The following is a 54,343-nucleotide window of genomic DNA, read 5'->3' as shown; positions in this document are numbered from 1 at the left end:
TTGCGACGGCGTGTCCCTCCACCTCAACAAGCTTGTACACCAGACCGGCCGTCGGGGCGCCGGAGCCGGTGACCACCGAGGTGCCGACACCGAAGCCGTCGACCGGGTCGCCGCGCAGGCCGGCGATGGCGAATTCGTCCAGGTCGGAGGAGACGATGATACGGGTGTTGAACGCGCCCGCCTCGTCGAGCTGGTGGCGCACGCGCCGCGACATGATGCCGAGGTCGCCGGAGTCGATGCGCACGGCGCCGAGCTCGGTGCCGGCGACCTCGAGGGCGTTCTCCACGCCCCTAGAGATGTCGAAGGTGTCCACGAGCAGGGTGGTGTCCTTGCCGGCAGCGTCGATCTGCGCCTGGAAGGCGGCGCGCTCGTCGGGCTTGCCGTTCTCGTCGACGTGTAGGAGCGTCCACGCGTGCGCGGCGGTGCCGGAGGCGGGGATGCCGTAGCGCAGGGAGGCCTCCATATTGGAGGTGGCGTCGAAGCCCGCGATGTAGGTGGCGCGCGCGGCGGTGACGGCGGCCTGCTCGTGGGTGCGGCGCGAGCCCATCTCGATGATCGGCTTGCCGTCGGCCGCCGACACCATGCGCGACGCGGCGGAGGCGACGGCGGAATCGGAGTTCAGGATCGACAGAATCACCGTCTCCAGGATCACACACTCCGCAAAGGTGCCGTGCACCGTCAGGATCGGGGAGAAGGGGAAGTAGAGGTCGCCCTCGCGGTATCCGTCGACATCGCCGGAGAAGCGGTAGTTGCGCAGGTACTCTTTCGCTTCGTCGGAAAGAAAGTCCGCCGAGGCGATCTGCTCCTCGGTGAAGCGGAAGTTCGAAATCGCGTCGATGACGCGGGCGGTGCCGGCGACCACTCCGTAGCGGCGCTCCGCGGGCAGGCGACGCGTGAACACCTCGAACGCGCACTTCCGGTGCGCGGTGCCGTCCCGCAGGGCAGCGTCGAGCATCGTCAGCTCGTACATGTCGGTGAGAAACGCGGTGGAGTCGTGGCAAGCGTGCGTACGCGCATCGCTCACGCGGGAGGGAGTGTCGTTCATGCTGCCCAAGGATAGCCCCCGCAGCTCGGGTAAGGTGGTGCGCATGCAGTGTGAGGCGCGAATGGGCTCGCCGATGGCGTCGCCCGAGTTGGACGAGGCGATCGAGGTCGACATTGCCACGGCCGAGAACCTGCCTTGGATGTGCATCGTGTGGGACGACCCGGTCAACCTCATGAGCTACGTCAGCTATGTGTTCCAGACGGTGCTGGGCTACGACCGCAAGCGCGCGAACGAGCTGATGATGCAGGTGCACACCGAGGGCAAAGCCGTCGTTTCCTCCGGCGAGAAGGACAAGGTTGAGGGCGACGTGAAGAAGCTGCACACCGCCGGCCTGTGGGCGACGATGCAGCAGGCGGGCTAGGGGGCACGCGATGCAGGAATGGCGCCGCAAGAAAGGCCTGATGCGCTCGGGCGTGAAGTTTTCCACCCGGTTCGACCCGCTCGAGCGGGAGCTGATCGGGGATCTCACGGCGACGGTGTCGGAGGCGCTGATCGCCCGCGCGCAGTCCGCCCCGCGCGATGATTTCGCCGAGATGCTGGGCGTGTCCACCGGCCACACGGAGGCGCCGGCGGATCCGAAGCTCGCGCGCCTGCTGCCGGATTTCGAGCGGGAGGGCGACGAGGAGTTCGACGGGGACAACGGCCTGCTGCGCTCCCTGCACGAGAACGACATTATTAAGGCCAAGCTGATGAACTTGCAGGTGGTCAACGAGAAGCTGGGGCCGACCGGCGGCGTCGACGTGAGCATCGACGAGGCGGAGGCGCACCAATTCCTCGCCGCGCTCAACGACATGCGCCTGTTCGTCTCCGAGGAGCGCGCGGGCGGCGAGCAGGCTGAGCAGCAGCGCGCGGTGCTCATGGACTGGCTCGCGGCGTGCCAGGACTCCCTGCTCCAGGCACTCATGGATTAGGAGGAGCTTCGTGCTTAACGACGGCTGGGGGCTGCGCGTCGGCCACACCTCACTCGGCGATACCGGGGTGACCGCCCTGGTTGCGGACGACCCGCAAGGCATGGTCGCGGCGGTGGACGTGCGTGGCGGCGGGCCCGGCACGCGCGAGACTGATCTTCTGGAGCCGCACAACACGGTCGAGCGGGTGAACGCGATCCTGTTGTGCGGCGGCTCGGCGTTCGGGCTCGCGGCGGCTGACGGGGCAATGCGCGAGCTGGAGCGCCGCGGGGTGGGCTTCAAGGTGTTCGGGGATCAGCTGCCGGGCGGGCCGATCGTGCCGATTGTGCCGGCGGCCGTGATCTTCGACCTCGCCGTCGGTGACCCGTCGCACCGCCCCGGTCCCGCCGACGGTGCCGCGGCGGTGGCGGATGCGTTTGCGAATGAGGGGGAGGAGCAGGCGTCGTCAAGCGTGGGTGTCGGCTGCGGGGCGACGGCGGGCGTGCTGCGCGGCGGGTTTGGCTCGGCGCACGCGCACGTGGGGGAGTACACGGTGGCCGCGTATGTGGCGGCGAACCCGGTGGGCAGTGTCGTGGACCCGCGCACGGGGCTGCTGTACGGCGACCCTTCGTGGCCCGCGGTGGACGTGGAGGCGTTCCGGAAGCTGAAGCGCCCGGTGCCGCGGCTGAACACGACGATTGGCGTGATCGCCACCGACGCGCCGCTGACCAAGGCGCAGATGAAGCGCCTCGCCATCACCGGGCACGACGGGATCGCTCGCGCGGTGGTGCCGGCGCACTCGCCGCTCGACGGGGATACGTTGTTTGCTGTGTCGGTCGGGGAGGACGCGGGGCGGGGGATTCCGGACGTCGGCACGCTCACTGCCCTCGGCGCGGCGGCCGCGGGCGTGGTGCAGGCCGCGATCGTGGATGCCGTGGTCAACGCGGTGGGCGACCTCGGTGTCACCGCGTGGCGCGACATGGCCCGCTAAGCTTTATCGGCGATGACGAATAACCAGCACCACACCCCGCCCGGCTGGGGCTACGGCGAGACCGGGCAGCCCGGCTACGGCAAGCCTTTCCAGCGACCGTTCTCGCACCCGGAGACGCAGCAGCCAGCGTTCGGCGCGTACCCGCCGACGGGTATGCCGCCGGCGCAGCGGCCGGTGAAGCAGCCGTCGAAACGCGTGCGGCAGCGCAACACGGGCCTGCGCTTCGCGGTGGGCTACGTGATTGTGATCTGGGCTGTGTACCTGGTCAACCTGATTGCGTTCGGCGGGAACCTGCTCTACCTGGGCATTCACCCGCTGGAGCTGTCGGGCCTGCCGTTCATTTTCACCTCGCCGCTGCTGCACGGCAGCCTGGAGCACATCATCTCCAACACGATCCCGGGCGCGATCTTCGCGTTCCTGGTCGGCTACTCCGGCAAGCGCGTGTTCTGGGAGGTCACCGCGTTTGTGGTGATTGTCGGCGGGTTGGGCACGTGGGTGTTCGGCGGGATCGGCACGAACCACATCGGCGCGTCCGGGCTGGTCTACGGCTGGCTGGCGTACCTGCTGGTGCGCGGCTTTTTTAACCGCTCCGGCTCGCAGATCACGCTGGGGCTCACCCTCGGCTTCTTCTACTCCGGTCTGATCTGGGGCGTGCTGCCCGGCACCCCGGGCGTGAGCTGGCAGGCGCACCTCTTCGGCGCGGTCGGCGGGGTGATCGCGGCGATGATCATTACTTCCGACGATCCGCCCGAGCTCGCCGCCAAGCGCGAGGCGAAGCAGGCGAACAAGCAGCTCAGGCGGTAAGCGGCGTGGACAACAACGCGCCGATCGGGCTGTTCGACTCCGGCGTCGGGGGCTTGACCGTCGCCCGCGCGGTGATGGACCAGCTGCCGAATGAGTCGCTGATTTACATCGGCGACACCGCGAACGCGCCGTACGGGCCGCGGCCGATCGCGCAGGTGCGCGAGTTTGCGCAGCGCATCGGCGACGAGCTTGTGGAGCGCGGCTGCAAGATGCTGGTCATCGCATGCAACACGGCGACGTCCGCGTTCTTGCATGACGCGCGCGAGCGCTACGACATTCCCGTCGTCGAGGTGATCCAGCCGGCGGTGCGCCGCGCGATGGCTACCACGCGCAACGGCAAGATCGGCGTGATCGGCACGGTGGGCACGATCGGTTCCGGCGCGTACCAGGACCTGTTTTCCCTGCACCCGGATATTGAGGTGCACGCGGCGGCGTGCCCGGCATTCGTGGAGTTCGTGGAGCGCGGCATCACGTCCGGGCGCCAGATCCTGGGCGTGACGCAGGGCTACCTCGAGCCGCTGCAGGCCGCCGGGGTGGACACGCTGGTGCTGGGCTGCACGCACTACCCGCTGCTCTCCGGCGTGATCCAGCTGGCGATGGGGGACCACGTCACGCTGGTCAACTCCGCGGAGGAGACGTCGAAGGACGTGCTGCGCATCCTCACCGAGACTGACATGCTTGCCGACGACGGCCACACCCCCACCCGCGTGTTCGAGTGCACGGGCGACCCGGAGCTCTTCGACAAGCTTGCGGAACGCATCATCGGCCCGCGGGTCCACGCGGTGGGGTCACATATTTGACGCATAGCGTTCGTGTTGGGGGCCAATCCGTGGCACAGTGTGTTGCATGAAGCTCACCATCCTCGGATGCTCGGGCAGCCTCGGCTCGCCATGCAACCCCGGATCGTCGTACGTGGTGTCCACGGAGGGCAACCCCGACGTGGTCATGGACCTCGGCCCCGGCGCGCTGGCGGCGATGCAGGAACGGTTCAACCCCTCCGAGGCCCACGTGGTATTCAGCCACCTGCATGCGGATCACTGCTCGGACGCCGCGTCACTTCTGGTGTGGCGCCGCTACCACCCGCACGCGCCGGCGCGCAGCCGCAACCGGATGCTGGGCCCGTCGTACACGCCGGAGCACCTGGGCCGGCTCGGCTCGGACGGGCCGGACGACATCAACGACATTTCGGACACGTTCGAGTTCGCTCCGTGGGTATCCGGTGAGCCGGTGGCGTTCGAGGGCGTGACCATCACCCCGTTCCCAGTCGTGCACCCGGCGGCGGAGTCCCACGCGCTGCGCGTGCAGGACAACACGACCGGTCGCGTGCTCACGTACTCGGGAGACACCGGGTTCACGCAGGGGCTTATCGACGCCAGCACCAACGCCGATCTCCTCCTCTGCGAGGCCGCGTGGGGTCCGTACCCGGACGGCCAGCCGGAGGGGATGCACTTGACGGGCGCTGAGGCGGGCGTTGTGGCGCGGGAAGCGGGCGTCGGCACGCTTGTGCTCGTGCACATCCAACCGTGGAGCGACGCGGAGGCGACGCTGGCCGCGGCGAAGACCGAGTTCGACGGGGAGGTAGTGCTGGGCCGCGCAGGCGCAGTGTTTGAGGTGTAGCTACCCTGGGCTGCATGACTGAGATGTTCCAGCGCGTCGATGGGCGCGCGTTCGACGAGATGCGCCCCGTGCGCATCACCCGCGGTTTCACCTCCAACCCGGCGGGCAGCGTGCTCGTGGAGTTCGGGCAGACGCGCGTGATGTGCACCGCCACCGTGGAGGAGGGCGTGCCGCGCTTCAAGAAGGATTCCGGCGAGGGCTGGCTGACGGCGGAGTACGCGATGCTGCCGTCCGCGACGCACGAGCGCATGCCGCGCGAGTCCATGAAGGGCAAGGTCAAGGGCCGCACGCACGAGATTTCGCGCCTGGTGGGCCGCAGTCTGCGCGCCGCGGTGGATCTCACGCAGCTCGGCGAGAACACGATTCAGCTCGACTGCGACGTGCTGCAGGCCGACGGCGGCACCCGCACCGCGTCGATCACCGGCGCGTACGTGGCGCTGGCGGATGCGATCGCGGTACTCAAGGAGCGCGGCGTGGTGCCGGGTGAGCCGCTGCTCGCGCCGGTGGCGGCGGTGTCGGCGGGCATCGTCGACGGGCACGTGTGCCTGGACCTGCCGTACGTCGAGGATTCCCGCGCGGAGGTGGACCTCAACGTGGTGATGCAGGAGGGCGGCAACTTCGTCGAGATCCAGGGCACCGGCGAGCACGGCCTCTTCGGCCGCGACGAGCTCGCCGCCATGCTGGACGTCGCCGAGAAGGGCTGCGCCGAGCTCATCGCCGCGCAGAAGGCGGCGCTGGGCCTGTGAAGCTGCTCGTCGCCTCCGGCAATCCGAAGAAGCTGCGCGAATTAGAGCACGTGCTTGCCGACGTCGGGATTGCCGGCGTCGAGCTCCTCTCCCTCGCCGATGTCGCCTCCTACCCCGAGCCGGCGGAGACCGGCCTCACGTTCGCCGAAAACGCGCTGATCAAGGCGCGCGCGGGTGCGGAGGCCACTGGGCTGGCATGCGTGGCCGACGATTCCGGCCTGACCGTCGAGGCGCTGAACGGGATGCCGGGTGTGCTCTCGGCGCGCTGGTCGGGCGCCCACGGCGACGACGAGGCGAACAACCGCCTGCTCCTCGCCCAGATGGCTGACATCGAGCACCGGGCGGCGGCGTTTGTGTCGTACTGCGCGCTGGTGGTGCCGTCGGCAAGCGGGGAGTTCAAGGAAGTGACCGCGGAGGGGCGCTGGGAAGGCCGTCTGCTGCGGACCCCGCGCGGGGAGAACGGCTTCGGCTACGACCCGCTATTTGAACCGCTGGACGCCGGCGGGCGCTCCTCGGCCGAGCTCACAGCGGAGGAGAAGAACGCGCGCTCCCACCGCGGGGCGGCGTTGCGCCAGCTCGCGCCCGCGATCGCGGAGCTTGCGCGCTAGAGCTGGAACGTGGCGGTCACTTCCTTGCGGCGCTGGGCCTCCACCACAAACGACAGGAACGGAATCACGCCGGAGATGGCGGTGACTACCCACGTCATCGCCGGCCAGCGGGCCTTCAGGCCGAGGTTCAGCGACGTCATCAGAAACGCGATGAACGCGAGACCGTGCACGCGGGCCACCCACGCGAGGGCGGAGACGTCCATGTTGAAGCCGTACTCCATCACCATGCGCGCCACCAGGAGCAGCAGCAGGACACCCGTGATCCATGCGGCGACTGAGAACATCCGCAGAGCGCTGCGGACGCGACGCTGCCGCTCCGGGTGGATGCGCGGCGCGCCGGGCTGGCCTGCAGTGGCGGCGGTGGTGGGGTGCTGCGGCTGGGTCATGGTTGCTGGCCTTTCTCGCGCTGGCGGCGCGGGGTCAGGATCTCGTTGTACGTTTCCACGTCGATGTGGGGGCGTTCGGGCAGAAAGCTTTCGTCGATACGCGTGATCTGCCCCGAATCGCCGTAACGCGCGAGGTCGGCCTCGTACATGTCAGCCATGGCCTCGCCGGAGTTGATCGCGTCGATCTTCTCGTTCTCCATTTTGATGCCCATCCGGTAGGCGTAGACGAAGAAGGCGCCGAAGAACGGCCACTGCAGCGCGTACCCCAAGTTCTGGAACGTGCCGGTGCCCGATTGGTAGCGCTCCCACTGCCAATTCGCCAGCAGCAGGCACGTGATCACGGCCGCGATCAGCAACAGGATGTGCCACGCGCGCACTTTGACGCGGTTGCGCTTCGGGGCGTTTGCCTGGTCCACCTGCTCACTCACAGTGGCTAAGTCTACCCCCGGGCCCCAGCAAGCCAAACTAAAGTTGGAGTGCGCCCGGAGAGACTTGAACTCTCACGTCATAAGACACTGGAACCTAAATCCAGCGCGTCTGCCAATTCCGCCACGGGCGCGTGTGCCCCATCACTGTACAGGGGGCGGACGTCGGGAAGCTAAATGCCCCAGTCCCGCATAATGCGGTCGACGTGGCCGGCGGCGCGCACGTTGTACTGCGCCTGCTCAATGGTGCCGTCCGGGCCGACGAGGAACGTGGAGCGGATGACGCCCTCGACGATCTTGCCGTAATTGTTCTTCTCGCCGAACGCGCCCCAGGCGCGCAGGGTGTCCTTGGATTCGTCGGAAAGCAGCTCCACCGCGAGGTCGTGGTCGGCGCGGAACTTCGCGAGCTTGTCCACCGGGTCCGGGGAAATGCCCAGCACGGCGACGGACGCGCCCTCGAACTCGGGGAAACGCTCCGTGAAATCGCACGCCTCGGTGGTGCAGCCCGGCGTGTTCGCGCGCGGGTAAAAGTAAACGATGACGCGCTGCCCGGCGTAATCGGTAAGCGACACGTCCTCGCCGCGGTCGTTCTTCAGGGTGAACTGCGGGGCGGTATCGCCCGCGGAAAGTTTGATCTGCTCAGCCATGGCCCCGTTCTACACTGTTCTCCCCGCGTTTTTCCACTAGTGTGGACACGAGTACCGAACAACAAGGAGTTAGACGTGGCACGAGACATTCACGATATTGAGCGCGACCTTGAGCGCACCCGCACCCAGCTCGCCAGCACCCTGGATGAGCTCGCGGACCGCACCAACCCGTCCAACCTCGCCGACAACGCGAAGGAGCAGGCCATCGACTGGCTGCAGGACGAGACCGTGCAGAAGGTGCTCGGCGGCATCGCGGTCGGTATCGCGGCGCTGGTCGGCATCAAGTTCTACAACGGCCGCAAGCGCAAGAACGAGCTCAAGGAGCTCCAGAGACTGCTGGCTCGCCGCTAAGGGCTTCTCGCTTTACGACGGCACTTCTGTGCCCGCCGCCCAGCTCTTTGCAGGTTGGGCGGTTCTTTTTTGCTGATTTTGAAAGGATTACCAATGGCTACTGGGGCTGATTCGGCAGACGATCTCGCAGGTGTGCAGCGCGCACGCCAGAAACCGCTATGGATCATCGCGGCGGTGGTGGGCGCGGTGGCGCTGGTGCTGGCGCTGCTGGGACCGTCGATCGTCCGGCTCGGGGAAGGGGGCACCGCCGCGAGCCACAACGATACCGACGTCCACTTCTTGGGCATGATGGTGCCGCACCACGAGCAGGCGATCGAGATGTCCGACGTGCTGCTCGCCTCCGACGTGGACGACCCGCAGGTGCGCGACCTTGCGCAGCGCATCAAGGACGGCCAGCAGCGCGAGAACGACCAGATGCGCGCCTGGGCCGACGAATGGGGCATCCACGAGGACATGGAGATGCACTCGCACCACATCGCCAACGGCATGTTCTACCCGGAGCAACTCGCGGAGTTCCGCAAGCTCGAAGGGGAAGAGCTGCGCACCACGTTCCTCGAGTGGATGCATTACCACCACGCCCACGTCATCCTCATGACCCAAGGCGAGATGGACAACGGTGCTTTCGCCCCGCTGCAGGACATGGCGCGCGAGATGATCGACGTGCAGACCGCCGAGATGCGCGAGATGGAGCAGATCCTCGGCTACACGCCCAAGTAGGGGCGCGGGGCCGCGCCGGGCGTGCGAAGATGACGGCTGTGCTGGAAAAACCACCGACTGCCGATCATCCTTCCGAAACCCGGGCTCCCTGGCGGGACCGTGCTGGCGCGTCGTTTACGCAGGCGTCGCCAGTGATGAAAGCGCTCGGGTGGGTTGTCCTGGGCGTATCCCTTCTCCTGGCGGGCCGCTTGGCCTACCTCGCAACGGAGGACGGCACCTACTCGCGGGAGCTGGTCGTTGTTGCGTTGGGCTCCGTGTTGACTGCGCTGTCCGCCGCGGGCGTCGCGTTCTTAGCTCTGTTCAACGATGTCCGCAGGATGCGGGAGCAGGACACAATCCGCCGCTTCTCGGGCGACACCTGGAAACGGCAGAGCGTGCAGGTCGGCCGCATGCAGATCCCCGACGTATCGGTGATCAGGGCGAGTAACGCGGGAATCGAGTGGACCGCCAACGCAGACGTCGTCTTCACCAAGTTCGCCGCCCCGCGGGAGCTTGCGGCCAACATTCAGGAGCACCGCGACGCCGTACTCGGCGAGGTGCTCGCCGACGCCGAGGCGCGCGGTATCCCGGTATTCAACGGTGATGCTGTCGACATCGTCGATGCCCGAGTGACCCTCATCCGCGGCGAGGACGGCCGGAAGCGCCCGCAATTCACCCTCACGCCGGCGCCCGCCACCTACTTCGATTTCCTCGGCACGACCGCCAACCTGGATTCCAAGGTGGACGGGGGTGACACCTTGCGCGACATTGCCCAGGTAAGCCCCCAGGGTGTCGTCGACTGTGCGGCCCTGCCGGCGATGGCCAAAGTGGGCACGGGAACGGTCGTCGTCACGAGCGACGAACGCATCGTCCTGGGAGTCCGGGGCAAGCTCATGATCGCGAGCGGGCATGACGCCGCCGAAGAACGCAGCTTCGTGCACTTCGTCGCGGAAGGCGCGGAACCGCGCGACCTAGGACTCGGCGGCGTCTACGACCCCACGGAGACTGCGCTGCGAGGCCTGGAAGAAGAGCTCAACATCGGCAACGAGATCAGGCACTCGGCCCGGGTGTCGAAGCTCGCCAACGCAGGGTTCTTCTTCGACCAGCTGCGGTGGCAGCCGTGCTTCGCCTTTGTCGCCCGCATCGACCGCAGCTGGAACGAGTTCCTGCACGCCGCCGCAGCGGCGCAGGACACGTGGGAAGTTGAACGGTTCATCTCGCTGCCGTTCGACATCCACCACGAAGGAGTGCGCAGCCTGCTGACGGGCACTCACCCCGATCTTGTCCTCGCCAGCAACCACGCGGCGATGTACCTGTGGACCGCGTTGCTCTACAAACACGGCTTTACGACGGTTCGAGACCAGCTCTCCCGTCGCTAAAGCGCTAGGCGATGTCGGCGCCGGCGGCAGCCATCTCCTCGAGCGCCGCCGCGCCGCGGGCCTCGTCGACGGGGGAGCAGAGGTCGACGAGGACGCGCACGCGGAACCCCTCCCGGCGGCCGTCGAGGACGGTGGCGCGGACGCAGTGGTCCGTTGCGATGCCGCAGACGTCGAGCTCGTCAACGCCGTTCTCACGCAGCCAGTCGGCGAGCAAGACCTCGGCATCGTCGCTGCCCTCGAACCCCGAGTATGCGGCCGTGTAGGCGCCTTTACGGAAGTACCGGTCGATCTTCGAGGTATCCACCGGGGTGCGGATCTCCGCGCCGGGCGAGCCGGCGACGCAGTGTACCGGCCACGAATCGACGAAGTCGGGTTCATCAGAAAAGTGGGTGCCCGGGTCGATGTGCCAATCCTGCGTGGCGAGGATGTGGGAGTAAGCGGCGGTGCGCTCGGGATCATTGAGCAGCGCGGCGATGGCTTCGGCGACCTCGTCGCCGCGGTCCGTGGCGAGCGAGCCGCCGGGGCAAAAATCATTCTGAACGTCAACGAGCAAGAGTGCGCGAGTCATGCGCACACAGTACCCGACGGGAAGCGGGGCTAGCCGATATGCTTTCAGCTAGCCCCGCTTCTTTGGGAAATGGTGCGCCACCAGGGAATCGAACCCCGAACCCACTGGTAGGGAAACTTGGTGTTTGCGTTTCCGTCACTTTTCTGATAGTGCCCCGTAGTCCAAGCGTATAGCGTTGCAAGTGCTGGCTATACCACTTTATGCCGTTTTTTCTCGGCGACTATTTGGCCACTTTTTGGCCACTTTCAGATGGGAACAAGTGATCGTTAAGCACCTCTGCGACAGCCGGCCCGGCCTTAGGCCGCGATATGTAGTGGTGCTGTGTGACCGTGGTGTCAGCGTGGCCAAGTTGCTGTGTTGCCGCGTTGACGCTCACTCGCTCCGACAGCACCGTCGCGACATGCTTCCGCATCGTGTGGAACGTCACCCACGACACATCGGGCCGGCCTTTCGCTTCGCCGGCCTTCTCCCATTCGTGTCGCGCTTCACACATCCACCGCTCGGCAGTCGACTTCGAGATGTGGGTGCCGGTGGAAGTGGGGAAGAGCCAGTCGAACGTGCCGCCGGTGTCTCGGAGTTGGTCTCGCGCCGCATCGGCGGCGATCTTCGGCAGTTGTACGACGCGGGTTGAGGTGCCGCCGTCTTTCGTTGGCCGGACGATAGCTGTCGGCGTCTCGGCGTCCAGGTCGACGTCGCTCGCTCGAATCGAAAGCGCCTCGGAGAGCCTTACGCCGGTTCCAGCGAGGAAGCGTACTAAGCGGGGGAAAGCGGCGCCGCGGCCTTTGCGGCCGCTGGTGGTGTAGTGGTCGACCATCGCCAGAAACGTCGCGAGCTCGTCACCCTCGAAGGCGCGCACCTCGCCGCGTTTTTGCTTCGGAGGGAGTGTTTCGCGGATTGGGTTTGAGGTGATGAGGTCTTGGCGCACAGCGAGGCCGAATGCCGACGAGAGTATCGACCGGGCGCGCTTCGCAGTCGCCGGCATCTCTTCGAGCCGGTGGAGGAATGCTTGCATTGTTGACGGCCGCACTTCGTTGAGCCGAAGCTCTCCGATGTTGGGCGTGATGTGGTTGCGTGCAGTGCTTCGGTAGACGTCGACGGTGCCGGCGGCGCCGTCGTGGTGGTCTAACCAGTGGTCGACTAGCTCAGCAATGGTGCTGTTGGTGCGCAGCTCATCGTTGTCGCGTAGGGCGACTGCGTTAGCGGCTAGCGCCTTCACTTTGCGGGTGGCTTCTGCCTTCGTCTTGCCCCGCACTCGGATGCGCTTCGTCTCACCATTGAGCAGACGCACGCGAGTATGAGCTTGCACCTTGCCGCCGTCGAGCTGGGTGAAGCTAATCTCGCCGTGTGTGCCGGGCGCTGTCGCTGGCCTACCCCTCGGCATCTTTGGGCTCCACTAGGCAATCGAACCAATGCGGAAGGCTGACATCGCCGTTGTATGAAGCTACGGCGCTGGCTTGTAAGCGCACCTGTGCTTTGTAGAATGCGGCGCCCTCTAGCTCGATGACGTCTCCTTCTAGGAGGAGGAACGGTTCAGCGTCTTGCATTGCCGGCAACTCCTCGATCGATGCAACTAGCTTGTGATATCTCTCGATCGCGCTGCGCAGCTCCAAGCTGTTTTCGTACTGCATCGCATGAGGCCCACCTTTGAGCCACAGGGGGACTTCCTCGAACTTAGGGCTTGATGTGAACCATTCTTGGGCGCGTTCACTAACCGTTTCGACCCGTTGAGTTGCAAAGTGCCGCCTATCGGGCAGGCCTGGAAAGATGAGGTCAATTGGGGCGACATGCAAAGCGGTCGCGAGAGTCAACACCTCAGCTACATCGACTTTGGAATTACGGCTGTTGCTCTCGATCTTCGCGATCGTGGCGCGCGTAATCGGATAACCGATCTCGCGTGTTCGGTTCGACAGCTCCACAGCAGTCAGCTCCATTTTTTCCCGCCAGAACTTGACCGCCTGGCCGAATTGCTCTGCTAGCTTGCTGGACCATTCCTTGGCCGCTTGGTCACCGCGAGTCTTCTTTTGGTTCTCGTCGACCGGTTTCGTGCTCATAATCGGAAACTTTACACGGATTTCTTGCGCTTATTCTGAACAATCTGTAGTGTTCGGGATAGCAGCACAGATTGTGCTTGCTGGGAAGGATTGATACATGACTGCCACTATCACGATCACGGAAGCGGCACAATTGCTGGGAATCAGTCGCAGCAGCGCCTATGAGGCTGCGCGTACCGGTAATTTTCCTGCGCCCGTTCTGAAGATCAACGGCCGCTACGTCGTGCCAAAGAAGCCGCTACTCGACGTGCTCGGCCTGGACGAGCTACCCGCCACCGCCTAGCTAGAAGGAACGCTCAATGCTTTTCATCCCCACCATCGAGAAGCGAGGCGATACGGCCGCAGTCTTCCTCGATGAGCCCCGCATATTCGCCGAAGGCATCGACCTGGACGCCGCTCGTGCAATCGCCGACGCCCTTAACGATCGCTTCGAGATTTACTCAATCGCGAACGAACCCGGCTATCTGGTCTTGATCTACGACAACCAAGAGCTCATCAAGTCGGAAAAGGTCGAAACTTGGGTGGCCGCGCTCGATACCGTCGTCGAGCATGCGGCAGACCTTGCGCCCGAAGGTTCCGCCGAAGAATCCGAAGGTGCCGAAGATTCCAAGATTCCCGCGAGCGGCGACCGCTCCACCTTCGGGGCCGAACCACTAGAGCACGCGCCCGTGAAATCATCTACGAGCTGCACCCCAGCAGACTCCCTTCGATATCTCCACCTCGACAGCCTGCTCAACGAAGGGCTCACCAAGCTCGATGAGCTCTTAAAAGATGGAAACCTGGCGCCCCATGAGCGGCGCAACCTCCGCACAGTCCGCAGCACCATCTCGAACGCGAGGGCACTCATTCGCGACGAGTGCGAGCCTGATCGACCAGACGGCGAAGACCCGGCGCTCTACTCGAATGGCGTCCCAGTCAAGACGGAACTTCCGCACACTGCCGGCGGCACCCGGCACTCGACGTCTTCCAAGGTGCCGCGCCAGAGAATCAACCACCCGAGCGCCGTTTCGCGGCCCTTAACCCGCTCTTCCGCCGTCGACCGCAGCTTCGACGGACTCGAGGACGGATACGTCGCATAGCGGGTTAGAGGCCTGCGAGAGGTGAAGCGAAATGCCGAAGAAGGTGAAGGCCCGCAGAAGAGAAAACATCGACACCGCCTGCCCAATGTGGCCACGCAGAACGGTGGCACTACTCGACCCGCACTGCACCCAAGGGGCAGAAGAACCGCTAACCAATACGCCGCCACCACAAGGAGAGAGCTGACCATGAACGCCAGGAATGCCGCCGCCCCCAAGTTTCCGAACGGCGCCAACATAACCCACACCATCAACGCCACACTCACCACCGAGCTCGGCATCGCCCTGGGCGAGTTTTTCGACGCCAGCATCTACGACAACAACGCACTTGCAAGGTACCTCGTCCAAACCGGCGACCTCGTCACCACAATCCGTGAGCGACTTCTCGACGCCGACCTCGACAGCTTCCGACGAAAGTAGCAGGGCGGCACCAAAGAAAACCGCCTAGACAAGGAAGGAAACGATATCCAATGACCCCAGCACACAAAAGCACCCCGGCAGTCGCGCCAACGACAACCGGGGCAACAGAGAAGCTTTCGCACGGCATCTCAACCCGTCACGTTACCCCAAAGCCGATCGCCTTACACCTGCCGAACAAGGGCCGCGACCGCGTCACAAATTGGTGCGGGGAAAAGCTCGCGCCAAACGACACCCGCATTGTCTTCGTAAGTGCCGCAAACTACCGCGACCTATCCGGCGAGAGCCACCCGGCCCAGCTTTGCCCCGATTGCGTGGGAGCCAAGATCGCCCACGCTGAGGCAGAGCGACGCAAAAGAGAAGAGCGACTTCGCCTGCAGCAAGCGGCTGAACAAGCGTCTCGACGCCAAGCGCGCGAAGCAGAGATGCACTACGAGCTAGTAGACGCCTACCGGGCCGGCGACACCGAAACCGTGAAGAAGCTGCTCGACGCGTTTCTGGCCGAAGACGATGCCACGCTCGCCAAGCTCGGCGTCTCGTCATGGGCGGAGTTGAACGACGATGAATGAGCTTCTTGACCAGGCAGACGCCCTCGTTGTCGCCGACGCCGAAGAGTTGCTCGCTCACCTCGATCTTACGAAGGGAGTTTTCGATGAACGGTAACGGAAACCGCGCCGCTGAAGAGCTGGCAGAAGCGCTCCGGCGGCACGACGAGGAAGTGCTCGCCCCAATTCGACGCGCGTACGCCGAAGAGCGCGAGACGCTCGCCCGGGACCACAGATACAAAGACCTAGCTGTCTTCGACGCGCTGGAAACCCTGCGCGACGTCGAAAGCTCTTGCACAGACGAATGCGCAGCTAGCCAAATCAGCGAGGTGATCGATCGACTCGAAGCCGTCTTCTAAACCGAAGGCGCAGGCCGACGAGCAGACAGGCGGGTGCGAGTCCCGCCGCGGCCACAGGGGGGGCAGTCCCCATTCAGAAAGAGAATTCCCGCGCGCTCGCGCAAAGACCACACAGGGCCACAGGAAGGAAAGCCACACAGTGACAGCCAACAAGAACGGCAGAAACGCATTCGAGCGAGTGCGCGACGCCGTGGAAGCCGAAGGGCTCGCGTGGAATGAGACTGAGAGCGGCCGGCGAGCACGATTTCAAACCCCGGGACACAGCCTTCGTCACGCGAACGATTTGGGCGGCTCAGCGCTCTACGACGGCGAGCAGGTCTCGCTTCACTTCTTCGACGAACCGGACGAGAAGCAAGTCAAAGAGCGGATTCTCAACGATTTAGGCCTATCGTGGGCAGACCTATTCGACAACAAAGAGGTTCGCTATCCGTACACGGATGGATTCGTGGTGCGCCGGCTACCCAACAAGGTTTTCAGGCAAGTCTGCAAGCACAACAAATCGCCCAAAAACTGCGCCGAGTGCAAGCACATCGCCGTCCGCGCGCTCTACGGAATCGAGACAATAAGCGGCACAGGGCCGGTCTATATCGTCGAAGGCGAGAAAGACGTCAACAGCGCCCGCGAGTTTTGGGGCGCGTCCGCCGTCTCCCAGGCACAGGGCGCTCAAACTTCACCCGACAAAGCTGATTGGGCGCCCCTCATCGGCCGCGACCTCATCATCGTTGCCGACAATGACGAATCTGGAAATAAGCGCGCCCGCAAGGTTTTCGACCATCTCGTCGCGATCGGACAACCCGAAGCCAAGCTGTCATTCACCCACGCCGCAGCGGGCAAAGACCTTACCGATCACATCGCAGCCGGGCACGGCCCGGACGAGCTAGTCACGTTGACAGAGCGCCCTAACAGCCGCCGCGTCACCCTCATTCCGGCATCGAGCGTCAAAACCGAGCGCCTGGACTGGCTCATCCCCAACTGGATTCCCAAACGCTCCCTAACGCTGCTCGCCGGCCGCGAAGGTCTCGGCAAGTCCACGATCGCGTGCGACATTGCAGCACAGGCAACCCGCGGAGAGCTTGCCGGCGGACCTATGCGCGTGGCATACCTCGCAACTGAAGACAGCCCCTCAATTACGGTCAAGCCGCGACTGCAAGCCGCCGGCGCCAATCTGGACAACGTCTTCTTCTTCGAGGTGTCCACTGAAACCGGCGGTGCCGGATCGCTCACCCTCCCCGGCGATACCGGTCTGCTTACCCGCGCTCTCGTCGACAACAACGTGCACCTCGTCGTGCTCGACGCCGCGAAGAGCGCAATGCACGGCTCCCTCGACGGTTACCGCGACGATGACGTGCGGCAGTTTCTCGAACCTCTCGCTTCAATGGCAGACAAACACGACATTGCCGTCATTGGTCTCACCCACTTCGGAAAACGCGAAAGCGCCGACCCCGGCAAACTCATGCTCGGTTCGATCGCATGGTCACAGATCGCGCGAAGCGTGCTATCCGTGGCACCCAAAGAAGACGGCACACTCGTTGTGACGAATACGAAGGGAAACCTAGCTCGCGAGACCGTCTCGCGCGAAGTCCGCATCGTTTCCGCCACCGTTCCCGTGGATCTGGGGGAGACTGCGGAAGTTGGACGCGCCGAGTGGGGAGGTGTCACGAGCATTTCCGCTGCTGACTTGCTTGCGCCTCAAGACGAAGCGAACGACGAGCGCGGCGAGATCGAAGCAGTGGTTATCGACTACCTCATCGAGAACGGCGGCAGCGCCCCGGCGAGCGACGTTCTCAAAGCAACACGTGCCGCCGGCCTCAACGACAGTGCAGTCAAGAAAGCCCGGAAGCGAATCGGAGTCAAAACCGAGAAGCGGGGCATGAAATCCGGCTGGGAATGGTCGATCGACTTCTCGAAGGTTCCCGAAGGCGCCCGCGCATTATTCCGGGAATCTTCGACACCTTCGGGGGATTCTTCGCCGGATACCCGCGGCGGCAGCGAGCCCGGCAGCCCGGCCCAAGTATCAGATGCCATTGCCGATCTGTCCTCGCTCGAAGCGCTAAGCACCCCAATACTCGAAGCGCTAAGCGCCGAGAAGGGGCTCTCGCTCGCCCGGGTGCAAGCTTCACTTCCCAACAAGCTGCTCAACAAACACGACCCAGGGCAACACCTTCGAGACGCCCTCGACGGACTCATCCGCGCCGGCGCCGTCCGAAAAGATCGACGCGGCAAGTACTACCGGAACGAGATAGCGGCATGAAAGCACGGTTCAATCGCAGCGGGCGAGGGTGGCGCAGCGTCGAAGTCGTAGTCACCGCCCGCCATACCGAAGGGCACCATCGCGCCATCGTCACAGTGACGCAAAGAGACGGCACCCGCCACATCCTCGAACTTAACCGCACCCAGGCTTTCCAGTTCGCCGATGAGATTGTCGATGCCTTAGAGACGGGAGGTGATACGCCGTGACTGAGAGACAGCTCCGCGGGGTAGAGGGCGCGACGGAGAACTTCGCGCTCCGATACTTCGCAGCCCAAATACAACCGCACAAGCAAGACCTGGCCCGCGGCCTATGCGTTGGGCAGGCCCCGATGTTCGATCGCGGCCCCAACCCCGGCGAGACCAAAACCGAACAGCAGCACCGGATTGCCCACGCCGAAAACCTCTGTCGCAAATGCCCCGTGCTCGCGACGTGCTCCGCCAATGTCCCAAAGCGGGCGGATGGAGTGTGGGCCGGCGAACTCTACGAACTCGGGAAACCACGGAAGGAGACCGCATGAATCACGCTCGATTGCCGCCCCGGTCGCCACCCCGCGCGGCGAGCCCCGAAACCCTAATCCCCAAACTTCCAGAAAGGAAACCACAATGTCAGCTAAAGGCTTCGATTTCACCATCCCGGCCGCATCCGGATTTGAAGGGCAAATCCAACTCATCGAAGAGACCTGGGGCGTAACTCTCGACGCCCCACGCCCCGAAGCCCGCATCCGCCAGCGCCTCGAAGCATTCAACGAATGGGCCGATAGCGTACCCCGCCCCGACTTCGCCGCGATCTTCCTTCACGCTCCCGCCGACGAATGGGACACGCTCGTGCAGGCAGAACTGAAAAAGGAAGAGCACTGGCGAGTTGTCGCAGAGGTCTCCGACCTGGGGCAGGAGCTAGGCCGGCAGCAGCGCGCCCTCTTCACGAACGGGGCGGCATTCGACTGGATACTAGATCAACTCGACATCCAGAAGATGACGGCGCTGTTCATGAAGAGCGTGAAGGAGCTCGGCAACGTCCGTGACCTGGACACTGCCCTCGACACCAAACCCAAAGCCGCACTCGAGCTTCGCAAGTCTGGACGCGCGCTCGCGGCACTTTCGGCAATTGCCCCCACATCAGCAGGCCTCGGCGACCCGCGGCAGCGACAGCGATTCTTCGAGCTGCGCACCTGCGCCGCGCTCGCGCGGCCTACGCGAGAGTTTGACCCGCTCATCCGGCACCGGTACTCGTCCGGCTGGGTACACACCGAAGACACCTGGGAGCCAGCCGAGTACGACGCCCAACTTGAGGCGGCGGCCGCAGCTCAGCCGGGCAATGTCAGCGAGTTTCTCGTCAGCCTCGCGCGCGGCGACATAAAGCACTTCGAGCTCGCGCCAGTGACCTCGCTCAACGAACTGCGGCAGCGTCAACACGCGCTTCACGCACTCGGGACCATTGTTGAAGTCGACAAGGGCTTCGGCAGGGCGATCACCGCGGAAGACCGAAAAGAAGCGCGCAGTCAGAAGATCGCAGCGGCCAACAAAGTTAAGGCTCAACGCCCACTAGACCCCGACGCCTAGCGCTCACAGGGCAACCACAGGGAGGAAAGCATGCCCCCTAACCCCAACAGTGTCGCTGCCGAGCACCGGGGTCACAAGCTGCAAGAGCTTTCAGACCGCGTTGCAGAGCTCGAGCACGAACGGGACCGCTGGCGCGAATTCGCTCGAGAATAGGAGAAGCGCGCCAAGAGGGAAAGTCGAAAGCTCGAGCGCCAGCGGGCGGACCAAAGCCGCGAACAAAGCGACCGTGACAACGCCTGGCAGCGCCGGCTCCTCGCAGAGCGGTATGGCCTCAGTGCGAGTGACGCCGAGCTGTTCCTCAACCGGGATAGCCCGGAAGAGAACGAGCGCATCGCGGCCAGGCTCGCCACCCGCAAGCGGCACAGCCCCTCCAAGCTGCCGGAGTAAGCCCTACAAGTACGATGCCCGGAAACTACGGCTACAACAGGTCGCAGATGCCGGGCACACTGGCCAGCACCCCGCCGCCCCCAGCTCTGAACGGCGCCTCAGCTTCCGACGACGAAAGAAAGAAACGAACACACCCAAAAAGGCTCCTGGGGAAACCCCCTGGTCAGAGGCCCAGGGCCGCCCCGATGGCAAAGGCGCTCGGGCTGGCTACGGGTCTGGCGTTTTCGCCCTCTGCAATAACCGTAACCGATTTGAGGTGTGATCGAACTAGGTTACGGGACGAAATGAGGCTGTCCGAAGGGCTAGTGCCTTGACTCTGGAAGCGTGCGCCAGGGGCTTCCCTTCGCGGTGTCCGCGGGCGAGTTGTGGCGCGGTAGTGCCGCCGCCCCCGTTCTGGCGCCACGGTCAAGCGTCGGGCGGGAACGGCGCCGCGAAGAACCGCGGGGAGTTAGAGGGCGACAGATTGGCTGCGGCGGCGGCAGAAGTCGCCTCTCGCGGCACGTCGCTCGTTTAGGTGGACTGCATTGTTGTCGCAGCGGGCGCCGCTGTCGCTAGTGCCGCCACTGGGAAGTCGGGGTGAACGTCCGCAAACGCAGCGCCAGCCGTTCGCGGCCCGGGCGGGGCGTGAGCTATGCAGCGAATGGCGCTCGGGGTGAGCTTTCAGGTGGGGCTTGAATTAGTGCCGGCGATTCGCCGGCACGGATGAAATACGGAAGAGGTCTGATGATTTCAGAAAATGAGATGCGTGCAGCCGTCGCGTCGGCTGCACGGGATGCTCGACGCCTTCTAGGTGCGATCGAGGAAATGAAGACAATGCGCGGCCATTCTGATACCGCGCGAAAGATGAGGCCTACATTCGGGCCGACGGCGCCGGGGAACGATCGAGTCGTGGATACGACGCTATTGGTCGAGATTCGACTTCGTGAATGGTGCCGACACCTGCGAGACGAGATCGAGCCCGAGCATTCGTTAGGCGGGGAACCGTCGGGTTGGTGTCGCTGGATTGAGTCTCATGCGGCGGCGATCGCGAAACACGAAGAGGCTTGGCCGTTTCTTATCGCGATCAACGAAATGCGGCGCCGCATGAGTGAGATTGTGGATGGACCGGCGGAAGAGCAGCGCGCCGAGAACAGGGTTTCCGCCGCCACCGCGGCGCGCCGAATGCAGGTCAAACCGGATGATGTGCGGCAATGGGTGCGTGATGGACTCATTTCTGTCGAGCGAGACAGTAGCGGTTCGCTTTTCGTGCTCATGTCGGAGGTGCGGCAGTTTGTCGAGGAGAATTGCCTCTGATTGGCTTCTTGGGCGGGGGTAAGTTTCGCGGCCACATCGCGCACCTCGCGCGCATCGCCCCGCCGCAGGTGGGCGTGGTGCACAACGCGGGCTCCGCGCACCCTGGCCAAGGGCGAGCTAGTAGAGGCGCTGCCATCCGTTGCCGACGACCTGGTTGCCGCCATGGCCTCCCGCACCACCGCGCGGGTGGTCACGTTCTGTGCGGAGGGCCGCAAGGCGGAATACTTCGCCACGGACGTGGAGCTGGATGAGCTGGCGCGTGCCACCTTCACCATGCGCAGCCCGGCGGGCGAGCCGCTGCAGCGGTGCGCCCCGGCGTGCGCTCGGTGAAGGTGTCCGATCGCGGAAAGGAGTTTGTGCTTGCAGCGGGCGGGCTGAAGCGCGGGTTTCCCGGGGCCGATACTGGCTCCAGCGTCCGCGAGCACCTTTCTGGGTATCGAACTGCCACTAATCAATCACGGCGAGTACAGCGGTCTTCTGACGCGACGGTCGAGTCCAGGCCGAGCGTAACGATGGAGTGCGAGTCGGGTATCCACGCCGTGGGGCTCTGGGTTTCGCTTGCGCGAGCTAGAGTCATGCCGGCGATCGCGCGAACGGGGAAGACGTGTCGCGAGATGAACCGTGGTCGCCGGGCCGGCTCCTCGCAGGTTTGTCCGGGACAGTGGCGGCGACATTCTGGCCAATTTTTGGCCACTTTATGAAAATGGACCAGGCTAGAGAGTGGATTTATGCCCTCTGGCCTGGCCCTATGGTGCGCCACCAGGGAATCGAACCCCGAACCCACTGATTAAGAGTCAGTTGCTCTGCCAATTGAGCTAGTGGCGCTTTTTACTTGTTCGTGCCCTGCTGGGCAACGAAAAAGAACTATAGCAGTCTCCTCCGCACGGGTGAAATCGCCTGCTCAGCGGGAGGAAATGCGATCCGCGGAGGGGTGCGGGGAGGCCTGCAACCGAACGTCGGAAAGCAGTGAAGCCCCGGCGGGAACCGGGGCTTCGACGCTGGGGTGGCTGACGGGACTCGAACCCGCGACACCTAGGATCACAACCTAGTGCTCTACCAGCTGAACTACAGCCACCATCGCTGCGAAAGCAGCGCGATCTACCTTAGTACGGCCCCTAAGCTTTACAAAAACCGCAGCTAGGGGCCGTGGTCGGCTACATGCCGCAGAGCTCGCGGGTGGCGTCGGAAAGCAAGGCGAGGCGCGCGTCGGCGGCCTCCCAATCAACGGTGTCCATGACCACCTCGAGGTAGCACTTGAGCTTGGGCTCGGTGCCGCTGGGGCGGATAATCACGCGGTCGTCGGCGCTGGTGCGGATGAGGATGCCGTTGGTGCCGGGCGTCTCTCCGTAACCGTCGTTGAGGTCGACGTATTCGGTGACGGGCGAGCCTGCGAGTGTTGCGGGGCGCTGGGCGCGCAAGCGCTGCATGGCTTCGGCTATCAGCGACAGGTCCTGCACGCGGAACGTCAGCGGCTGGGTGCGGTAGAGCCCGTACCCCGCGGCCAGGCGGTCGAAATGCTCGAGGACGCTGATGCCCTCGGCCTTGAGCTCGGCGACGATGGTCGCGGCGACGACGGCGGCGGAGATGCCGTCCTTGTCGCGCACGTGCGCCGGGTCGACGCAGTGGCCGATCGCCTCCTCGTAGCCGTACACAAGCTCCGGCGTGCGGCCGATCCACTTGAACCCGGTCAGCGTGGTGGCGTGGCGCAGGCCGTGCGCCTCGGCGATGCGCGAGAGCATGCGGCCGGACACGATCGAGCAGGCAGTGGTGCCTGACGACGCCCGGGACGCAGCCCACTCGCCAATCAACGCACCCGTTTCATCGCCGGAGAGCTTCAGCCAGCCGCCGCCGATATGGGTGCCGGCACTGGCGGTGTCGCGGGCGGGAACGGCGAGCGCGCAGCGGTCCGCGTCCGGGTCGAGCGCGATGATCACGTCGGCGCCCACGTCGTTCGCGGTGGCGACGGCGAGGTCGAGGGCACCGTCTTCCTCCGGGTTGGGGAAGGCGACCGTCGGAAAGTCCGGGTCCGGCGCCCATTGCTCGGACACCTCGACGATGTTGGTGAAGCCGGCGTCGGCAAGCGCCTGCTTCGCAAGCTCGCCGCCGACGCCGTGCATGGGGGTGAGCACGATGGTGATGTCGGTGGCCGGGCGGCCGAGGGCGCTCGCGGCGGCGAGGTACGCGGCGCTGGTGTCCACGCGCTCGATCTGCTCGTCCGTGCCCAGGGGCAGCTCGTCGGCGCCGGGGGCGGCGGCGATGGCGGCGGCGATTTCTTTGTCGGCGGGCGCGATGATCTGCACGCCCGCGGCGTCGCCGGTGGCTGCGCGGCCGCCGAGGTACACCTTGTAGCCGTTGTCCCACTTCGGGTTGTGGGACGCCGTGACCATGATGCCGGCGTCCGCGTCGAGGGCGCGCACGCTAAACGACGTCAGCGGTGTCGGGCGCCCCAGCGGCAGCAAAATCGCATGGCCGCCCGCACCCGCGACGACCTTGGCCGCCGCCTCTGCGAACTGGGCGGAGCCGTGGCGGGCGTCGCAGCCGATGACCACGCGCGGGCGCTCCACCTGCTTGGACAGCCACGCCACCAAGCCGGCGGTGGCGCGCATGACCACGGCCTGGTTCATGCGCGACTCGCCGAAGCCGATTTCGCCGCGCAGACCCGCGGTGCCGAACTCGAGCGGACCGTTGAACGCGGCACTGAGGGCTACCTCGTCCTTCGCCTCGATGGCCGCGGCGAGGGCCTCGCGGGTCGCCGGGTCCGGGTCGTGGGCGAGCCAGTCCTGGGCGATGTCCTGGAGCGCGGCCATTACTGCCACCCCTCCAGGATTGCCTCGGAGGTGGAGAGGCCGAGGCGGGATGCGCCGGCGTCGATCATTTCCTTCGCGGCAGCTGCGTCGCGGATGCCGCCGGAAGCCTTCACCCCGAGGGCATCGCCGACGGTTTCGCGCATCAGGCGCACTGCGTGGGCGGAGGCGCCGCCGGCCGGGTGGAAGCCGGTCGACGTCTTCACGTACTCGGCGCCGGCGTCGACGGAGGCTTTGCAGGCGGCGATGATTTCGTCGTCGGTAAGCACGGCGGACTCGATGATGACCTTGAGCAGCACGTCGCCGCACGCCTTCTTCACGGCGGCGATGTCGTCGCGCACGAGGTCCCAGTTGCCCTCCTTGGCGGCGCCGATGTTGATCACCATGTCAACCTCGTCTGCGCCGTTGGCCACGCAGTACGCGGCTTCGGCCGCCTTCGCCTCGGTGGGCACGGCGCCGGACGGGAAGCCGCACACCACGGCGACCTTGAGGTCCTCCGGGGTCTCGATCGGGAGCATGGACGGGGAGACGCACACCGAGAACGTGCCGAGGCGGGTGGCGTCCGCGATGAGCTTTTCGACGTCTGCGTGCGTGGCCTCAGGCTTCAGCAGGGTGTGGTCGATCAGCTGGGCGACATCGGTGCGGGAGAGGGAAGTCATAATGGGAATCTCCTTAGATAGTGGATGAGATGGTTTGTGCGGGGCGCTGCATGCGGGCGGTCAGTACCGCGTAGAGGGCGGTGCCGGCCGCCGCGATGAGCGCGAGGATGAGCATGACGACGGGGTAGCTGCCGGCGTTGGCGGGCAGGAAGCCGGGCGTCGCCAGGTTGAGGTCGACGAGCTTGGCGCTGTAGGCAATGCCGAGCGGGACCGCGACGTTGATGGTGAGGTTGTAGAAGCCGATGGCGATGCCGGACTTCGCCGGGGGGATATCCCCGATCGCGGTGGCCACGAGCGGGGCGTAGAGCAGCGCGAAGCCGCACGCGAACAGCAGCGAGGACACAACGAACACCCAGGGTCCGAGCTCCATGAAGAACGCGAGCATCAGCAGGGCGACGATCACGGAAGCCAGCGCGGTGAAGATCGCCGGGCGGCTAGGCAGGAACTGGCCGATCTTGCCGGACAAGATGCCCACCAGCACCGCACCGGTGTAGCCCGGGATGAGGAGCAGGGATGCGGTGTCCGCGGACAAGCCGTGCACCTCGCGGGCCATGGCCGGGAAGAGCACGAGGTAGCCGAGCTGCACCGAGTACACCACGAAGACCAGAATGAGCGCGGTGACGTAGGCGCGGTTCTGGAAGAATTCCGGGCTGACCAGCGGGCGGGCGCCGCGCTTGATGTGCGCGACGAATAGCGCGATGCCGACGACCAGCGGGATAAGCCACAGGAAATTGAACGCCTGCATGAACATGATGGCGCTGGTGGCCAGCACGGCGATGAGCAGCAGTCCGACCCAGTCGACGTGGCCGGCCTCGAGGCTTTCCTCTTCCGGCACCGTCTTCAGGATCACCGGCACGGCGACGATGAGGATGAGCGGGATGAGGAACATCGCGGTCCACGAGATGTGGGTGGCGATGTAGCCGGAGGTCAGCGCGCCGAACAGGGTCGCACCCTGGAACGCGGCGGTGGAGAAGCCCAGGTAGGTTTTCTGTTCCTGCTCGCTCAGGTGCTTCGTCACGTAGATGACGTAGAGCGTCTCTGCGGCGGCGAGGCCGGTGGTCTGGACGACACGGCCGATCAGCACCATGGACCACATGTTCTGGCCCACGTAGCCGATCACGGAACCGACCAGTGTCAGGGCGATGCCGACGAGCATGAGCTTGCGGATGCTCACGACGTCGGCAAGCGCGGCGTACACCACGGCGCCGATGCCGATGATCACGCCGGCGAGTGATGCCTGGAGGCTGACCTCGTTCAGGGTGAGGTTGAGCGCCTCACCCATCGAGTCGGTCATGAACTTGAAGCCGTTGTCCACGATCAGGGAGAAGACGAAGGTGAACAGGATGATGGGCACGGCCCGCTTGGGGTTGAGGCCACCGGCGGCAGGGTTAGCGGTTGTCATGGAAGCCCTTCTTTCGGCAAAAACGGCGGCGACTAGACGGCTGCCAACGGCAGCGCCAGTTCCATCATCCTGGTGAATGCGCTTTCGCGCTGCTCAGCGGTGGTCTTCTCGCCGGAGCCGATCACGTCGGAGACGGTGAAAATGCCGAGTGCGTCCACGCCAGCCTCGGCGGCGGTGGCGTAAAGGCCGGCGGATTCCATCTCCACGCCGAGGACGCCCATGCGCGTCCAGCGGTCGTTCGCGTCGTCCTGGAAGTTGTAGAAGATGTCGGAGGACAAGATGTTGCCCACGTGGATGTCCACGTTCTGCTTCTTGGACTCGAGGTAGGTGGCCTCCAGGAGCTTCCACGATGCCGTCGGGGCGTAGGTGCCCGGGAGATTGTACTGGGTGAGGAAGTTCGAGTCGGTCGAGGCGGAGGAAGCGACAATGATGTCGAAGAGCTTCAGGTCCTGCTGGAATCCGCCGCAGGAACCGACGCGGATCAGCTTCTTCGCGCCGAAGATGTGGATGAGCTCCCAAGCGTAGAGGCTAATGGAGGGCACGCCCATGCCGGAGCCCATGACGGACACCGGGTGGCCCTGGTAGGTGCCGGTGAAGCCGAGCATGTTTCGCACGGCGTTGAACTGCACGACGTCATCGAGGTAGGTCTCGGCGATGAATTTGGCGCGCAGCGGGTCGCCGGGCATGAGGACGGTTTCCGCGATCGGGCCGGTGGGGACGATGTGCGGGGTGGATGCTGTGGGGGTGTCGAGATGCAGGGCCATGGCGGCTGCGATCCTTCCTTGTGGGGGAGTAGGTGATCCACCTCCCACTCTAGGAAGAAAAGTAACACACGGCAATAGCGCAATTTACATTTGTGCAAAAGATTTGCTTTTGTCACACCTGCGCGGCCATGCGCTTGGCGTGCAACTCGAGCACGAGCTCGGCCGTTGGCTGGTCCACCACGAGATCGGTAGCAAGGCCCATCCACAGCGCGGTCTCAATCGCTTCCGCCTTGTACAGCCCGCCGGCCACCAGGAGGCGGCGCGGGCGGGTTCGCAGCTCGTCGAGCGAAATGCCGACGGTGAGGTCGTTGACGCGCGGGGCCGCAATCTCGCCGTCGTGCGTGAAAAAGCGCGAGCACGCGTCGCCCACCGCAACCCCGAGCAGTTCCTCCACCATGTCGTCGGAAAGGTAGCCCAGGTTCATCACCAGGCTCTCCTTCTTCGCCGAACCCACGGTGAACACCACGAGGTCGGTCTCGCGGCCGTGCTGCAGCACCTCGGCGATGTAGGAGTCCTGCTCGACGATCTGCTTTGTCTCCACCTTGTCGAAGATCACCGGCAGCGGCAGCATGCGCGCCGGGGCGTTGAACGCGTTGCAGAACTGGTGGATCGCGTCGAAATTGTGGGTGGTGACCCCCGAGCGGGAGGAACCGCCCTTGAGCTGCACCACTTCGCGGGCGCGGGTGGTGGTGGGGCGCAGGTGCTTAGCCACGCTGCGCAGCGTCTTACCCCAGGCGATGCCGATGGACATCCCGTCCTCAACGATCTCCTCGAGGTAGCGCGCGCCTGTGCGGCCGATCTCCTGGAGCACTGCCTGGGCTGCTTCGGTGCCGAAAAAGGAATCGTCGTTACGCGGGGGGTAGACCACGCGCGCACCCTGCAGGTTGAAACGGTCGATGAGTTGCGCGCTCAGGTCGGCGCCAGCCTCGCGCGGGTCGCGGATTTCAATGACCACGAACTCGCGGTCGCGGGCGAGCTGCAAGAGTTTCGCAACCGTCGGCCTGGACAGGCCCATGCGCGCAGCCACCTCGGCCTGGCTGAGGTCCTCGCGGTAGTAGAGCTTGGCGGCATCGAGCGCGTCAGCATCCCGTTGATCCATACGCGACATGCTAAAGCACTCAGGACCCTGTTCGCCTACCGAACGCTACTGCAAATATTTCCTGTAGCTGTCGTGCGCGGCGGCGGCCGCAGCGCGGGCGGTATCGCCGTCCGGGCCCGGCGCGGCGGTGAACACGGAGCGTCGGTAATAATCCAGCTCCTGGATGGATTCGACGATGTCGGCGAGCGCGCGGTGGCTCAGCCCCTTCTCCGGCTGGTTCTGGTACGCCTTGGGGAACCACCGGCGGGAGAGCTCCTTGATGGTGGAGACGTCGATCATCCGGTAGTGCAGCGCCGCGTCGAGGCGGGGCATGTGGGCGCGGATGAAGGCGCGGTCGGTGGCAATTGAGTTGCCGGCCAGCGGCGCGGGGTGCGCCGGGTCGCAGTGCTTGGCAATGAGCTCCAGCACCGCGTCCTCGGCCTCCTCGATGCTGACCGGCGAGGCCTTGATCTCTTCCAGCAGGCCGTTCGAGGTGTGCATCTCAGTGACAAACGCGTCCATCTCGCCGAGCTCGGCGTCGGTGGCGTGGACGACGAGATCGATGCCGTCGTCGAGAAGCGTGAGCTCCGCGTCCGTGACCAGCGCCGCAACCTCGACGATGACGTGGCGGGAGGGGTCGAGCCCCGTCATCTCCAGGTCGACCCAGACGATGCGGTTATCCTTCGCGGCGATCTCAAGCACGCTGTTCCTCTCCCATCTTTTCGTAGAACGATCCGATCAGCGGCGCGAGCGACCCTCGCGGGGCGTACGTGGACACCACATCCATCGCCTTCGACAGCGGCCCCGGCACGACGCGGCGCTTGTTCTTGCGCATCGCGCGCAGGGTGTCCTCGGCGCAGGACTCGTACGTTGTCCACAGGAAATCGGGCACAAGCTTATCGACGAACGTTTGCTCCTCCTCCGGAATTTCCGCCTCCCGCACCGGTCCCGGCGCGAGCAGGGTGCAGTGGACACCGAGGGGTTTCAGCTCGTAGTGCAGCGATTCCGTGAAGGTGTTCACGCCGGCCTTGGTGAACACGTAGGTGGCGTTGTTCGGGATCGGCGAGTTGCCCGCGGCGGAGCCGACGTTGCACAGCGCGCCGGAACCGCGCTCCACCATCTGGTCCAGCACCGCCTTGGTGATGCGGAACACCGCCGTGGCGTTGAGGTTGAACTGGTTGACCTCGTAGTCCCAGTCCGCGGTGATGAACGGCCCGAAGCTGGCGATGCCCGCCGAATTCACGCAGATAGATACAGTGCGATTCTCGATGTGCTCGATGAGCGCTGTGACATCGCGCTCCTTCGACAGGTCCGCGGCGAACACCTCGACGTTGACGCCGTGGGTTGCGGCGAGCTCGTCGGCGATGCGCATGAGCACGTCCTCGCGCCGGGCGACGAGGATCAGGTTGTGCCCGGCGGCGGCGAGCTTGCGGGCGATCGCCTCACCGATGCCCTGGCTCGCGCCCGTCACCAGGGCGTAGGCGCTTATCGACGGTTGGGGAAAAGCCATGGCCTCAAACTTACCCTGCCCCTAGCCGGCGGCGATCTCCTTGAGCGCGGCCACGTGCCCCTCGAAGGCGCGGGCCCCCTCGGCGGTCAGCGTGACCCACACCGTATCTTTGGCGCGGCTCGCGCCGTACTCGCGGAAGCGGGTGACGTAGCCGTGCTCCTCCAGGGCGGTCAGCTGCTTGGACAACGCAGAATCGGATAGGCCCACCGCGTCCTTGAGCGCCGCGAAGCGCATCTCCTGGCGGCCGGTCTGTGTTTCCACCGCCCCCGAGTGGAAGAGTGTCGCGCAGATCTGCAGCCGGCCGAGCGGGTGGATCACCGGGTCGATCGCGCTCATCGCGAGCCACCGTGCGGTTTGGTGTCGTGCCACATAGCAGCACCCATGACAATTGCGGCTACTGCGCCGGCCGCGAGCGCGATCGGCCAATTGCCGCGGGGGAGAATCGTGACAACGCTGAATGTCAGGATCGGTGCGAGGACGGCCAGCCAGTTGGAGCCGCCGGTGTCTTCCTGGACGGGCTGCTTGTAGCTCGCGCGGACTTTCCGGTTCCGGCCGTGCAGGAGAATGCCGGCCGCGATCACCACCGTGAGGACGAGCAGCAGGAACACCCAGTTGGTCTCCATCAGCGTCATCACCACGGCGGCGCCGAACAGCGCGCCGACGGCTGCGGTCGGCCACACCTCCGGGGTGCCGTCATCGTGCGTTTGGCGCTCGATCGCGTCGACGGCATCCAGCGCGGCGCGGGCTTCATCGCGTGAGATCTGGTTGCTTTCCATGGTGGAAAGTATACAAAAACCGCCCTCAGGGCTGTCAAGGGCCTTTGGGGGCGGGTTTCGTGTACGACGAGCGCTTAGCGGTCGATGTCGGTGCGGATCTGGTCCGGGGTATCGCCGTGCTCGCCGGTAGTCACGTCGTGCGGGCCGTCAACGGCATCTTGGTCGGCGGCGTCGAAGTCGCCGAACGAACCGTCGTCGTCAGGCTCGTTGCCAATGCGGCGGGTGGCCGCGTCCAGCAGGCGATCGGTTTCGCTGCCCGGCTCAACACCGTGGTTATCGGGGTTCGTCATGGCCACTTCTCCTCTGCCTCGGTTGCGCCTTCGCCGGTGATCTCGGCGTTGTTGTGGGTCTCGTCCGCGGAAGCCTCTTCCTGGATCTTGTGGGTGGCGTCCGGATCGCCCAGCTGGTCGATGCTGTCTTCGCTCTTCGGCGGGCGGCTGGTGTGCTCAGTCATGGGATTCCTCCTCGTGAGTTGTCGGGGTGTGGCCCCGAGGGTACCCACTTCTTCGATCTGGAGGAGGGAAACTGCGCTGACCTGGGAAAATCGTCGGCAAGAAAAAGCGCCCCCAGCAGGACTCGAACCCGCGACACACCGGGTAGAAGCCGGTTGCTCTAATCCACTGAGCTATGGAGGCAGTGGTGGCAATCCTAGCGCAGAGCCGGTTATGCCCTTAAACCGCGCGAAAGTAGGGTGAGGCGTATGGGAGAGGAAGTGCGCACCAAGGCAGCGGCGCGTCCGTCGTGGCCGTTCTACATCGCGGCGGTGCTGGTGGCGGCGGTGCTCGCCGGTGCGGTTGCGCAGAGCTTCGTCGGCGAGTCGCTCGCCGCGCTCGGCATCCCGGATCCGGGCCCCGCCACCACGTTCGGCCTTCCCGCGATGCGCGGCGCGGCGTGGATGCTCGCGGCGCTCGCGGTGGGCTCGTTCCTCTTTTCGGCGTTCTTGATCCCGCCGTCGGCACGCGGCGAGGATCTCAACGGCGCGGCGCTCACGGTGGACGGCATGGTTGCGTCGCGCACCGGTGCCTGGGCCTCGGCGGGGCTGGCGGTGATCGGCTTGGCGATGATCCCGCTCGTGCTTTCCGACGTCTCCGGCCAACCCTTGAGCACCGTATTCTTCTCCGTCGGTGCCTGGTCCACGGCGTTGAACCAGGTCAACGACGCGCAGGTGTGGCTGGTTGTCGCGGCGTTCGCGGCGGTGGTGGCGCTGTGCGGGTTGCTCGCCACGCACTGGTGGCCCCAGGTGGCGCTGCTCGGCGGCGCGGTGGTGACCGTCATGCCGCTGGGCCTGTCCGGCCACTCCGCCTCCGGCGGCAACCACGATTACGGCACGAACTCCTTCATCTGGCACCTGCTGTGCATGGTCCTGTGGGTCGGCGGGCTGATGGCGCTGGTGGCGCACGGCCGCCGGCTGGGCCCGCACATGGGGCAGGCTGCGCGGCGTTACTCCAACATCGCGCTCTTCGCGTTTGCGGGCATGCTGATTTCCGGCGTGGTCAACGCGGCGGTGCGCGTGCGTTTCGAGGACCTCACGCAGTACCACTACGGGTGGGTGCTCGTCGCCAAAGTGATCGGACTGCTGCTGCTCGGCGGCATCGGGTACTGGCACCGCCAGGTCACCATCCCGAAGCTTGCAACCCAGCCGCGCGCGTTCACCCGCCTCGCCGCCGGCGAAGTCATCCTCATGGCTGCCGTGGCCGGCCTCGCCGCCACGCTCGGGCGCACGCCGCCGCCCCCGCCGCGGGAGGTCAACCTCACCCAGATGCAGGTGCAGATGGGTTACAACCTCACCGAGCCGCTCACCTGGACGAACTGGGTGACGGAGTGGCGCTTCGAGTTGCTCTACAGCGTGATGGCGCTGCTCATGGCGGGCTACTACCTGCATCTCACGCGCCGCGTCGAGGGCTGGAAAACCTCGCGCACGGTGTGGTGGCTGATTGGCTGCGCCACGATCGTCGTCACGCTCAGTTCGGGCATTGGCATGCACATGCCCGCGTCCTACTCGGCGCACATGACGGTGCACATGATTCTGTCCATGGGTGTGCCGGTGGCGCTCGTGCTTGGCGCGCCGCTGACGCTGGTGCGCGAGGCGTACCCGGCGGGCGAGTTCAACCCGCGGATGTGGGCGGAGAGCTTCCAGCACTCCAGCTTCGTGCGGATTGTCACGTATCCGCCGGTCAGCCTCGTGCAGTTCCTGGTGTTCTTCTACGTCATGTACATGTTCATCCCGCTCTACGAGCTGTTGATTTCGGAGCACGCCGGCCACGTCATCATGAACGGCGTCTTCATGGCGTCCGGCTACTTCTACTTCTGGGAGCTCATCGGCCCGGACGAAATCCCGGGACGCTCGTCAGCCAAGGTCCGCCTGGCGTGGCTGTGGATCTCCATGCCGATCCACCTGTTCATGGGTGTCTACCTCATGCAGCTCAACATCGTGATGGCGGAGGATTTCTACACCACCCTCGCCCTGCCGTGGAACCCAGACCTGCTGGCCGATCAGAAGGTCGGCGGCGGCATCGCGTGGGCGTCCGGCTCCTTCCCGCTGGTCATCGTCTTCGGCGTGCTGTTCTGGCAGTGGCTCGCCGAGGACCGTGCCGAGTCCCGCGAAACCGACCGCATCGCGGAGGAGAACGACGACGAGGAGTGGCGACGCTACAACGAGATGCTCTCCTCCTACACCCGCCACTAGCTGCACGTTTTCAATAACCTGTGGATAGAAAAATCGCTATCCACAGGCTGTCGGCCCGCGCCCTTTCAAGCGTTTCGGTTCCGTGCGACTCTGCAGGTGCATCGAGCACACGCATGACGACGTTCGATTGCACCGCACATGCACACACCCAACCGAAAAGGATTTTTGAACCATGGGCGCTACCTACGTGACCATCCAGGGCAACCTGACCGAAGACCCGAGCTTCAACACCTACCCGCCGTCCGAAACCCAGCTAGCACGCTTCCGCCTGGCCGCGTCGCGGCGCTTCAAGACGGAGAGGAAAGCCCCCAACGGCGACCAAGTCTGGGATGACACCGACCACCTGTACATCGACGTGAAGTGCTGGGGGAAGCTGGCGAACAACTGCCGCATGTCGCTTCGCCGCGGCCACCCCGTGACCGTCACCGGCAAGCTGGTGACGGAATCGTGGCAGGAAACCATCTACGACAAGGAGGGCAAGGAGACCACGGCGATGCGCTCCAAGATTGTGATCATCGCTTCCCAGGTGGCCTTCAACCTGTCGAACTTCCAGGTCAACAGTGTGAAGACGGAGACGATGACGCACACGCTGCCCGGCTCGGAGGAGATGCAGGCGCACGACGCCGCCACCTTCGACTTCGAGGCGCAGCGCCGCGAGGAAGAGGAGCGCGAGCCGCTGATGGCGGGTGCGCCGTCGTTCGCGGACGACGCGACGCAGGGGGACGGGGGTGAGGAAGCGAACGCTTCAGTGCCGTTCTAGCCCGCGCTCCCGGCTGCGAATCGCGCCGCAGCCGGTGCAAGGGGCGTGATGTACCCTTTGGGAAAACTGTTCCACCACTTTCCAAAAGGGGATTTCACGTGGCTGAATTCATCTACACGATGAAAAACGTCCGTCGGGCTATCGGTGAGAAGGTCATCCTGGACAACGTCACCATGGCCTTCTACCCCGGCGCCAAGATCGGCGTCGTGGGCCCGAACGGCGCCGGTAAGTCGTCGCTGCTGAAGATCATGGCCGGCATCGACCAGCCGAACAACGGCGAGGCATTCCTTCAGCCGGGCGCGACGGTGGGCATCCTCCTGCAGGAGCCGCCGCTGAACGAGGACAAGACTGTCCGCGAGAACGTGGAAGAGGGCCTGGGCGAGATCTTCGCCAAGAAGCAGCGCTTCGAGGAGATCGCCGAGGAGATGGCCACCAACTACTCCGACGAGCTCATGGAAGAGATGGGCAAGCTGCAGGAGGAGCTCGACGCGGCCGACGCGTGGGAGGTCGACTCCAAGATCGAGCAGGCCATGGAGGCGCTGCGCTGCCCGCCGTCCGACGCGCCGGTAACCAACCTGTCGGGTGGTGAGAGGCGTCGAGTAGCACTGGCGAAGCTCCTGCTCTCTGAGCCGGACCTGCTGCTGCTCGACGAGCCCACCAACCACCTGGATGCGGAGAGCGTGCTGTGGCTGGAGAAGCACCTGCAGTCCTACCCGGGTGCCGTGCTGGCCATTACCCACGACCGCTACTTCCTGGACAATGTCGCGGAGTGGATCTGCGAGGTGGACCGCGGCAAGCTCTACCCGTACGAGGGCAACTACTCCACCTACCTGGAGAAGAAGGCCGAGCGCCTCGAGGTGGCCGGCAAAAAGGATCAGAAGCTGCAGAAGCGCCTGAAGAGCGAGCTGGAGTGGGTTCGTTCCTCGCCGAAGGCCCGCCAGGCCAAGAACAAGGCTCGCCTGGAGCGCTACGAAGAGATGGCGGCCGAGGCGGAGCAGTACCGCAAGCTGGACTTCGAGGAGATCCAGATCCCGACCCCGCCGCGCCTGGGCAACAAGGTCGTTGAGGTCAACGACCTGGACAAGGGCTTCGACGGCCGCGTGCTGATCAAGGATCTGTCGTTTACCCTGCCGCGCAACGGCATCGTCGGCGTCATCGGCCCGAACGGTGTGGGTAAGACCACCCTGTTCAAGACGATCGTGGGCCTGGAGGAGCCGGACGACGGCTCGGTGGATGTCGGTGAGACGGTGAAGCTGTCCTACGTGGACCAGAACCGCGCCAACATCGACCCGGAGAAGACGGTGTGGGAGGTCGTTTCCGACGGCCTGGACTACATCACCGTGGGCCAGAACGAGATGCCGTCGCGCGCGTACCTGTCCGCGTTCGGCTTCAAGGGCCCGGACCAGCAGAAGCCGTCGAAGGTGCTCTCCGGCGGTGAGCGCAACCGCCTGAACCTCGCGCTGACGCTGAAGCAGGGCGGCAACCTGATCCTGCTCGATGAGCCGACCAACGACCTCGACGTGGAAACCCTCGGTTCCCTGGAGAATGCTCTCCAGAAGTTCCCGGGCTGCGCCGTGGTAATCTCGCACGACCGCTGGTTCCTGGACCGCACCTGCACCCACATCCTGGCGTGGGAGGGCAACATCGAAGAAGGCAAGTGGTTCTGGTTCGAAGGCAACTTCGGCGACTACGAGAAGAACAAGGTGGAGCGTCTCGGCGAGGAGGCGGCGAAGCCGTCTCGCGTCACGCACCGCAAGCTGACCCGCTAGGCTTAACGAGCGAGTCAGTACAGCTTTCAAATGAAGGGGTTTTGCCATGGCTGACGCCGGTGCCGCCGAGAACATCCACATCCACCAGGTGCCGCTGCGCTGGGGCGATTTCGACCGCAACGGGCACGTCACCAACGCCGCCTACATCGAGATAGCCCAGGAGGCCCGCATCGCGTTCGCCCGCGAGTTCTTCTACGGCGACGGCAACGATTTCACCGTGTTCGTGCGCCGCATCGAGGCGGATTACGTCCGCCCGCTGCTGCCGAACACGGCGGTGGTCACGGTGGAGACGCACGTGGCGCGCGTGGGCAACACCTCCTTCACCACCCACCAGGACGTGAAGGATGAGCAGGGGCGCATCTGCTGCTCTATCGAGTGCGTGCAGGTGACGGTGGATACCGTCACAACCACCCCGCGCCAGATCACCCAAAAAGAGATCGGCATCCTCACCCGCGTCGCGGCGAGCAACGAGCAGTAGCCATCAGCGACATGGAGTGGCTCGAGGTCACCGAGGGAAGTAGGGGACTGCAGGCGCTGGTGGGCCGCGCGGTGGGGCTGGATCAGCTCGCCGCCGCGCGCTTCCAGCAGGTCGCGGGCGGGGGCGTGGACGTCTTCGTCACCACCCCCTTCGACTGCATCGCCGCGCGCCGGGTGGCAGGGCGCGCCTCCCGCGACGGTGCCGCGGTCTCCGCCGCCGAACTCCTCGCAGCACTGCAAGCGGGCACGCGCGACATCGGCCCGGCCCGCGACGCCTCCTGGCCGGGTGCCCTGCCCCCAGCCCAGGGTTTCACCGCGCGCGACACCGTGCCGGTGGCCGCCGCGCGCTCGCTTGCGGACGAAGGCAGAGCCCTTGCCAGGCAATTCTCCGGTCCCGCAGGTCCCCCGAAATCGTTGCTCGACGGCATCGTGCTCACCGCCGATGCCGATTCCGCGGACCCCGTGAAGATCCCGATGCGGATGATCTTCACGTGCACCGCGCTCGGGCTCATCCCCGGGTTCGAGGCCCCGGAGCACATCCCACGCCACCTGCGGGTGTCCACCGCGGGGCGCTGGGTGCGCCTCGACGCGCCCTTCGGCAGCGTCTACCGCAACGCGGGACTCGGGCTTTTGGTCTAGTTAATAGGCGCGCGGGCCCTGGTTGATCATCATGTATGCCACGCGCTGCATGTGGTTCCACAGCTGCGCGCGGTACAGCGGCGCGAGGTCCTCGTCGTCGAACTGCTCCAGCGAGCGACCCATGAGTTCCAGCCAGCGGTCTGCCTCCGGCTCGCCGATGGGGAAGGGTAAGTGGCGACGGCGCAGCATCGGGTTGCCGCGCTCGGCCTGGTAGGTGCGCGGCCCACCCCAGTACTGCTCCAGGAACCACCGCAGGCGGTCCTCCGCACCCTCCCAGTCATCGTCCGGGTACATCGGGCCGATCAGATCGTCCTGTTTGACCTGGTCGTAGAAACCCCTGACCAGTTTTCGGAAGAATTCGTCGCCTCCGACGGCGTCGAAAAGCGTCTGCTCCTGCGGGCTAGTCACGGTGTGCCTCCTCGGTCGGCTCGACGTTGATGATTTTGCGCGGCTCCAGGCCCGGCAGAATCACGCCGGCGGCCTGCAGCGCCTCGAGGACCTCCTCGTAGAGGTGGCGGCTCACGGCCCACTGCGCGCCGGGCATGGTCTTCACGCTGACGCGGTAGGTGAGGTGGTCCGGGGTGAAGCTGGACACGCCGAGCACCTCCGGCTGGCCGATGACGGAGGCGGCGATCTTCTCGTCGCGCACCGCGGCTGAGCACGCCCGCTCGATGACCTGCGCGGCGTCGGACGGGTCGCTGAGCAGGGAAATCGGTACTTCGAGGCGGGCAACGGAGTACACGTCGGACTGGTTGCCCACCTGCTCGATGTCGCCGTTGCGGATGTACCAGAGCGTGCCGTCGATGTCGCGCACCGTGGTGATGCGCATCGTCATATGCTCGACGGTGCCGGAGATGTCGCCGATCTGCACCGCGTCGCCGACGCCGTACTGGTTCTCAATCAGCATGAACATGCCGGAAAGGAAGTCCTTTACCAGCGACTGCGCGCCGAAGCCGACGGCCACGCCGACGACACCGGCAGACGCGACCAGCGGTGCGACGTTCACGCCGAGCTGGTCCAGGATCGCCATGGCGGCCCACACCCAGATCACAATCGCGACCGCGGAGCGCCCCACGTTAGCCAGCGTCCTGATGCGAGCCTGCCGGCGCTGCTCCTGGGCACGCGCCTGCGGGCTGTCGCCGTCCTCATCGTCCCCGCGGCGCAGCGCGATGGTGCCGCCCGGGTTGGCGATCGACCGCTTGGCGGCACGGTTGATGATGCGGTTGAGCACCATCTGGAGCACGATCGCGATGATCAGGATCAGCAGGATCCACAGGGGACGCTCGACGAAAATGTCGCGGGTCTGCGGGTCCTTGATCCAATCTTCGATGTCGTTGATCGCATCGGCGCCGGCGGCGGCCAGGGGAGTCAGCTGTGGGGTAAACATCGCTGCAGAGTCTACGCTGCGCCCCACTCGGCGGCCGAGCAGCGCCCGGCGCATATAAATCGGCGAGGATGCCCGCGAATGGACAGCTTGGTCTACTGTTGCCTCAACAGACGTGAACGCAGCAGATGACGAAAGGCGACAACGTTGACCAACGGTGCCACGGCCTCCGGGCCCTCCACGAACGCCATCCACGCAGGCTACGAGCCGGACAGCCTCTACGGGCCGATTAATACGCCGATCTACGCGTCCACCACCTTCGCCCAAGATGGTTTGGCGAAGCTGCGTGGCGGCTACGAGTACACCCGAGTAGGCAACCCGACCATCACCGCGCTGGAGAAGACGGTAGCCGGTCTCGAGGGCTCGGAGTACGCGGTGGCGTTCTCCTCCGGCATGGCGGCCGTGGACACGGTGTTGCGCATTCTGCTCAAGCCGGGCGATCACATCGTGATCAGCTCCGACGCCTACGGCGGCACCTACCGCCTGATCCAGCAGATCTTCACCCAGTGGGGTGTGGAAAACACTGTGGTGAACATGACGGATCCGCAGGAAGTCGCGGCCGCGGTGCAGCCGAACACCAAGGTGATCTGGGTGGAAACGCCGACGAACCCGTTGCTGGACATCGTCGACGTGGCCGCGATCGCCGCTATCAAGGGCGGGGCGACCCTGGTGGTGGACAACACGTTCGCGTCCCCCTACCTGCAGCAGCCGTTCACCCTCGGGGCCGACGTGGTGCTGCACTCCACCACGAAGTACATCGGCGGCCATTCCGACGTCATCGGCGGCGTCGTGTGCGGCAACGACCCGGAGTTCGAGGAGCACCTGCGCTTCTTCTTCGGCTGGGTGGGCGCTGTGCCGTCGCCGTTCGACGCCTACTTCACCGCCCGCGGCCTGAAGACGCTGCCGGTGCGCATGGAGCGCCACTGCGACAACGCGGAGGCAGTCGCCGAGTTCCTCTCCGGCCAGGATGCCGTGGCCCGCGTGTGCTACCCGGGCTTGCCGACGCACCCCGGGCACGACATCGCCAAGAAGCAAATGCGCCGCTTCGGCGGCATGGTCTCGGTGCTCATGCAGACGGAGGAGCAGGCAAAGGCGCTGTGCATGAACACCAAGCTGTTCTGCCTGGCGGAATCCCTCGGCGGCGTCGAGAGCCTCATCGAGCACCCCGCCACCATGACGCACCTCGCCGTGGTCGGCTCAGCCCTGGAGGTGCCGCGCGAGCTGGTGCGCATTTCGGTCGGCATCGAGGACGAGGCGGACCTCATCGCCGACCTCGAGCAGGCGCTCGCGCGGCTCTAAGCCCTAGCTCGCCGCGTCGACCTGGCGGTTGCGCACAGCCATGGCGACACGGTCCTGGCCCTCGGCCAGGATGCGGCGCAGGCCGGCCGGCACCGATTCGTCGTTCAGCAGGGCGTTCGCCTTATCGACGCCTGCTTCGGACACATCCCACAGCGGGTACATGCCCTCGAGGGTGCGCTGCGCCATCTCGTTGGTCAGGCGGTCCCACAGGCCCGGCGCGACGCGGAAGTATTCGTCGGACAGGCCTTCCAGCCCGGTGTGGTTGAAGGACAGGCCGTCCATGAGGTAGCGCGCCTCAAGGTTGGTGAGGTCCTCGTTCACCAGCTTGTCCCACGCCCAGCGCTTATCCACGGTCGCCCGGGCGCGGAGGCGCGAGATAGCGCCCTCGTTGGAATCGTCCTGCTCCTCGTCTGCCGCTGCAAGCGGCAGCTCACCGGCGGCGATGAGGCTGGTCAGCGCGAGCCAGCGCACCTCCTGGTTGGACGCCGGCGCGGTTTCCAGCAGCTTCTTGAGGTAGGCCACGGTTTCCTCGTTCGGGGTCACGCGGGCCAGGGCGCGGTCGAAGATCGATGCCGGCTCCGCGCCGCGGTAGGCCTCGTTGAGCAGATCGAAGCCCTCGCCCTGCCACGCCGGGTCCACGAAGTGCTTGACGGCCTGGATTGCCTGGTGCAGCACGCGCTCCTGCACGCTCGGGTGGGTCTCGTACGGCGCGAACCGCGCTACGAGCTGCACGAACTTGCGGGCCGGCAGCAGGCCGTCGCGGGTGGCTTCCCACATGGCGGACCAGCACACGGTGCGCGCGAGCGGGTCCTCGATCTCGCCCAGGTGCTCGAGCACGAATTCCTGGTGCTCGGGAGTCAGGCCCATCTTGCAGTAGGTGAGGTCCTCGTCGTTGACCAGCGCAAGGTCGTGCTCGATGCCGGCCAGCTCCGGGATCTCGGTGCGCTCGCCCTCGATGTCGACGCGCACTGCGTGGGTGCGCTGCACACGACCGTCGATAAGCGAGTACAGCCCCACGCCCACGCGGTGCGTGCGAATGGTGTCCGCCTCTTGGACCACGGTGAAGCTGGTGTCGGTGACCTCCGGGTACAGGCGGGAGACGCCGGTGGTGCGCAGCCACTGGTCGGCCCAGTCGGAGAGGTCGCGGCCGGAGGCCTCTTCGAGCGCACCGAGGAGGTCGTCGAACGTCGCATTGCCGTAGGCGTGGTTGTCGAAGTGCTTGCGCACGCCGGCGAAGAACTCGTCGTAGCCCACGTAGGCCTGCAGCTGCTTGAGCACGCTGGCGCCCTTGGCGTAAGTGATGCCGTCGAAGTTCTGCTCCGCGGTCTCAATGTCCGGCGCGTCCGCGGCGATCGGGTGGGTGGACGGCAGCTGGTCCTGGCTGTAGGCCCACGCCTTCTCAATTGCGGCGAAGGTCACCCACGCATCCGGGTACTCGCCGATGCCCGTCTGCGCAGTGGCGGCGGACCAGGTGGCGAAGGACTCGTTGAGCCACAGATCATCCCACCACTGCATGGTCACCAGGTCACCGAACCACATGTGCGCCATCTCGTGGAGGATCGTGTCGTTGCGGCGCTCGACGCGGTGCGGCGTCGGCTCGGAGGTGAAGATGTACTCGTCGCGGTAGGTCACCGCGCCGACGTGCTCCATGGCACCCATGTTGTACTCGGGGCAGAAGATCTGGTCGTACTTGTCGCCGAAGGGGTAGGAGCGGCCGAAGTTGGCGTGGTAGAAGTCGAAGCCGTCCTTCGTCTGCTGGAACAGGCGCTGCGCATCCATGTGCTCGATGAGGGAGGCGCGGGCGTAGAGGCCCAGCTGGATCTCGCGGCCGTCCTGCTCATCCACGTACGTGTCGGTGACGTGCTCGTACTCGCCGGACACAATCGCAATGAGGTAGGTAGACAGCGGATACGTGATCTCGGTGGACCAGGTGTTGCCCTCGCGGACAGCCGCTTCGTTGAGCACCACGGTGTAGGACTCCGGCGCGGTGACGTGCACGCTGTAGGTGGCCTTCAGATCCGGCTGGTCGAAGCAGCCGAACACCTTCATCGCCATTGCCGGCTCGAACTGGGTGTACAGGTAGTCCTTGCCGTCCTTGGGGTCGGTGAACTTGTGCAGGCCCTCACCAGTGCGGTTGTAGGTGATGGTGGCGTCCACCACCAGTTCGTGGCGGCCCTCGGTGAGCGGGAGGGTGCGGCCGTCGGTCGGCTGGCCGTCGAGGGTGGCCGAGAACTCGTCCGCCACCAGGTCGAAGAAGGTCTCGCCTGCCTTGGAATCGAAGGTGACCACGGTGTGCGACGTGAACTGCTCGCGGCCGTTGACGTCGACGTGAATGTCGTAGTGGACGTTATCGATCAGCTGCTTGCGCGCCTGTGCGTCGGCGCGTGTGAGGTTCGTCTTCATGCGGACCAACATACCTGCGCCGCCGCCCACGCCCGCGCAGTGTGTCTACAGTGGGGCGCATGCAAAACGTGACCTTTTACTTCGACGTTTCCTGCCCCTTCTGCTGGCAGACTTCCCGCTGGATGAAGGAAGTTGAGCAGGTCCGCGACGTGGCCGTGGACTGGGTTCCCATGAGCCTTGCCGTGCTGAACGACGGTCGGGATTTGCCCGCCGACTACATGAAGATGATGGAGGCGAACTGGGGCCCGGCACGGGTATTCGCCAAAGTGAAGGCGGAAGCGCCGGAGAAGATCGATGAGCTCTACACCGTGATGGGCGAGATGGTGCACCCCGGTGGCGAAGGCGGGAAGCAGGGATACGGGGCGTACGACGAGGTCATTGCCGCCGCACTCGAGAAGGTCGGCCTGCCGGCGAACTACGCCGAGGTGGCGAACACCGAGGACGCCGATGATCTGCTGCGCGGTTTTCACGCCCGCGCGATGGAGGCGGTGGGAGACGACGTGGGTACTCCGGTGGTGCAGCTCGGCGACACCGCGTTCTTCGGCCCTGTGATCACCCGCGTGCCACGCGGCGAGGAGGCAGGCGAGCTGTTCGATGCGTCGGTCAAGCTGGCCTCCTTCCCGTACTTCTTCGAGCTCAAACGCTCCCGCACCGAGGGCCCGCAGGTCCAGGAGTCCTAAACTCGCCGCCGGGTAGCATGGGCACCATGCGTATTTACCTAGGTGCAGACCACGCCGGATTCGAGCGGAAGAACCAGATCAAGGCCCACCTTGAGGCCAAGGGCTTCGAGGTCACCGACTGCGGTGCCCACGAGTACGATGCCGCGGATGATTACCCGGCATTCTGCATCGCCACAGCTGAGGCTGTCGTCGCAGATCCGGGCTCCCTGGGCATCGTGCTCGGCGGCTCCGGTAACGGCGAGCAGATCGCCGCGAACAAGGTGAAGGGTGCGCGCTGCGCTCTCGCCTGGTCCGTCGAGACCGCGAAGCTCGCCCGCGAGCACAACAACGCGCAGCTCATCGGCATCGGCGGCCGGATGCACTCCGAGGAGGAGGCGCTGGCTATCGTCGACGCCTTCGTGACCCAGCCGTGGAGCGAGGAGGAGCGCCACCAGCGCCGCATCGATATCCTCGCCGAGTACGAGCGCACCGGTGAAGCCCCTGAGGTGCCGGGCGCGTAACGACGCCTGAGATTTACGATTACGTTCGTAAAGTCCTCGTGTTTCGCGAAGATTTACGACTATGATCGTAAATCGTGCAACTTTTTCCCCGCCCGCAGTACTTGGACGAGCTCACCGCAGTCGACAGCCCTGACCTAGTGCGCCTGATTACGGGCGTGCGGCGCAGCGGCAAGTCGACGTTGCTCCAGCTCTACCGCAAGCACCTCGTGGATCGTGGAGTTGATCCTGCCGCGATCCTCACCATCAATTTCGAGGATTTGGCCTTCGATCCGTTGCGTGATGCGCACGTCTTCCACGAGCACGTGCGGGACGCGGTAACCGGGGGTGTGACCCACCTGCACGTGGATGAGGTGCAGGAGCTCGACCAATGGGCGAGAGTGATCAATTCTCTGAGAGCATCGCAGGACTTGGAGATCTGCGTCACGGGATCCAACGCCTCCATGTTCGCGGGAGAGGGGCTGACCTATTTGGCTGGCCGCTACGTCTCGATCGAGGTGTTTCCGCTTTCCCTCGAGGAATACCGGCATTTCACCGCCACGCCGGAAACAGAGCACGTTGAAACGTCTTACCAGCAGTGGATGGTCACGGGCGGTTTTGCGCGCAGCGTTTTGGCACCGTCTCCCGAGCTGACGAGGCAGCTCAACCGCGATCTCTTCGACTCAATCTTCACGAGGGACATCGCCCTGCGCGGCGATGTCCGCGATACTGCCGTATTCCTTAAGGTGGCTTCTTTTGTTCTGGATAACGCCGGCTCACCGTTGTCTGCGAACAAGATTGCCAACACGCTGAAATCCACCGGCACCCCCGTAAGTACCGACACCGTTGACCGCTATCTTAAGTTGATGGCCGACGCGCACCTCATCTACCCGTGCCATCGCTACGACACCCGCGGCCGAGGTTGGTTGAAGTCGACACCGAAGTATTACTGGGTGGATGCGGGTCTGCGCGACGCGCTCACTGGCCGGCGAAATTCCAACACCGGGCACGATCTTGAGAACCAGGTGTATCTCGAGCTACTTCGCCAGCGCTACGAGGTTTTCACCGGGGTAGGTTCCGGCGGCGAGATCGACTTCTTTGCCCGCCGAGACGACACCGAGCTCTTCATTCAGGTCGCGCTCACGGCGCTCGACGAGCGGGTGCTTGAACGCGAGCTCTCCTCGTTCAGAGGCCTGCCGCCGGGTGCGCGCTGCGTGCTACTCACCGGGGACCGGCTCCCGCTCGCAACAGGTCATGTGGAGCAGATCAACGCTTTCGATTTCCTGGCGCGCCGGGCGGCGCTGTAACTACCAGCCGGCGAAGTAGCGCTCGAGCTGCAGCGGCCCCGTGACCGGAGTGAGCCCGATGTCCTCAGGGCGCGCCGCGGCGGGTTCCAGTGCGAGCGCGGCGGCGCGTCGGGTGCGCAGCATGGTGCCGTCGGGGCACAGCACGTGCTCGGCGGCGAGTAGCACACTCATGTCCTGCGGGGCCCACGCGGCGCCGATCGCGACGTGGACGCGCGCGTCAACCGGCTCGGTGCCCACCCGCGGGTCGGCGCTGAAGAGCTCCGGTACCTCGGCCACCTGCACGTGGGCGCCGACTTTCAACCACTCGGCGACGATGAATTCGAGCACGCCCTCGCCCCCCAGCTCCGGCACGGCAACGGTCATGTCGAAGTCCGGGAAGATCACACTCTCCGGGCGCGCGAGCGGGTGCGAGATGCGCCGCGCCAGCGCCAGCGATTCGGCGTTCTTCACCCGGATGCGCTGCGAGGGATCGTCGAAACGCGAGCCGAAGTCCTCCTCGGGGTGCACCGCGACCGCCGCGGGCTCGTGCACGAGCGTCGCGCCCGAATTCCACGCGCGGAAGCCGAATTCCCAATCCTCCCCGCCGTAGCCGATGAAGGTGCCGTCGAAGCCGCCGACCTCGTCGAAGAACTCCTTGCTGCAGGTCAGCACGGCAGAGATGACATAGCGCCACGACGTGTGGTCGGCGGTGCGGAGGTTGTCGGTTGCGTCCCAGGCGTCGGCAAGCCACTGCGGCTCAGTGCGATCGGCGCCTGTGAGACGCGCGCCCACGACCACGGCGCGGTGGTCGCCGACAACGTGCGGCACCACGGCCGAGAGGTAGCCGGGCTCCGGCACGGTATCGGCATCGAGGAATGCGAGCACGTCGCCGGTCGCGGCGGCGGCACCCAGATTGCGGGCGGCAGCCGCGCGAAAGCCCAGGTCCTCCTGCTGTACCAGGCGCACGCCGGGGATTTGGGGCAGTGCCTCGGAGCCGTCGTCGGCGACGATGATCTCCACCTCGCCCGCGTAGTCCTGCGCGCGTACTGCCTCCACGACCCGCGCCAGCGAATCGGGCGCGTTGTAGTGGGGGATCACCACGCTTACTCGAGGCCAGCTGAATGCCATGCGTCCTCCCAGGCGGTTGCGACATCGGCCCAGCCGTAGCGCGGCGGGTCCAGAACTTCGGGTTGGAATGCATCGACGGCGTCGCGCCACGAGCCGCTCACCCGGGTGATGCGGCCCGGCAGCCACGCGTCGATTTCGCGCGTGTAGTCCGAATCCGTGGCCAGCACGGTGCGCCCGGCACCGAGCCACGTCATCAGCGAACCGGAGGCGGAGAAGTGCCGGTGCGCGCACACCGGGATCTCGATGCGGCCCATCTCGGCGGCGAGCTCGTCATCGCTCAGCCACCCCGTGATCTCCGCGTGCCGGGCGAGCTCTTCCGCCCACGCTTCGTGGCCCTTGGACACCGCGCCGAGGAAGCGCAGCCGGTACCCGCTGCCGTCCAGCGCAGCGATGAGGTACTCGTGGCCTTTGCCGGGGTAGAGGTAGCCGAGCACGCCCACGGTGCCGGGCTCCGGATCGAACTCGGAGTGCACCTGAGGGATCGGCAGACGGATCACGCTGCTCGGCGCGTCGAAAAAGCGCGCCTCGTGCTCGGAGTTCGTCCCCACCACGTCGGCGGCCGCGGCAAGGCGCTGGTAAGCGGCAGCTCGCCTAGCGAAACGCTCCGCACCCTCCTCGGGCTGCGGCACGTCGTGGAAACTCACCGACAGCGGGCGCTCACCCACCCGGGCAAGGAGCGTCTCGACGGCTGCGTCCGGGCCCGCCCCGAAGAGATGGTCGGTGAACGCGACGTGGATCGGCCCATCCGGCAGCGGGGCCTCGGTGAAGGTCTCTTCGCGGACGATGTCAACGGTGCCGAGGGCATCGGCGAGCTGCAGTGCGTAGGCGGTCACGCCGTGGGCGGCGGGGCCGACGATGAGGTGGATCATGGGCGCGCCTCCAAAAGTCCCAGGTTGGCGATGCGCTCGGCGTGGCGGACCAGCCCGTGCTCCACCACGCTGGGGCGCCGGCGGTAGTACTCGAGCTGTGCGCTGGCGATCTCGAAAGCGTCGATACGCCCCGTGCTCCTGTCGCGCCATTCGTCGCGGCCGGTGACGGCGACCCCGAGTGCGGCGGCGGAGGGGGCGTTGATGGGCGCATCGAGCTGGCCCAGCATCTCGTAATCCGGCAACAGCGGGTCGGCGCTGATGCCCAGCTCGCGCAGCACGCGGGTGGCCAGCACCGCCAACGAGGCGTTGTCCGGGTGGTTCACCGTGTGCCACACCGGCGACGTGGCCAGGTAATCCGAGATCACCACCGAGCCGTGGGCGTGCTCGCGGATGCTGATCTGCTCCACGCTCATCGCGGCGGCGCGGCGAAGTGCCTCGGGTGAGGGCTCCGGGTTGGCCGGGTTGTCGAGCCCGCGGGCCGCGGCCGCGAGGATTCGCAGGTCGTGGTAGGGAACCACGGGCGGGTTCTCGGACGTGTTTTCCGGATTGCGGATGATCGCCTGGTAGGGCATGAGGCCGTCGAAGCGCATCACCGGCACCACGACGTGGCGTGCGCCGCGAGGCAGGTGGGCGAGCATTTGCGACGTGCCGACGGGCACCCCGCGGTAATCGTCGCGGATCGGCTGCGTCACCAACACATCGGTGCGCGCGAGCAGCTCGGTGAACCAGCCGAGGTCCTCCGGCTCGATTTCATGCACCGGTTTGATGCGCTCGGACTCGAACTCTCCGGTGGACATGAGGAGCCGCCGGGTGGATTCGGCCTGGCAATTGCCGACGACTGTAAGCACGGGCATGCGCCCACAGTAGCAACGGTGTGGGCGCGAAAACTGCGGATGGCCACTAAAGATGCGAAAGAGATTATATTAATGGAGTGAGTTCCAACCGCCGCGCCGTGCGGGTCCTCTCGATCCCGGCGAATCACCCGTATACGCAGGCAATTCGTCCTGCAGGTGTGGCGTACCTGCCCGACCCGGACATCGACGGCAACTGGTGGCCGCACCCCGCGTTCACCGCCCAGTACTGGCGGGAGCTGGACCCTGCAGACTACCCCGACATCCTGCACGTGCATTTCGGCTTCGAGCACTACACCCCGGACGAGATCCGGGACATGGTGGCGGCGCTCCCGGTCCCGCTGGTGGTCACCGTGCACGACTTGGATAACCCCCACTTGGAGGATCAGCGCGAGCACCACGAGCGCTTGCAGGTGCTTGTCGACGCCGCCGCGGCGACCCTCACGCTGACGGAGTGCGCGGCGGAGGTTTTGCGGGCGGACTACGGGGTGGAGGAACCGATCGTCGTCAAGCACCCGCGCATTGCGGAAGCCCCGGTGCGCGCCGAGCGCGGTGCGCGGGCGGCGGTGTTTGTGAAGTCCCTGCGCGGCAACGTGGTGGCGGACCCGGCGTTCTACCGCGACATCGCCGCCGAGGTGCCGGTGGATGTGCACGCGCACGACGTGCCCGCGACGGCCGAGCTGCGCGCCGGGCTTGCGGAGACGGCGAACCTGCGCCTCATCGTGCACGAGCCGTACGGCGACGAAGCGCTGTTCGCCGCTGTCGCCAGCGCCGGCGCGTGCGTGCTGCCGTACACCCGCGGCACGCATTCCGGCTGGTTGGAAATGTGCCGCGACCACGGCACGCCCGTCGCGGTGCCCGATTGCGGCTGCTACGCCAGCCAGGCGGATACGCCGGAAGCGGTGGCGGAATACCCGGCGGGGGATGGCCGCGCAGCCGGCCGCGCAGCGCAGGAGCTGCTCGCCCGCGGCGGCGTGCCGTACGTCGGGGATCGGGAGGCTCAGCTGCATGAAGTGGTCGCGGCGCACGCAGCGATCTACGAGAACCTTGCGGGTGGTGCGCGATGACGGAAGCGACACCGCTCCGAATCGCGTTCATCGGCCCCGCCCGCTACCCGGTGCGGGAACCCTACGCGGGCGGGCTCGAGGCGTTCTGCCACACGATGGTCAACGCGCTGCGCGGACTGGGCCACGAGGTGGACTTCTTCGCGGCCGCCGGCTCCGACGGCAACTGCAAGAGCTTTGAACTGCCCGGTGTGGACTGGGGCGAGCACCCGGAGGACGCGACCGACACCACCTACCCGGAGGGCGGGAAGGAGCGCGAGGACGCCGCGTTTGTGCAGCTCCGCGAGCTGCTAGTGGCCCGCAAGTACGACGTGGTGCACAACAACAGCCTCAACCCGCTGATCTTCCCCGGCGAGCACAGCCAGGCCCCGCTGCCGATGGTGACCACGCTGCACACCCCATGCGTGGACGAGCTCCAGGCCGCGATCACGGCGGCCGGTCCGCGAGCCGGGCGTTTTGTTGCCGTGAGCCACACGACGGCCAAGGATTGGAAACTCCCGTACTCGGCGGCCGTGATCCCGAACGGCGTGAACGTGTCCACGTGGCAGCCGGGCCCGGGCGGCCCGCGCGCGGTGTGGTTCGGCCGCCTCGTGCCGGAAAAGGGTGCTCACCTGGCAATGGATGCCTGCCGCGCCGCCGGGGTGGAGCTGGTGCTGGCGGGGCGCAACGGCGACCACCGTTACTTCCGCGAGGAGATCGTCCCGCGCCTGGCCCCCGGTGTAGCTACCTGGCACGACGCGATGTCCCACGCTGAGTTGCGCGCGCTGGTGGCCAACTCCTGCGTCGCCGTGGTGAGCCCGCGCTGGGAGGAGCCCTTCGGTCTCGTCGCCTTCGAGGCGATGGCCTGCGGCACGCCGGTTGCCGCCTTCGAGCGCGGCGGGATGGGTGAACTGCTGCGCCGCGCTCCCGCGGCCCTCGCTCCGGCGGACGACGTCGCAGCCCTCGCCCGCGCCATCCACCGCGCCCAACGCATCGACCGCGCCGCCGTGCGCGATTGGGTAGTGGCGAACCACTCCCTGACCCAGACCGCCCGCACCTATGTCGAGCTGTACCGCAAGGTGCAGCACATGTTCACGGAGGCAGCCTGACCATGGCCACCATCGGCATCTACGCCCACCACCACGGTTCCGGCCACATCCAGCGCTGCCGCGAAATCCAGCAGGCGCTCACCCGCCGCGGCCACCGCGCCGTGATCCTCTCCACCGCGCCGTCCGGGGACGTTCTGCTTGCCGACGACGCAGGTCACGGCCACCACGGCCGCGCCATGACCGCGGGCGGCACGCTGCACTACGCCCCCTACGGTAACGCGGGGCTGCGCGACCGCTTCGCGACGATTGCCACCTGGATCGCCGACAACGCCCCCGATGCCTTCTACGTCGACGTGTCCGTGGAAGTCGGGGTGTTCATCCGGTTGATGGGTGTCCCCGTGATCGCCCACGCCATGCCGGGCCTGCGCGACGACGCGCCCCACCAGCTCGGCTACGCCCAGGCGGACGCGTTGATCGCCGCCTGGCCCGATTGGGTGCCGGTGCCGGAGCACCTCGCCGCGCACGCGGACCGGCTCCACGCCGTCGGCGGCATTTCCAGGCTCACTCCTTTGAAGGGCATCGAGCGCGACCCGCACCACGTCGTGGTGATGGCGGGGCAGGGCGGCTCCACCTGGGAACCGGAGGACTGGGAGGCCGTCGAACGGGCCTGCCCCGAGTACACGTTCACGTTCCTCACTGGCGACAACCGCGTGGACGACCCGACCGAGCTGCTGCAGCGCGCCGGGGTGGTGGTCACCGCGGGCGGCCAGAACTCGATCGCGGACATCGCCGTCACCGGCGCCCCCGCCATTCTGCTGCCGCAGCCGCGGCCCTTCATCGAACAGAAACGCAACGCGAAGACGCTCGCCGATGCCGGCCTCGCCGTCGTGCCCGACACGTTCCCGCCGGCCGAGCAGTGGCCTGCGTTACTCGCCGAGGCGGCCGCCCTGGGCGCCGACTGGTCCCGCTGGCAAACCGAGGGTGCTGCCGACCGCGCGGCGGCGGTGATCGAGGAGGTCGCTTTAGATCCGTCGGCAAGCGCAATCGTCCTGGTGACGCTGGCGGACGCGAACCGCGCCGGGCACCTCACCCACCAGGTGAACCTGAAGCCCGAGGGCACCGACCACATCACCGTGGCGCTCGCCGATGCCGACATATTGCGCAAGGCGGTGCCGAAGAGCCACGTCGTGGCGCTGCCCGGCGACGGCCGCAACCTGGCCGCCGCGCGCAACCTCGCTGCGGCGACGGCCATCGAGCGCGGGGCGGAGATCCTCATCTTCCTCGACGCGGACTGCGTGGCCTCCGGCGACCTGGTCACCCACTACGTGCGCGCGCTCGCCGAGTACCCGGACGCGGTGGTTGCCGGCCCCGTGACCTACATGAAGGAGGGCGAGCTGCGCACCGTGCGCCCGGACCCGCACCCGGCGCGCCCCAACCCCGCCCCCGGTGAGCTGGTGCGCGCGGACGACTACAACCTCTTCTGGTCCCTCTCCTTCGCCATGACCGCAGGGACGTGGCGCCGCATCGAGCGGGACTTCGGCGGCTTCGACACCGCCTACTCCGGCTACGGCGGCGAGGACACCGACTTCGCCTGGCAGCTGCGCGAGCACGGCATCGAGCTCTACTGGGTCGGCGGCGCCCACGCCTTCCACCAGTGGCACCCCGTCAGTTCCCCGCCGTGGGAGCACCTCGACGACATCCTGGCCAACGCCGCCACGTTCCACGAGAAATGGGGGCAGTGGCCGATGGAGGGCTGGCTGCGAGCCTTCGAGGAAGCCGGGGCAATCACGCTTGCCGACGGCACCTGGCAGCGCCGCTAACCCAGCACAAAACCCGAAACGGCTTTACGCTTCGGGGTATGTACAGCCACCTCGCCATCGACGAGGGCGCGCAAGACTGCCCCGTGATCCTGCACGTACCGCACGCCTCCCGTCACATCCCCGAGGAGGTGGCCGCCGAATTCGTCGCCACCCCGGAGCAGGTCGAGGTGGAACTGGACCGCGTCACCGACACCGGCACGGACACCCTGGCCGAGGCGGCGCGCGAGTTCGCCGGCGGGCGCGCCTGGAGCGTGGTGAGCGGCATTTCCCGCCTCGTCGCTGATCCGGGCCGCTTCTACAACCAGCGCGACTCGATGGACGCCTCCGGCCGCGGGGCCGTGTACACCCGCATGACTGACGGCGGCCTGCTGCGTCCCCTTGGTTTTGACGATGCCGCACTCAAGGCTCAATACTTCCACCCCTACAACGATGCCGTCGCCGATGTCGTGGGCGGCCGACTCCGCGAGACCGGCGGCGCCGTGATTGTGGATGTACACTCCTACGGCAACCAGCCGGAGGAGTACCGCATCCACGCGGGCAAGCTGCTTCCCGACGTCTGCATTGGCACCCACTCCGTGCACTCGCCGGCAATCCTCACCGACACCGCAGCCGAGATCTTCGCTCGGGCCGGCTTCAAGGTGGAGCGAAACACCCCGTTCACCGGCGTCTACATCCCCGTCGGCTTCGAGATGAACGCCCGCGTGCTGGGCATCATGTTCGAGGTGCGCGACGACCTCCTCGCCCCGGGCTCCGAATCCGCCACCCGTGCCGCGGAGGCGTTGGGTGAGGTCATCGCGGCGGCTGAGCAGATCGCCGGCACCGAGATGGGGCGCCCGCAGTAGCTGCGAGCGGCTTAGAAGTCGAAGCCGAAGTCGAACCCGCCGCCCATATCGCCCCCGAAATCCCCACCGAAATCGCCGCCGCCGAAGTCGCCGCCCATGTCACCCATGTCGCCGGCACCCATATCGCCCATGTCGCCCATGTCGCCAGCCTCGAACTCGGCTGGGGACGGGGTGCCTGCCATGCCGGCGAACATTGCGGAATAGAACATCATCGAGCTCGCAGCCCACATGCCGGTCATCATGGCCGGCGCCCACCACGCGGTGGAGTACCAGCCGGCCGGCACTGGGCGGCCGGCAACCATACCGCCGGGGTAGTAGTGCGGCGTCTGCGAGGAGGCGTGCGGGGACGCAGTGACGGTGGAGCCGTCCTCCTGGCGCACTGTGCGCTCCTCAGTCACGCGGCCCGCCTGGCGCTGGCCCTCAAGCTCCGGCAGTGCGGGGCCTGCGGGCATTCCCATGATCTCGCGGGCCGCGTTCACGTAGTGCAGGCCCTCAAGCGCGGATTCGCGGGCGAGCATCGCCTGCTTCACAGTGCGCGCTTCGGCCAGGCCGGCGGAGGCGGCATTGAAGCGCTCGGAAGCGTCGGCCATCGCCTGCGTGGACGCGGCATCGTTGCCGGAGAGGTTGAGCACCTGGGAGCCCAGGCGGTCGGTCCAGCGCTTCGCATCCGCCAGCGCGTCCTGCAGTTGGACCTGCTCCCGCTGCTCAATCTGTTTGCGGGAACCGCCTTGGCCGTTGTTGGAGGCGAACAGGAAGTAGAGGCCGCCGCAGAGGGCAAGGAGGAGAAGTAGGTTCATGCCCCAAAGCATAGCGAGACCGCGGGGCGCGAGGTTTTGCCCGCCACGGTCGTCCTGCGCTACAGTTCTAACGCAGTTTCACCACTTGGGAATGTCGTATAGTGGCTAATACCTCAGCCTTCCAAGCTGAAGACGCGGGTTCGATTCCCGTCATTCCCTCCAATTTTGGCCGGTCGCGCGTCGCGTGGACCGGCCTTTCCGTTTCCCTGGTCCAGCGTTTACCCGCCCCCAACTTCGGCGGTATTTGCTGCCCGCTACAATTGGCCGACGTGAGTCACACAGGCTTCACGGGGCGTGGCGCAGTTTGGTAGCGCACCTGCTTTGGGAGCAGGGGGTCGCAGGTTCAAATCCTGTCGCCCCGACAGGGGCAGTCCCGCATCACGCGGGGGCTGCTGCAGAAGTTTAGGCAAAGAGAGATACAGGAGTAATCCGTGAAGACTTCCGTCGATAAGCTCAGCGACACTCGGGTCAAGCTGACCGTCTCTGTCCCGTTCGACGAGCTGGGCAAGGAGATCGACCAGGCCTACGCAGCGATCGCGCAGCAGGTCACCATCCCCGGCTTCCGCCGTGGCAAGGCCCCGCGCCAGCTTATCGACGCTCGTTTTGGCCGCGGCCCGATCCTGGAGCAGGTCGTCAACGACATGCTGCCGACCCGCTACGAGGCGGCGCTCGCCGAGCGCAACCTCAACCCGCTGAACCAGCCGGAAATCGAGATCACCAAGCTCGAGGACAACGACGTTGTCGAGTTCACCGCTGAGATCGACGTCCGCCCGGAGATCACCGTCCCGGACTTCTCCGCCATCAACGTGACCGTTCCGGCGCTGAAGGTCGACGAAGACGCCATCGAGGCAGAGCTGACCAGCCTGCGCGAGCGCTTCGGGGAGCTCAAGGACACCAACCGCAAGATGAAGAAGGGCGACTTCGCCGTCATCGACATCCACGCCGAGGTCGACGGCAAGAAGCTCGAGGACGCATCTTCCGAGGGCCTGACCTACGAGATCGGCTCCGACGATCTCATCCCGGGCCTGGACAAGGCCATCAAGGGCCTGAAGACCGGCGAGGAAGCCGAGTTCACCACCACCATCGAGCACGGCGAGCACAAGGGCGAGGAGGCCACCATCAAGGTGACCGTTCAGCAGTCCAAGGAGCGCAAGCTTCCGGAGCTGGACGACGACTTCGCTCAGCTGGCCTCCGAGTTCGACACCGTCGAGGAGCTGCGCGAGAACACCCGCACCATGCTCGAGGAGAACGCAAAGGCCCAGCAGGCTGCGGATATCCGCGACGAGGTCCTGAAGGCCGCGCTGGCGCAGGTCGAGTTCGCGCTGCCGGAGTCCATCGTGGACGAGCAGGTGCACAACCAGCAGCACCAGCTGCTCGGCCAGCTCGCGCACGACGAGGCCGCGCTGGCGCAGCTGCTCGAGGCGCAGGGCACCACCCGCGAGGAGTTCGACAAGCAGACCCGCGAGCAGGCCGAGGAGTCCGTGCGCACCCAGTTGTTCCTCGACGCCATCGCTGAGCAGGAGGAGCCGGAGGTCACCCAGGAGGAGCTGACCGACCACATCCTGTTCACCGCGCAGTCCTACGGCATGGACCCGGCGCAGTTCGTGGGCCAGCTGCAGCAGTCCGGCCAGATTGCTAACCTCTTCTCCGACGTGCGCCGCGGTAAGGCACTGGCTGCCGCCATCGCCCGCACCACCGTCACCGACGAGAACGGCGAGTCCGTCGATCCGAACGAGTACTTCGGCGAGATCGAGGAGGACGAGGAGATCGTGGAGGCCACCGAGGCCGAGACCACCGAGGCAGTCGAGGACGCGGCCGACGAGCAGTAAGCGAACGTCGGAAAGCGTGTGAAGCCCCGGAGACCCGCTTGAAGCGCGGCGCCGGGGCTTCAGTGTCACCTGCGTTAGCCGGCAGCGAACTTCGTGGGCGTGCGGGAACGCGCGGGTAGGGTGGGGGCGTTAATAATGCAGAAACGAAAGAAGGGGTTGTAAACCTATGACATCG

61 protein-coding genes, 6 tRNA genes and 1 pseudogene (2 of these 68 running past the window's edge) are annotated in these 54,343 nt (G+C 65.9%); 39 read left to right on the top strand and 29 right to left on the bottom strand.

Annotated features, from left to right (window positions below):
- A protein-coding gene (locus M5J20_RS01985) for a nicotinate phosphoribosyltransferase (protein ID WP_253575800.1) crosses the window boundary here: on the bottom strand, positions 1 to 1,045 show its 5' portion. The gene continues 317 nt to the left of window position 1, outside the view; the window shows 1,045 of its 1,362 coding nt (coding positions 1–1,045); its start codon is at positions 1,043 to 1,045; its stop codon lies off the left edge, out of view.
- 73 nt (positions 1,046 to 1,118) lie between these two features.
- Here M5J20_RS01985 and clpS point away from each other — a divergent pair, with 73 nt between their 5' ends.
- From clpS to rdgB, 8 genes are all read left to right on the top strand, one after another.
- Positions 1,119 to 1,406 (top strand): ATP-dependent Clp protease adapter ClpS, encoded by a 288-nt coding sequence (gene clpS, locus M5J20_RS01980; RefSeq protein ID WP_253575885.1) that lies wholly within the window; start codon positions 1,119 to 1,121, stop codon positions 1,404 to 1,406.
- 10 nt (positions 1,407 to 1,416) lie between these two features.
- The gene (locus tag M5J20_RS01975) at positions 1,417 to 1,956 is read left to right on the top strand and encodes a DUF2017 domain-containing protein (RefSeq protein ID WP_253575798.1); all 540 of its coding nucleotides are present in this window, start codon (positions 1,417 to 1,419) and stop codon (positions 1,954 to 1,956) included.
- 10 nt (positions 1,957 to 1,966) lie between these two features.
- Positions 1,967 to 2,923 (top strand): P1 family peptidase, encoded by a 957-nt coding sequence (locus tag M5J20_RS01970; RefSeq protein ID WP_253575796.1) that lies wholly within the window; start codon positions 1,967 to 1,969, stop codon positions 2,921 to 2,923.
- 153 nt (positions 2,924 to 3,076) lie between these two features.
- Positions 3,077 to 3,727 (top strand): rhomboid family intramembrane serine protease, encoded by a 651-nt coding sequence (locus tag M5J20_RS01965; RefSeq protein WP_253575883.1) that lies wholly within the window; start codon positions 3,077 to 3,079, stop codon positions 3,725 to 3,727.
- Between the two features lie 5 nt (positions 3,728 to 3,732).
- On the top strand, positions 3,733 to 4,527 hold the full coding sequence (gene murI / locus M5J20_RS01960) for a glutamate racemase (RefSeq protein WP_253575794.1): 795 nt from the start codon (positions 3,733 to 3,735) through the stop codon (positions 4,525 to 4,527).
- Between the two features lie 46 nt (positions 4,528 to 4,573).
- Positions 4,574 to 5,344: an MBL fold metallo-hydrolase gene (locus tag M5J20_RS01955; RefSeq protein WP_253575792.1), complete on the top strand. Its 771-nt coding sequence runs from the start codon at positions 4,574 to 4,576 to the stop codon at positions 5,342 to 5,344.
- 14 nt (positions 5,345 to 5,358) lie between these two features.
- Positions 5,359 to 6,090, top strand: coding sequence for a ribonuclease PH (gene rph, locus M5J20_RS01950; RefSeq protein ID WP_253575790.1), 732 nt, complete (start codon positions 5,359 to 5,361; stop codon positions 6,088 to 6,090).
- Positions 6,087 to 6,698, top strand: coding sequence for an RdgB/HAM1 family non-canonical purine NTP pyrophosphatase (rdgB, locus tag M5J20_RS01945; RefSeq protein ID WP_253575788.1), 612 nt, complete (start codon positions 6,087 to 6,089; stop codon positions 6,696 to 6,698). Before rph ends, rdgB begins: the two co-directional genes overlap by 4 nt.
- Here the strand turns inward: rdgB and M5J20_RS01940 are convergent.
- The 4 genes from M5J20_RS01940 to bcp form a co-directional block, all read right to left on the bottom strand.
- Entirely contained in the window at positions 6,695 to 7,084 is a 390-nt protein-coding gene (locus M5J20_RS01940; protein ID WP_253575787.1) for a DUF3817 domain-containing protein, read from the bottom strand. The two genes, rdgB and M5J20_RS01940, sit on opposite strands and share 4 nt — an antisense overlap.
- Entirely contained in the window at positions 7,081 to 7,512 is a 432-nt protein-coding gene (locus M5J20_RS01935) for a hypothetical protein (RefSeq protein ID WP_253575785.1), read from the bottom strand. The genes M5J20_RS01940 and M5J20_RS01935 overlap by 4 nt, the downstream gene beginning before the upstream one ends.
- A gap of 49 nt (positions 7,513 to 7,561) precedes the next feature.
- Positions 7,562 to 7,643 (bottom strand) — tRNA-Leu (locus M5J20_RS01930).
- A gap of 39 nt (positions 7,644 to 7,682) precedes the next feature.
- Complete coding sequence (gene bcp, locus M5J20_RS01925) at positions 7,683 to 8,156, bottom strand: thioredoxin-dependent thiol peroxidase (protein WP_253575783.1); 474 nt, start codon at positions 8,154 to 8,156, stop codon at positions 7,683 to 7,685.
- Between the two features lie 75 nt (positions 8,157 to 8,231).
- Between bcp and M5J20_RS01920 the strand changes: the two genes are divergently transcribed.
- The 3 genes from M5J20_RS01920 (at position 8,232) to M5J20_RS01910 (ending at position 10,582) form a co-directional block, all read left to right on the top strand.
- The gene (locus M5J20_RS01920) at positions 8,232 to 8,507 is read left to right on the top strand and encodes a DUF3618 domain-containing protein (RefSeq protein WP_253575782.1); all 276 of its coding nucleotides are present in this window, start codon (positions 8,232 to 8,234) and stop codon (positions 8,505 to 8,507) included.
- 93 nt (positions 8,508 to 8,600) lie between these two features.
- Entirely contained in the window at positions 8,601 to 9,224 is a 624-nt protein-coding gene (locus M5J20_RS01915; protein ID WP_253575780.1) for a DUF305 domain-containing protein, read from the top strand.
- Positions 9,225 to 9,358: 134 nt separating this feature from the next.
- On the top strand, positions 9,359 to 10,582 hold the full coding sequence (locus M5J20_RS01910) for a hypothetical protein (RefSeq protein WP_253575777.1): 1,224 nt from the start codon (positions 9,359 to 9,361) through the stop codon (positions 10,580 to 10,582).
- Positions 10,583 to 10,586: 4 nt separating this feature from the next.
- Here M5J20_RS01910 and M5J20_RS01905 read toward each other — a convergent pair whose 3' ends face one another.
- The 3 genes from M5J20_RS01905 to M5J20_RS01895 all read right to left on the bottom strand — a co-directional run bounded on the left by M5J20_RS01905 (position 10,587) and on the right by M5J20_RS01895 (position 13,201).
- Positions 10,587 to 11,150 (bottom strand): isochorismatase family protein, encoded by a 564-nt coding sequence (locus M5J20_RS01905; RefSeq protein WP_253575775.1) that lies wholly within the window; start codon positions 11,148 to 11,150, stop codon positions 10,587 to 10,589.
- A gap of 220 nt (positions 11,151 to 11,370) precedes the next feature.
- Complete coding sequence (locus M5J20_RS01900) at positions 11,371 to 12,438, bottom strand: tyrosine-type recombinase/integrase (protein WP_253575774.1); 1,068 nt, start codon at positions 12,436 to 12,438, stop codon at positions 11,371 to 11,373.
- Positions 12,439 to 12,517: 79 nt separating this feature from the next.
- Entirely contained in the window at positions 12,518 to 13,201 is a 684-nt protein-coding gene (locus tag M5J20_RS01895) for a helix-turn-helix domain-containing protein (RefSeq protein ID WP_253575772.1), read from the bottom strand.
- A 97-nt stretch (positions 13,202 to 13,298) separates the two neighbouring features.
- On the opposite strand from M5J20_RS01895, the gene M5J20_RS01890 reads away from it, so the two are divergent.
- From M5J20_RS01890 to M5J20_RS01845, 11 genes and pseudogenes are all read left to right on the top strand, one after another.
- Positions 13,299 to 13,484 carry a helix-turn-helix transcriptional regulator gene (locus M5J20_RS01890; protein ID WP_234947531.1) on the top strand — a complete coding sequence of 62 codons (186 nt, stop codon included), beginning with the start codon at positions 13,299 to 13,301 and terminating at the stop codon, positions 13,482 to 13,484.
- Positions 13,485 to 13,500: 16 nt separating this feature from the next.
- Positions 13,501 to 14,280 carry a hypothetical protein gene (locus tag M5J20_RS01885; RefSeq protein WP_253575770.1) on the top strand — a complete coding sequence of 260 codons (780 nt, stop codon included), beginning with the start codon at positions 13,501 to 13,503 and terminating at the stop codon, positions 14,278 to 14,280.
- Positions 14,281 to 14,466: 186 nt separating this feature from the next.
- Positions 14,467 to 14,697 (top strand): hypothetical protein, encoded by a 231-nt coding sequence (locus tag M5J20_RS01880; RefSeq protein WP_253575768.1) that lies wholly within the window; start codon positions 14,467 to 14,469, stop codon positions 14,695 to 14,697.
- Between the two features lie 50 nt (positions 14,698 to 14,747).
- Positions 14,748 to 15,263: a hypothetical protein gene (locus M5J20_RS01875; protein ID WP_253575766.1), complete on the top strand. Its 516-nt coding sequence runs from the start codon at positions 14,748 to 14,750 to the stop codon at positions 15,261 to 15,263.
- 83 nt (positions 15,264 to 15,346) lie between these two features.
- Positions 15,347 to 15,598, top strand: coding sequence for a hypothetical protein (locus M5J20_RS01870; protein ID WP_253575764.1), 252 nt, complete (start codon positions 15,347 to 15,349; stop codon positions 15,596 to 15,598).
- A gap of 139 nt (positions 15,599 to 15,737) precedes the next feature.
- Entirely contained in the window at positions 15,738 to 17,849 is a 2,112-nt protein-coding gene (locus M5J20_RS11450) for an AAA family ATPase (protein WP_253575762.1), read from the top strand.
- Positions 17,846 to 18,055, top strand: coding sequence for a hypothetical protein (locus M5J20_RS01860; RefSeq protein ID WP_253575760.1), 210 nt, complete (start codon positions 17,846 to 17,848; stop codon positions 18,053 to 18,055). Before M5J20_RS11450 ends, M5J20_RS01860 begins: the two co-directional genes overlap by 4 nt.
- Before the next feature lie 122 nt (positions 18,056 to 18,177).
- Positions 18,178 to 18,366 carry a WhiB family transcriptional regulator gene (locus tag M5J20_RS11560; RefSeq protein ID WP_350354672.1) on the top strand — a complete coding sequence of 63 codons (189 nt, stop codon included), beginning with the start codon at positions 18,178 to 18,180 and terminating at the stop codon, positions 18,364 to 18,366.
- Between the two features lie 85 nt (positions 18,367 to 18,451).
- Entirely contained in the window at positions 18,452 to 19,408 is a 957-nt protein-coding gene (locus M5J20_RS01855; RefSeq protein WP_234947523.1) for a hypothetical protein, read from the top strand.
- Between the two features lie 1,275 nt (positions 19,409 to 20,683).
- Positions 20,684 to 21,088, top strand: a complete 405-nt coding sequence (locus M5J20_RS01850) for a MerR family transcriptional regulator (RefSeq protein WP_234947521.1) — start codon at positions 20,684 to 20,686, stop codon at positions 21,086 to 21,088.
- Positions 21,089 to 21,117: 29 nt separating this feature from the next.
- A pseudogene (locus M5J20_RS01845) lies at positions 21,118 to 21,364 on the top strand (UDP-N-acetylmuramoyl-tripeptide--D-alanyl-D-alanine ligase); the annotation flags it as partial.
- Positions 21,365 to 21,837: 473 nt separating this feature from the next.
- On the opposite strand, the gene M5J20_RS01840 reads toward M5J20_RS01845, so the two are convergent.
- From M5J20_RS01840 to M5J20_RS01775, 14 genes are all read right to left on the bottom strand, one after another.
- Positions 21,838 to 21,913 (bottom strand) — tRNA-Lys (locus tag M5J20_RS01840).
- A 174-nt stretch (positions 21,914 to 22,087) separates the two neighbouring features.
- A tRNA-His gene (locus tag M5J20_RS01835) sits at positions 22,088 to 22,163 on the bottom strand.
- A gap of 79 nt (positions 22,164 to 22,242) precedes the next feature.
- Positions 22,243 to 23,895 (bottom strand): phospho-sugar mutase, encoded by a 1,653-nt coding sequence (locus M5J20_RS01830; RefSeq protein ID WP_253575758.1) that lies wholly within the window; start codon positions 23,893 to 23,895, stop codon positions 22,243 to 22,245.
- Positions 23,895 to 24,551 (bottom strand): deoxyribose-phosphate aldolase, encoded by a 657-nt coding sequence (deoC, locus tag M5J20_RS01825; protein ID WP_253575756.1) that lies wholly within the window; start codon positions 24,549 to 24,551, stop codon positions 23,895 to 23,897. The genes M5J20_RS01830 and deoC overlap by 1 nt, the downstream gene beginning before the upstream one ends.
- Positions 24,552 to 24,564: 13 nt before the next feature.
- Positions 24,565 to 25,953, bottom strand: a complete 1,389-nt coding sequence (locus M5J20_RS01820; RefSeq protein WP_253575754.1) for an MFS transporter — start codon at positions 25,951 to 25,953, stop codon at positions 24,565 to 24,567.
- 32 nt (positions 25,954 to 25,985) lie between these two features.
- Entirely contained in the window at positions 25,986 to 26,717 is a 732-nt protein-coding gene (gene deoD, locus M5J20_RS01815; protein ID WP_253575752.1) for a purine-nucleoside phosphorylase, read from the bottom strand.
- 112 nt (positions 26,718 to 26,829) lie between these two features.
- Positions 26,830 to 27,816, bottom strand: a complete 987-nt coding sequence (locus M5J20_RS01810) for a sugar-binding transcriptional regulator (protein ID WP_253575751.1) — start codon at positions 27,814 to 27,816, stop codon at positions 26,830 to 26,832.
- 45 nt (positions 27,817 to 27,861) lie between these two features.
- Positions 27,862 to 28,497: an oligoribonuclease gene (gene orn / locus M5J20_RS01805; protein ID WP_367614839.1), complete on the bottom strand. Its 636-nt coding sequence runs from the start codon at positions 28,495 to 28,497 to the stop codon at positions 27,862 to 27,864.
- On the bottom strand, positions 28,490 to 29,305 hold the full coding sequence (cmrA, locus tag M5J20_RS01800) for a mycolate reductase (protein WP_253575749.1): 816 nt from the start codon (positions 29,303 to 29,305) through the stop codon (positions 28,490 to 28,492). The genes orn and cmrA overlap by 8 nt, the downstream gene beginning before the upstream one ends.
- 21 nt (positions 29,306 to 29,326) lie before the next feature.
- A complete protein-coding gene (locus M5J20_RS01795; RefSeq protein ID WP_253575747.1) occupies positions 29,327 to 29,641 on the bottom strand; it encodes a transcriptional regulator in 315 nt (104 codons plus the stop codon).
- Entirely contained in the window at positions 29,638 to 30,081 is a 444-nt protein-coding gene (locus M5J20_RS01790; RefSeq protein ID WP_253575745.1) for a hypothetical protein, read from the bottom strand. Before M5J20_RS01790 ends, M5J20_RS01795 begins: the two co-directional genes overlap by 4 nt.
- Before the next feature lie 74 nt (positions 30,082 to 30,155).
- On the bottom strand, positions 30,156 to 30,371 hold the full coding sequence (locus M5J20_RS01785) for a hypothetical protein (RefSeq protein ID WP_253575744.1): 216 nt from the start codon (positions 30,369 to 30,371) through the stop codon (positions 30,156 to 30,158).
- On the bottom strand, positions 30,368 to 30,535 hold the full coding sequence (locus tag M5J20_RS01780) for a hypothetical protein (RefSeq protein WP_253575742.1): 168 nt from the start codon (positions 30,533 to 30,535) through the stop codon (positions 30,368 to 30,370). The genes M5J20_RS01785 and M5J20_RS01780 overlap by 4 nt, the downstream gene beginning before the upstream one ends.
- A gap of 107 nt (positions 30,536 to 30,642) precedes the next feature.
- Positions 30,643 to 30,716, bottom strand: a tRNA-Arg gene (locus M5J20_RS01775).
- A 65-nt stretch (positions 30,717 to 30,781) separates the two neighbouring features.
- Here M5J20_RS01775 and M5J20_RS01770 point away from each other — a divergent pair.
- The 5 genes from M5J20_RS01770 to M5J20_RS01750 all read left to right on the top strand — a co-directional run bounded on the left by M5J20_RS01770 (position 30,782) and on the right by M5J20_RS01750 (position 36,412).
- Positions 30,782 to 32,767 carry a bifunctional copper resistance protein CopD/cytochrome c oxidase assembly protein gene (locus M5J20_RS01770; RefSeq protein WP_253575740.1) on the top strand — a complete coding sequence of 662 codons (1,986 nt, stop codon included), beginning with the start codon at positions 30,782 to 30,784 and terminating at the stop codon, positions 32,765 to 32,767.
- Positions 32,768 to 32,939: 172 nt separating this feature from the next.
- The gene (locus M5J20_RS01765) at positions 32,940 to 33,527 is read left to right on the top strand and encodes a single-stranded DNA-binding protein (protein ID WP_253575738.1); all 588 of its coding nucleotides are present in this window, start codon (positions 32,940 to 32,942) and stop codon (positions 33,525 to 33,527) included.
- Positions 33,528 to 33,625: 98 nt separating this feature from the next.
- Positions 33,626 to 35,296: an energy-dependent translational throttle protein EttA gene (gene ettA, locus M5J20_RS01760; protein WP_253575737.1), complete on the top strand. Its 1,671-nt coding sequence runs from the start codon at positions 33,626 to 33,628 to the stop codon at positions 35,294 to 35,296.
- Between the two features lie 46 nt (positions 35,297 to 35,342).
- Entirely contained in the window at positions 35,343 to 35,774 is a 432-nt protein-coding gene (locus M5J20_RS01755) for an acyl-CoA thioesterase (RefSeq protein WP_253575735.1), read from the top strand.
- Between the two features lie 11 nt (positions 35,775 to 35,785).
- Entirely contained in the window at positions 35,786 to 36,412 is a 627-nt protein-coding gene (locus tag M5J20_RS01750; RefSeq protein WP_253575733.1) for a DUF8185 domain-containing protein, read from the top strand.
- Here the strand turns inward: M5J20_RS01750 and M5J20_RS01745 are convergent, their stop codons facing one another.
- The gene (locus tag M5J20_RS01745) at positions 36,413 to 36,820 is read right to left on the bottom strand and encodes a globin (protein ID WP_253575731.1); all 408 of its coding nucleotides are present in this window, start codon (positions 36,818 to 36,820) and stop codon (positions 36,413 to 36,415) included.
- The gene (locus M5J20_RS01740) at positions 36,813 to 37,799 is read right to left on the bottom strand and encodes a mechanosensitive ion channel family protein (RefSeq protein ID WP_253575729.1); all 987 of its coding nucleotides are present in this window, start codon (positions 37,797 to 37,799) and stop codon (positions 36,813 to 36,815) included. The genes M5J20_RS01745 and M5J20_RS01740 overlap by 8 nt, the downstream gene beginning before the upstream one ends.
- 144 nt (positions 37,800 to 37,943) lie before the next feature.
- On the opposite strand from M5J20_RS01740, the gene M5J20_RS01735 reads away from it, so the two are divergent.
- The gene (locus M5J20_RS01735; RefSeq protein WP_253575727.1) at positions 37,944 to 39,095 is read left to right on the top strand and encodes a cystathionine gamma-synthase; all 1,152 of its coding nucleotides are present in this window, start codon (positions 37,944 to 37,946) and stop codon (positions 39,093 to 39,095) included.
- 3 nt (positions 39,096 to 39,098) lie between these two features.
- On the opposite strand, the gene pepN is transcribed toward M5J20_RS01735, so the two are convergent.
- Entirely contained in the window at positions 39,099 to 41,498 is a 2,400-nt protein-coding gene (gene pepN, locus M5J20_RS01730) for an aminopeptidase N (protein WP_253575725.1), read from the bottom strand.
- 59 nt (positions 41,499 to 41,557) lie between these two features.
- Between pepN and M5J20_RS01725 the strand changes: the two genes are divergently transcribed.
- The 3 genes from M5J20_RS01725 (at position 41,558) to M5J20_RS01715 (ending at position 43,961) form a co-directional block, all read left to right on the top strand.
- Positions 41,558 to 42,178 carry a mycothiol-dependent nitroreductase Rv2466c family protein gene (locus M5J20_RS01725; RefSeq protein WP_253575723.1) on the top strand — a complete coding sequence of 207 codons (621 nt, stop codon included), beginning with the start codon at positions 41,558 to 41,560 and terminating at the stop codon, positions 42,176 to 42,178.
- Positions 42,179 to 42,204: 26 nt separating this feature from the next.
- Complete coding sequence (locus M5J20_RS01720) at positions 42,205 to 42,678, top strand: ribose-5-phosphate isomerase (protein WP_253575721.1); 474 nt, start codon at positions 42,205 to 42,207, stop codon at positions 42,676 to 42,678.
- A 137-nt stretch (positions 42,679 to 42,815) separates the two neighbouring features.
- Positions 42,816 to 43,961, top strand: a complete 1,146-nt coding sequence (locus M5J20_RS01715) for an ATP-binding protein (protein ID WP_253575719.1) — start codon at positions 42,816 to 42,818, stop codon at positions 43,959 to 43,961.
- Here the strand turns inward: M5J20_RS01715 and M5J20_RS01710 are convergent, their stop codons facing one another.
- Genes M5J20_RS01710 through M5J20_RS01700 form a run of 3 tightly spaced genes read right to left on the bottom strand, consistent with a single transcriptional unit; the run spans position 43,962 to position 46,791 of the window.
- On the bottom strand, positions 43,962 to 45,068 hold the full coding sequence (locus M5J20_RS01710) for a glycosyltransferase family 2 protein (RefSeq protein WP_253575717.1): 1,107 nt from the start codon (positions 45,066 to 45,068) through the stop codon (positions 43,962 to 43,964).
- Entirely contained in the window at positions 45,044 to 45,937 is an 894-nt protein-coding gene (locus M5J20_RS01705) for a glycosyltransferase family protein (protein WP_253575715.1), read from the bottom strand. Before M5J20_RS01705 ends, M5J20_RS01710 begins: the two co-directional genes overlap by 25 nt.
- Positions 45,934 to 46,791, bottom strand: coding sequence for a WcbI family polysaccharide biosynthesis putative acetyltransferase (locus tag M5J20_RS01700; protein WP_253575713.1), 858 nt, complete (start codon positions 46,789 to 46,791; stop codon positions 45,934 to 45,936). The genes M5J20_RS01705 and M5J20_RS01700 overlap by 4 nt, the downstream gene beginning before the upstream one ends.
- Positions 46,792 to 46,868: 77 nt before the next feature.
- Here M5J20_RS01700 and M5J20_RS01695 point away from each other — a divergent pair, with 77 nt between their 5' ends.
- Genes M5J20_RS01695 through M5J20_RS01675 form a run of 4 tightly spaced genes read left to right on the top strand, consistent with a single transcriptional unit; the run spans position 46,869 to position 51,542 of the window.
- Positions 46,869 to 47,855 (top strand): glycosyltransferase, encoded by a 987-nt coding sequence (locus tag M5J20_RS01695; protein ID WP_253575711.1) that lies wholly within the window; start codon positions 46,869 to 46,871, stop codon positions 47,853 to 47,855.
- Positions 47,852 to 48,940, top strand: coding sequence for a glycosyltransferase (locus M5J20_RS01690; RefSeq protein WP_253575709.1), 1,089 nt, complete (start codon positions 47,852 to 47,854; stop codon positions 48,938 to 48,940). Before M5J20_RS01695 ends, M5J20_RS01690 begins: the two co-directional genes overlap by 4 nt.
- Positions 48,941 to 48,942: 2 nt before the next feature.
- A complete protein-coding gene (locus M5J20_RS11440) occupies positions 48,943 to 50,700 on the top strand; it encodes a glycosyltransferase (RefSeq protein ID WP_367614838.1) in 1,758 nt (585 codons plus the stop codon).
- A gap of 38 nt (positions 50,701 to 50,738) precedes the next feature.
- The gene (locus tag M5J20_RS01675; RefSeq protein WP_253575707.1) at positions 50,739 to 51,542 is read left to right on the top strand and encodes an N-formylglutamate amidohydrolase; all 804 of its coding nucleotides are present in this window, start codon (positions 50,739 to 50,741) and stop codon (positions 51,540 to 51,542) included.
- 11 nt (positions 51,543 to 51,553) lie between these two features.
- Here the strand turns inward: M5J20_RS01675 and M5J20_RS01670 are convergent, their stop codons facing one another.
- Positions 51,554 to 52,339 (bottom strand): DUF1542 domain-containing protein, encoded by a 786-nt coding sequence (locus M5J20_RS01670; RefSeq protein WP_253575705.1) that lies wholly within the window; start codon positions 52,337 to 52,339, stop codon positions 51,554 to 51,556.
- Between the two features lie 87 nt (positions 52,340 to 52,426).
- On the opposite strand from M5J20_RS01670, the gene M5J20_RS01665 reads away from it, so the two are divergent.
- From M5J20_RS01665 to M5J20_RS01650, 4 genes are all read left to right on the top strand, one after another.
- Positions 52,427 to 52,501: transfer RNA gene (locus M5J20_RS01665), tRNA-Gly, on the top strand.
- Positions 52,502 to 52,627: 126 nt separating this feature from the next.
- Positions 52,628 to 52,701, top strand: a tRNA-Pro gene (locus tag M5J20_RS01660).
- Positions 52,702 to 52,770: 69 nt separating this feature from the next.
- Complete coding sequence (gene tig, locus M5J20_RS01655) at positions 52,771 to 54,168, top strand: trigger factor (protein WP_253575704.1); 1,398 nt, start codon at positions 52,771 to 52,773, stop codon at positions 54,166 to 54,168.
- A gap of 166 nt (positions 54,169 to 54,334) precedes the next feature.
- Positions 54,335 to 54,343 carry the start of an ATP-dependent Clp protease proteolytic subunit gene (locus tag M5J20_RS01650; RefSeq protein WP_253575703.1) on the top strand. It continues 582 nt past the right edge of the window, so only the first 9 of its 591 coding nucleotides appear in the window; the start codon lies at positions 54,335 to 54,337; its stop codon lies beyond the right edge, outside the window.

The sequence above is a fragment of the Corynebacterium stercoris genome, assembly GCF_024160105.1.
In the GTDB taxonomy this organism is placed as follows: Bacteria; Actinomycetota; Actinomycetes; order Mycobacteriales; family Mycobacteriaceae; genus Corynebacterium; species Corynebacterium stercoris.
This window is presented reverse-complemented; position numbering and strand designations above follow the sequence as displayed.

Coding starts and splice junctions, on each gene's coding strand:
- clpS (WP_253575885.1), top strand. CDS start 1,119: ATGGCGTCGCCCGAGTTGGACGAGGCGATCGAGGTCGACATTGCCACG.
- M5J20_RS01975 (WP_253575798.1), top strand. CDS start 1,417: ATGCAGGAATGGCGCCGCAAGAAAGGCCTGATGCGCTCGGGCGTGAAG.
- M5J20_RS01965 (WP_253575883.1), top strand. CDS start 3,077: ATGCCGCCGGCGCAGCGGCCGGTGAAGCAGCCGTCGAAACGCGTGCGG.
- M5J20_RS01955 (WP_253575792.1), top strand. CDS start 4,574: ATGAAGCTCACCATCCTCGGATGCTCGGGCAGCCTCGGCTCGCCATGC.
- rph (WP_253575790.1), top strand. CDS start 5,359: ATGACTGAGATGTTCCAGCGCGTCGATGGGCGCGCGTTCGACGAGATG.
- M5J20_RS01940 (WP_253575787.1), bottom strand. CDS start 7,084: ATGACCCAGCCGCAGCACCCCACCACCGCCGCCACTGCAGGCCAGCCC.
- bcp (WP_253575783.1), bottom strand. CDS start 8,156: ATGGCTGAGCAGATCAAACTTTCCGCGGGCGATACCGCCCCGCAGTTC.
- M5J20_RS01915 (WP_253575780.1), top strand. CDS start 8,601: ATGGCTACTGGGGCTGATTCGGCAGACGATCTCGCAGGTGTGCAGCGC.
- M5J20_RS01910 (WP_253575777.1), top strand. CDS start 9,359: ATGAAAGCGCTCGGGTGGGTTGTCCTGGGCGTATCCCTTCTCCTGGCG.
- M5J20_RS01905 (WP_253575775.1), bottom strand. CDS start 11,150: ATGACTCGCGCACTCTTGCTCGTTGACGTTCAGAATGATTTTTGCCCC.
- M5J20_RS01895 (WP_253575772.1), bottom strand. CDS start 13,201: ATGAGCACGAAACCGGTCGACGAGAACCAAAAGAAGACTCGCGGTGAC.
- M5J20_RS01890 (WP_234947531.1), top strand. CDS start 13,299: ATGACTGCCACTATCACGATCACGGAAGCGGCACAATTGCTGGGAATC.
- M5J20_RS01885 (WP_253575770.1), top strand. CDS start 13,501: ATGCTTTTCATCCCCACCATCGAGAAGCGAGGCGATACGGCCGCAGTC.
- M5J20_RS01880 (WP_253575768.1), top strand. CDS start 14,467: ATGAACGCCAGGAATGCCGCCGCCCCCAAGTTTCCGAACGGCGCCAAC.
- M5J20_RS01875 (WP_253575766.1), top strand. CDS start 14,748: ATGACCCCAGCACACAAAAGCACCCCGGCAGTCGCGCCAACGACAACC.
- M5J20_RS01870 (WP_253575764.1), top strand. CDS start 15,347: ATGAACGGTAACGGAAACCGCGCCGCTGAAGAGCTGGCAGAAGCGCTC.
- M5J20_RS01860 (WP_253575760.1), top strand. CDS start 17,846: ATGAAAGCACGGTTCAATCGCAGCGGGCGAGGGTGGCGCAGCGTCGAA.
- M5J20_RS11560 (WP_350354672.1), top strand. CDS start 18,178: ATGTTCGATCGCGGCCCCAACCCCGGCGAGACCAAAACCGAACAGCAG.
- M5J20_RS01855 (WP_234947523.1), top strand. CDS start 18,452: ATGTCAGCTAAAGGCTTCGATTTCACCATCCCGGCCGCATCCGGATTT.
- M5J20_RS01830 (WP_253575758.1), bottom strand. CDS start 23,895: ATGGCCGCGCTCCAGGACATCGCCCAGGACTGGCTCGCCCACGACCCG.
- deoC (WP_253575756.1), bottom strand. CDS start 24,551: ATGACTTCCCTCTCCCGCACCGATGTCGCCCAGCTGATCGACCACACC.
- M5J20_RS01820 (WP_253575754.1), bottom strand. CDS start 25,953: ATGACAACCGCTAACCCTGCCGCCGGTGGCCTCAACCCCAAGCGGGCC.
- deoD (WP_253575752.1), bottom strand. CDS start 26,717: ATGGCCCTGCATCTCGACACCCCCACAGCATCCACCCCGCACATCGTC.
- M5J20_RS01810 (WP_253575751.1), bottom strand. CDS start 27,816: ATGGATCAACGGGATGCTGACGCGCTCGATGCCGCCAAGCTCTACTAC.
- cmrA (WP_253575749.1), bottom strand. CDS start 29,305: ATGGCTTTTCCCCAACCGTCGATAAGCGCCTACGCCCTGGTGACGGGC.
- M5J20_RS01795 (WP_253575747.1), bottom strand. CDS start 29,641: ATGAGCGCGATCGACCCGGTGATCCACCCGCTCGGCCGGCTGCAGATC.
- M5J20_RS01790 (WP_253575745.1), bottom strand. CDS start 30,081: ATGGAAAGCAACCAGATCTCACGCGATGAAGCCCGCGCCGCGCTGGAT.
- M5J20_RS01785 (WP_253575744.1), bottom strand. CDS start 30,371: ATGACGAACCCCGATAACCACGGTGTTGAGCCGGGCAGCGAAACCGAT.
- M5J20_RS01780 (WP_253575742.1), bottom strand. CDS start 30,535: ATGACTGAGCACACCAGCCGCCCGCCGAAGAGCGAAGACAGCATCGAC.
- M5J20_RS01770 (WP_253575740.1), top strand. CDS start 30,782: ATGGGAGAGGAAGTGCGCACCAAGGCAGCGGCGCGTCCGTCGTGGCCG.
- M5J20_RS01765 (WP_253575738.1), top strand. CDS start 32,940: ATGGGCGCTACCTACGTGACCATCCAGGGCAACCTGACCGAAGACCCG.
- M5J20_RS01755 (WP_253575735.1), top strand. CDS start 35,343: ATGGCTGACGCCGGTGCCGCCGAGAACATCCACATCCACCAGGTGCCG.
- M5J20_RS01750 (WP_253575733.1), top strand. CDS start 35,786: ATGGAGTGGCTCGAGGTCACCGAGGGAAGTAGGGGACTGCAGGCGCTG.
- M5J20_RS01740 (WP_253575729.1), bottom strand. CDS start 37,799: ATGTTTACCCCACAGCTGACTCCCCTGGCCGCCGCCGGCGCCGATGCG.
- pepN (WP_253575725.1), bottom strand. CDS start 41,498: ATGAAGACGAACCTCACACGCGCCGACGCACAGGCGCGCAAGCAGCTG.
- M5J20_RS01725 (WP_253575723.1), top strand. CDS start 41,558: ATGCAAAACGTGACCTTTTACTTCGACGTTTCCTGCCCCTTCTGCTGG.
- M5J20_RS01720 (WP_253575721.1), top strand. CDS start 42,205: ATGCGTATTTACCTAGGTGCAGACCACGCCGGATTCGAGCGGAAGAAC.
- M5J20_RS01710 (WP_253575717.1), bottom strand. CDS start 45,068: ATGGCATTCAGCTGGCCTCGAGTAAGCGTGGTGATCCCCCACTACAAC.
- M5J20_RS01705 (WP_253575715.1), bottom strand. CDS start 45,937: ATGATCCACCTCATCGTCGGCCCCGCCGCCCACGGCGTGACCGCCTAC.
- M5J20_RS01700 (WP_253575713.1), bottom strand. CDS start 46,791: ATGCCCGTGCTTACAGTCGTCGGCAATTGCCAGGCCGAATCCACCCGG.
- M5J20_RS01690 (WP_253575709.1), top strand. CDS start 47,852: ATGACGGAAGCGACACCGCTCCGAATCGCGTTCATCGGCCCCGCCCGC.
- M5J20_RS11440 (WP_367614838.1), top strand. CDS start 48,943: ATGGCCACCATCGGCATCTACGCCCACCACCACGGTTCCGGCCACATC.
- M5J20_RS01675 (WP_253575707.1), top strand. CDS start 50,739: ATGTACAGCCACCTCGCCATCGACGAGGGCGCGCAAGACTGCCCCGTG.
- M5J20_RS01670 (WP_253575705.1), bottom strand. CDS start 52,339: ATGAACCTACTTCTCCTCCTTGCCCTCTGCGGCGGCCTCTACTTCCTG.